The organism is Pseudonocardia sp. EC080619-01 (assembly GCF_001420995.1).
In the GTDB taxonomy this organism is placed as follows: Bacteria; Actinomycetota; Actinomycetes; order Mycobacteriales; family Pseudonocardiaceae; genus Pseudonocardia.
In genome coordinates this window covers 1-56964 of record NZ_CP012186.1, presented here as the reverse complement: position 1 = coordinate 56964, position 56964 = coordinate 1, and the positions used below count along the sequence as shown (strand labels likewise).

The 56964-nt window shown below is 68.0% G+C and carries 54 protein-coding genes, 11 pseudogenes and 4 other annotated features (1 of these 69 only partly in view); of the genes and pseudogenes, 36 read left to right on the top strand and 29 right to left on the bottom strand.

What is annotated here, in order from left to right:
- Positions 1 to 1197: the 3' portion of a hypothetical protein gene (locus AD017_RS37285; RefSeq protein ID WP_145986117.1), read on the top strand. 9 nt of this gene lie to the left of the window's left edge; only the last 1197 of its 1206 coding nucleotides appear in the window; its start codon lies beyond the left edge, outside the window; the stop codon is at positions 1195 to 1197.
- A 147-nt stretch (positions 1198 to 1344) separates the two neighbouring features.
- Positions 1345 to 2609, top strand: a protein-coding gene (locus tag AD017_RS32395; protein WP_145986114.1) for an IS3 family transposase whose coding sequence is annotated in 2 segments (ribosomal slippage) — positions 1345 to 1645 and positions 1645 to 2609 — 1266 coding nt in all. Because the reading frame shifts where the segments join, the coding sequence is not laid out codon by codon here.
- Positions 1635 to 1766, top strand: a sequence feature (AL1L pseudoknot). Its footprint overlaps the gene before it by 132 nt.
- A 34-nt stretch (positions 2610 to 2643) precedes the next feature.
- On the opposite strand, the pseudogene AD017_RS32390 reads toward AD017_RS32395, so the two are convergent.
- A pseudogene (locus AD017_RS32390) lies at positions 2644 to 3180 on the bottom strand (DDE-type integrase/transposase/recombinase); the annotation flags it as partial.
- A 38-nt stretch (positions 3181 to 3218) separates the two neighbouring features.
- A pseudogene (locus AD017_RS32385) lies at positions 3219 to 4476 on the bottom strand (IS3 family transposase).
- A gap of 46 nt (positions 4477 to 4522) precedes the next feature.
- On the opposite strand from AD017_RS32385, the pseudogene AD017_RS35010 reads away from it, so the two are divergent.
- Positions 4523 to 4703: pseudogene (locus tag AD017_RS35010) on the top strand (IS256 family transposase); the annotation flags it as partial.
- Here AD017_RS35010 and AD017_RS34125 read toward each other — a convergent pair.
- The 3 genes from AD017_RS34125 to AD017_RS32365 form a co-directional block, all read right to left on the bottom strand.
- Entirely contained in the window at positions 4697 to 5803 is a 1107-nt protein-coding gene (locus tag AD017_RS34125; protein WP_168172857.1) for a HAMP domain-containing sensor histidine kinase, read from the bottom strand. The pseudogene AD017_RS35010 and the gene AD017_RS34125 sit on opposite strands and share 7 nt — an antisense overlap.
- A gap of 116 nt (positions 5804 to 5919) precedes the next feature.
- Positions 5920 to 6582: a response regulator transcription factor gene (locus AD017_RS32370; RefSeq protein WP_060577533.1), complete on the bottom strand. Its 663-nt coding sequence runs from the start codon at positions 6580 to 6582 to the stop codon at positions 5920 to 5922.
- 212 nt (positions 6583 to 6794) lie between these two features.
- Entirely contained in the window at positions 6795 to 7928 is a 1134-nt protein-coding gene (locus AD017_RS32365) for a hypothetical protein (protein WP_060577532.1), read from the bottom strand.
- Positions 7929 to 8118: 190 nt separating this feature from the next.
- Here AD017_RS32365 and AD017_RS32360 point away from each other — a divergent pair, with 190 nt between their 5' ends.
- Positions 8119 to 8331 (top strand): hypothetical protein, encoded by a 213-nt coding sequence (locus AD017_RS32360; protein WP_145982862.1) that lies wholly within the window; start codon positions 8119 to 8121, stop codon positions 8329 to 8331.
- A gap of 86 nt (positions 8332 to 8417) precedes the next feature.
- Positions 8418 to 8594, top strand: a complete 177-nt coding sequence (locus AD017_RS35745) for a hypothetical protein (RefSeq protein WP_168170576.1) — start codon at positions 8418 to 8420, stop codon at positions 8592 to 8594.
- Between the two features lie 115 nt (positions 8595 to 8709).
- Here AD017_RS35745 and AD017_RS32355 read toward each other — a convergent pair whose 3' ends face one another.
- The gene (locus AD017_RS32355) at positions 8710 to 9399 is read right to left on the bottom strand and encodes a M24 family metallopeptidase (RefSeq protein WP_060577628.1); all 690 of its coding nucleotides are present in this window, start codon (positions 9397 to 9399) and stop codon (positions 8710 to 8712) included.
- Between the two features lie 168 nt (positions 9400 to 9567).
- Here AD017_RS32355 and AD017_RS32350 point away from each other — a divergent pair, with 168 nt between their 5' ends.
- Entirely contained in the window at positions 9568 to 10737 is a 1170-nt protein-coding gene (locus tag AD017_RS32350) for an NAD-dependent formate dehydrogenase (protein ID WP_060577128.1), read from the top strand.
- The gene (gene cynS, locus AD017_RS32345) at positions 10734 to 11177 is read left to right on the top strand and encodes a cyanase (RefSeq protein WP_060577127.1); all 444 of its coding nucleotides are present in this window, start codon (positions 10734 to 10736) and stop codon (positions 11175 to 11177) included. The genes AD017_RS32350 and cynS overlap by 4 nt, the downstream gene beginning before the upstream one ends.
- Here the strand turns inward: cynS and AD017_RS36895 are convergent.
- The 5 genes and pseudogenes from AD017_RS36895 to AD017_RS35740 all read right to left on the bottom strand — a co-directional run bounded on the left by AD017_RS36895 (position 11162) and on the right by AD017_RS35740 (position 14164).
- Positions 11162 to 11518, bottom strand: a complete 357-nt coding sequence (locus AD017_RS36895) for a CHY zinc finger protein (protein ID WP_082538498.1) — start codon at positions 11516 to 11518, stop codon at positions 11162 to 11164. The two genes, cynS and AD017_RS36895, sit on opposite strands and share 16 nt — an antisense overlap.
- The gene (locus AD017_RS36890) at positions 11515 to 12021 is read right to left on the bottom strand and encodes an ABC transporter ATP-binding protein (RefSeq protein ID WP_060577530.1); all 507 of its coding nucleotides are present in this window, start codon (positions 12019 to 12021) and stop codon (positions 11515 to 11517) included. Before AD017_RS36890 ends, AD017_RS36895 begins: the two co-directional genes overlap by 4 nt.
- 64 nt (positions 12022 to 12085) lie before the next feature.
- Positions 12086 to 12175, bottom strand: a pseudogene (locus AD017_RS37165) (ATP-binding cassette domain-containing protein); the annotation flags it as partial.
- 736 nt (positions 12176 to 12911) lie between these two features.
- Positions 12912 to 13937 (bottom strand): annotated as a pseudogene (locus AD017_RS36880) (glycosyltransferase); the annotation flags it as partial.
- 59 nt (positions 13938 to 13996) lie between these two features.
- On the bottom strand, positions 13997 to 14164 hold the full coding sequence (locus AD017_RS35740) for a hypothetical protein (RefSeq protein WP_168170577.1): 168 nt from the start codon (positions 14162 to 14164) through the stop codon (positions 13997 to 13999).
- 256 nt (positions 14165 to 14420) lie between these two features.
- Between AD017_RS35740 and AD017_RS32325 the strand changes: the two genes are divergently transcribed.
- The 5 genes from AD017_RS32325 to AD017_RS32305 all read left to right on the top strand — a co-directional run bounded on the left by AD017_RS32325 (position 14421) and on the right by AD017_RS32305 (position 17372).
- Positions 14421 to 15146: a class E sortase gene (locus AD017_RS32325; protein ID WP_168170578.1), complete on the top strand. Its 726-nt coding sequence runs from the start codon at positions 14421 to 14423 to the stop codon at positions 15144 to 15146.
- A gap of 165 nt (positions 15147 to 15311) precedes the next feature.
- On the top strand, positions 15312 to 15701 hold the full coding sequence (locus AD017_RS32320) for a hypothetical protein (protein WP_145982865.1): 390 nt from the start codon (positions 15312 to 15314) through the stop codon (positions 15699 to 15701).
- A gap of 2 nt (positions 15702 to 15703) precedes the next feature.
- Positions 15704 to 15916: a hypothetical protein gene (locus AD017_RS32315; RefSeq protein ID WP_145986115.1), complete on the top strand. Its 213-nt coding sequence runs from the start codon at positions 15704 to 15706 to the stop codon at positions 15914 to 15916.
- A gap of 204 nt (positions 15917 to 16120) precedes the next feature.
- The gene (locus AD017_RS32310) at positions 16121 to 16603 is read left to right on the top strand and encodes a hypothetical protein (RefSeq protein WP_060577526.1); all 483 of its coding nucleotides are present in this window, start codon (positions 16121 to 16123) and stop codon (positions 16601 to 16603) included.
- Positions 16604 to 16775: 172 nt separating this feature from the next.
- Positions 16776 to 17372, top strand: coding sequence for a hypothetical protein (locus tag AD017_RS32305; RefSeq protein WP_060577525.1), 597 nt, complete (start codon positions 16776 to 16778; stop codon positions 17370 to 17372).
- 25 nt (positions 17373 to 17397) lie between these two features.
- Here AD017_RS32305 and AD017_RS32300 read toward each other — a convergent pair whose 3' ends face one another.
- Both AD017_RS32300 and AD017_RS32295 read right to left on the bottom strand, forming a co-directional pair.
- Positions 17398 to 17835, bottom strand: coding sequence for a hypothetical protein (locus tag AD017_RS32300; protein ID WP_060577524.1), 438 nt, complete (start codon positions 17833 to 17835; stop codon positions 17398 to 17400).
- Positions 17832 to 18674 (bottom strand): hypothetical protein, encoded by an 843-nt coding sequence (locus AD017_RS32295; protein ID WP_145982867.1) that lies wholly within the window; start codon positions 18672 to 18674, stop codon positions 17832 to 17834. The genes AD017_RS32300 and AD017_RS32295 overlap by 4 nt, the downstream gene beginning before the upstream one ends.
- A 367-nt stretch (positions 18675 to 19041) precedes the next feature.
- On the opposite strand from AD017_RS32295, the gene AD017_RS35735 reads away from it, so the two are divergent.
- The 3 genes from AD017_RS35735 (at position 19042) to AD017_RS32285 (ending at position 20476) form a co-directional block, all read left to right on the top strand.
- Complete coding sequence (locus tag AD017_RS35735) at positions 19042 to 19197, top strand: hypothetical protein (protein ID WP_168172856.1); 156 nt, start codon at positions 19042 to 19044, stop codon at positions 19195 to 19197.
- Complete coding sequence (locus AD017_RS34995) at positions 19194 to 19418, top strand: hypothetical protein (protein ID WP_145982868.1); 225 nt, start codon at positions 19194 to 19196, stop codon at positions 19416 to 19418. The genes AD017_RS35735 and AD017_RS34995 overlap by 4 nt, the downstream gene beginning before the upstream one ends.
- 68 nt (positions 19419 to 19486) lie before the next feature.
- Positions 19487 to 20476 (top strand): DNA ligase, encoded by a 990-nt coding sequence (locus AD017_RS32285; RefSeq protein ID WP_369822015.1) that lies wholly within the window; start codon positions 19487 to 19489, stop codon positions 20474 to 20476.
- A gap of 85 nt (positions 20477 to 20561) precedes the next feature.
- Here the strand turns inward: AD017_RS32285 and AD017_RS32280 are convergent, their stop codons facing one another.
- Together AD017_RS32280 and AD017_RS32275 are read right to left on the bottom strand one after the other, a co-directional pair.
- The gene (locus AD017_RS32280; RefSeq protein ID WP_060577520.1) at positions 20562 to 21386 is read right to left on the bottom strand and encodes a hypothetical protein; all 825 of its coding nucleotides are present in this window, start codon (positions 21384 to 21386) and stop codon (positions 20562 to 20564) included.
- A 99-nt stretch (positions 21387 to 21485) separates the two neighbouring features.
- Positions 21486 to 22964, bottom strand: coding sequence for a type IV secretory system conjugative DNA transfer family protein (locus AD017_RS32275; protein ID WP_227013406.1), 1479 nt, complete (start codon positions 22962 to 22964; stop codon positions 21486 to 21488).
- A gap of 53 nt (positions 22965 to 23017) precedes the next feature.
- Here AD017_RS32275 and AD017_RS32265 point away from each other — a divergent pair.
- The 10 genes from AD017_RS32265 (at position 23018) to AD017_RS34115 (ending at position 33452) form a co-directional block, all read left to right on the top strand.
- A protein-coding gene (locus AD017_RS32265; RefSeq protein ID WP_145986114.1) for an IS3 family transposase occupies positions 23018 to 24282 on the top strand; the annotation gives its coding sequence in 2 pieces (ribosomal slippage) (positions 23018 to 23318 and positions 23318 to 24282; 1266 coding nt in all).
- Positions 23308 to 23439, top strand: a sequence feature (AL1L pseudoknot). Its footprint overlaps the gene before it by 132 nt.
- A gap of 344 nt (positions 24283 to 24626) precedes the next feature.
- Positions 24627 to 25796 (top strand): LLM class flavin-dependent oxidoreductase, encoded by a 1170-nt coding sequence (locus tag AD017_RS32260; protein WP_060577517.1) that lies wholly within the window; start codon positions 24627 to 24629, stop codon positions 25794 to 25796.
- 144 nt (positions 25797 to 25940) lie between these two features.
- The gene (locus AD017_RS32255) at positions 25941 to 26723 is read left to right on the top strand and encodes an enoyl-CoA hydratase/isomerase family protein (protein WP_060577516.1); all 783 of its coding nucleotides are present in this window, start codon (positions 25941 to 25943) and stop codon (positions 26721 to 26723) included.
- 4 nt (positions 26724 to 26727) lie between these two features.
- Complete coding sequence (locus AD017_RS32250) at positions 26728 to 28284, top strand: class I adenylate-forming enzyme family protein (RefSeq protein WP_060577515.1); 1557 nt, start codon at positions 26728 to 26730, stop codon at positions 28282 to 28284.
- A gap of 107 nt (positions 28285 to 28391) precedes the next feature.
- On the top strand, positions 28392 to 29678 hold the full coding sequence (locus AD017_RS32245; protein ID WP_168170582.1) for an amidase: 1287 nt from the start codon (positions 28392 to 28394) through the stop codon (positions 29676 to 29678).
- Positions 29679 to 29824: 146 nt separating this feature from the next.
- Positions 29825 to 31246, top strand: coding sequence for an aldehyde dehydrogenase family protein (locus AD017_RS32240; RefSeq protein ID WP_082399769.1), 1422 nt, complete (start codon positions 29825 to 29827; stop codon positions 31244 to 31246).
- A gap of 53 nt (positions 31247 to 31299) precedes the next feature.
- Positions 31300 to 31692, top strand: a complete 393-nt coding sequence (locus tag AD017_RS32235) for a RidA family protein (RefSeq protein WP_060577512.1) — start codon at positions 31300 to 31302, stop codon at positions 31690 to 31692.
- 37 nt (positions 31693 to 31729) lie between these two features.
- A complete protein-coding gene (locus tag AD017_RS32230) occupies positions 31730 to 32260 on the top strand; it encodes a flavin reductase family protein (RefSeq protein WP_060577511.1) in 531 nt (176 codons plus the stop codon).
- 284 nt (positions 32261 to 32544) lie between these two features.
- Positions 32545 to 33291, top strand: a complete 747-nt coding sequence (locus AD017_RS32225; protein WP_060577510.1) for a DUF6444 domain-containing protein — start codon at positions 32545 to 32547, stop codon at positions 33289 to 33291.
- Positions 33288 to 33452 carry a transposase gene (locus AD017_RS34115; protein ID WP_238592104.1) on the top strand — a complete coding sequence of 55 codons (165 nt, stop codon included), beginning with the start codon at positions 33288 to 33290 and terminating at the stop codon, positions 33450 to 33452. Before AD017_RS32225 ends, AD017_RS34115 begins: the two co-directional genes overlap by 4 nt.
- Here the strand turns inward: AD017_RS34115 and AD017_RS35730 are convergent.
- Both AD017_RS35730 and AD017_RS32220 read right to left on the bottom strand, forming a co-directional pair.
- Complete coding sequence (locus AD017_RS35730; RefSeq protein ID WP_168170583.1) at positions 33449 to 33586, bottom strand: hypothetical protein; 138 nt, start codon at positions 33584 to 33586, stop codon at positions 33449 to 33451. The two genes, AD017_RS34115 and AD017_RS35730, sit on opposite strands and share 4 nt — an antisense overlap.
- 73 nt (positions 33587 to 33659) lie before the next feature.
- Positions 33660 to 34924 (bottom strand): IS3 family transposase gene (locus AD017_RS32220; protein ID WP_145986114.1). Its coding sequence is split into 2 segments (ribosomal slippage): positions 33660 to 34624 and positions 34624 to 34924, totalling 1266 coding nucleotides; the frame shifts between segments, so codons are not numbered across the junction.
- Positions 34503 to 34634 (bottom strand) — a sequence feature (AL1L pseudoknot). Its footprint overlaps the gene before it by 132 nt.
- A 54-nt stretch (positions 34925 to 34978) precedes the next feature.
- On the opposite strand from AD017_RS32220, the pseudogene AD017_RS35725 reads away from it, so the two are divergent.
- Positions 34979 to 35668: pseudogene (locus AD017_RS35725) on the top strand (IS701 family transposase); the annotation flags it as partial.
- 339 nt (positions 35669 to 36007) lie between these two features.
- Here AD017_RS35725 and AD017_RS32210 read toward each other — a convergent pair.
- From AD017_RS32210 to AD017_RS32190, 6 genes and pseudogenes are all read right to left on the bottom strand, one after another.
- Positions 36008 to 36451 (bottom strand): annotated as a pseudogene (locus AD017_RS32210) (transposase); the annotation flags it as partial.
- Positions 36036 to 36167, bottom strand: a sequence feature (AL1L pseudoknot). (Overlaps the previous pseudogene by 132 nt.)
- 163 nt (positions 36452 to 36614) lie before the next feature.
- A complete protein-coding gene (locus tag AD017_RS32205) occupies positions 36615 to 37007 on the bottom strand; it encodes a hypothetical protein (RefSeq protein ID WP_060577507.1) in 393 nt (130 codons plus the stop codon).
- A complete protein-coding gene (locus AD017_RS34095; protein WP_082398748.1) occupies positions 37004 to 37213 on the bottom strand; it encodes a hypothetical protein in 210 nt (69 codons plus the stop codon). The genes AD017_RS32205 and AD017_RS34095 overlap by 4 nt, the downstream gene beginning before the upstream one ends.
- Positions 37214 to 37599: 386 nt before the next feature.
- Positions 37600 to 39903: an HAD-IC family P-type ATPase gene (locus AD017_RS32200; RefSeq protein ID WP_168170444.1), complete on the bottom strand. Its 2304-nt coding sequence runs from the start codon at positions 39901 to 39903 to the stop codon at positions 37600 to 37602.
- A 297-nt stretch (positions 39904 to 40200) separates the two neighbouring features.
- Complete coding sequence (locus AD017_RS32195) at positions 40201 to 40638, bottom strand: DoxX family protein (RefSeq protein WP_202968860.1); 438 nt, start codon at positions 40636 to 40638, stop codon at positions 40201 to 40203.
- A 226-nt stretch (positions 40639 to 40864) separates the two neighbouring features.
- Positions 40865 to 41560, bottom strand: coding sequence for a dienelactone hydrolase family protein (locus tag AD017_RS32190; protein ID WP_010229591.1), 696 nt, complete (start codon positions 41558 to 41560; stop codon positions 40865 to 40867).
- 150 nt (positions 41561 to 41710) lie between these two features.
- Between AD017_RS32190 and AD017_RS32185 the strand changes: the two are divergent.
- Positions 41711 to 42145: pseudogene (locus tag AD017_RS32185) on the top strand (IS5 family transposase); the annotation flags it as partial.
- 287 nt (positions 42146 to 42432) lie between these two features.
- Positions 42433 to 42555, top strand: a pseudogene (locus AD017_RS34990) (IS5/IS1182 family transposase); the annotation flags it as partial.
- Between the two features lie 78 nt (positions 42556 to 42633).
- Here AD017_RS34990 and AD017_RS32180 read toward each other — a convergent pair.
- A complete protein-coding gene (locus AD017_RS32180) occupies positions 42634 to 43416 on the bottom strand; it encodes a tetratricopeptide repeat protein (RefSeq protein WP_060577504.1) in 783 nt (260 codons plus the stop codon).
- A gap of 202 nt (positions 43417 to 43618) precedes the next feature.
- Between AD017_RS32180 and AD017_RS36870 the strand changes: the two genes are divergently transcribed.
- From AD017_RS36870 to AD017_RS37145, 3 genes and pseudogenes are all read left to right on the top strand, one after another.
- Complete coding sequence (locus AD017_RS36870) at positions 43619 to 43903, top strand: hypothetical protein (protein ID WP_227013405.1); 285 nt, start codon at positions 43619 to 43621, stop codon at positions 43901 to 43903.
- 9 nt (positions 43904 to 43912) lie between these two features.
- A pseudogene (locus AD017_RS37655) lies at positions 43913 to 45199 on the top strand (hypothetical protein).
- A gap of 35 nt (positions 45200 to 45234) precedes the next feature.
- Positions 45235 to 45414: a hypothetical protein gene (locus AD017_RS37145; RefSeq protein ID WP_255356998.1), complete on the top strand. Its 180-nt coding sequence runs from the start codon at positions 45235 to 45237 to the stop codon at positions 45412 to 45414.
- Positions 45415 to 45458: 44 nt separating this feature from the next.
- Here AD017_RS37145 and AD017_RS32170 read toward each other — a convergent pair whose 3' ends face one another.
- On the bottom strand, positions 45459 to 46112 hold the full coding sequence (locus AD017_RS32170) for a GPP34 family phosphoprotein (protein WP_060577503.1): 654 nt from the start codon (positions 46110 to 46112) through the stop codon (positions 45459 to 45461).
- A gap of 150 nt (positions 46113 to 46262) precedes the next feature.
- Here AD017_RS32170 and AD017_RS32165 point away from each other — a divergent pair, with 150 nt between their 5' ends.
- The gene (locus AD017_RS32165; RefSeq protein WP_060577502.1) at positions 46263 to 47921 is read left to right on the top strand and encodes an APC family permease; all 1659 of its coding nucleotides are present in this window, start codon (positions 46263 to 46265) and stop codon (positions 47919 to 47921) included.
- Positions 47922 to 48140: 219 nt separating this feature from the next.
- On the opposite strand, the gene AD017_RS32160 is transcribed toward AD017_RS32165, so the two are convergent.
- Entirely contained in the window at positions 48141 to 48497 is a 357-nt protein-coding gene (locus AD017_RS32160; RefSeq protein ID WP_060721800.1) for a hypothetical protein, read from the bottom strand.
- A 294-nt stretch (positions 48498 to 48791) separates the two neighbouring features.
- Between AD017_RS32160 and AD017_RS32155 the strand changes: the two genes are divergently transcribed.
- The 4 genes from AD017_RS32155 to AD017_RS32140 all read left to right on the top strand — a co-directional run bounded on the left by AD017_RS32155 (position 48792) and on the right by AD017_RS32140 (position 53786).
- A complete protein-coding gene (locus tag AD017_RS32155; RefSeq protein ID WP_060577500.1) occupies positions 48792 to 49001 on the top strand; it encodes a hypothetical protein in 210 nt (69 codons plus the stop codon).
- A gap of 299 nt (positions 49002 to 49300) precedes the next feature.
- Complete coding sequence (locus AD017_RS32150; protein ID WP_227013404.1) at positions 49301 to 50686, top strand: alpha/beta hydrolase; 1386 nt, start codon at positions 49301 to 49303, stop codon at positions 50684 to 50686.
- 148 nt (positions 50687 to 50834) lie between these two features.
- A complete protein-coding gene (locus AD017_RS32145) occupies positions 50835 to 51398 on the top strand; it encodes a TIGR03086 family metal-binding protein (protein WP_060577625.1) in 564 nt (187 codons plus the stop codon).
- A gap of 333 nt (positions 51399 to 51731) precedes the next feature.
- A complete protein-coding gene (locus AD017_RS32140; RefSeq protein ID WP_369822014.1) occupies positions 51732 to 53786 on the top strand; it encodes an IS1634 family transposase in 2055 nt (684 codons plus the stop codon).
- 86 nt (positions 53787 to 53872) lie between these two features.
- Here the strand turns inward: AD017_RS32140 and AD017_RS32130 are convergent, their stop codons facing one another.
- The 3 genes and pseudogenes from AD017_RS32130 to AD017_RS32120 all read right to left on the bottom strand — a co-directional run bounded on the left by AD017_RS32130 (position 53873) and on the right by AD017_RS32120 (position 56692).
- Positions 53873 to 54685: an ExeA family protein gene (locus AD017_RS32130; protein ID WP_060573909.1), complete on the bottom strand. Its 813-nt coding sequence runs from the start codon at positions 54683 to 54685 to the stop codon at positions 53873 to 53875.
- A pseudogene (locus AD017_RS32125) lies at positions 54678 to 56131 on the bottom strand (DDE-type integrase/transposase/recombinase). Before AD017_RS32125 ends, AD017_RS32130 begins: the two are co-directional and overlap by 8 nt.
- Positions 56132 to 56194: 63 nt before the next feature.
- On the bottom strand, positions 56195 to 56692 hold the full coding sequence (locus tag AD017_RS32120; protein ID WP_369822013.1) for a helix-turn-helix domain-containing protein: 498 nt from the start codon (positions 56690 to 56692) through the stop codon (positions 56195 to 56197).
- Between the last annotated feature and the right edge of the window lie 272 nt (positions 56693 to 56964).

Below are 56964 nucleotides of genomic sequence, written 5' to 3'. Positions count from 1 at the left end.
GCCGGGGCGGGACGGCGGCCGAAGTACTGCTACCAGGTCGTGGGCGGGGTGATGCACGACCGGGTCAACGCCAAGCGGATCGCCGACGGCGGTACACCGGCACGCCGGCGTGGGGAACCCGACGACGCGCTCGCCCGCCCGATCGCCCGGGCCGGGCAGACGGTGACCGACCAGGTCGCCGCACTGATCGCGCGACTGGAGGAGGGCGGCACCGAGCTGCGGGACGCGCTGGGCACCCTGGCCGACCCCGAGGCGGTCGCCGCGGAGATCGCCGCCGCACAACGGGCGGCGCGCGCGGAGATCGACGCCGCCCAGGCCGCGACAGACCAGGCCCGCGCCGAGGCACGCGCCGCCCGCGACGCCGCCGAGACCGAACGCGACCACGCCGTCGCCACCCGCGCGTCCCTCGACACCGAACTCGCTCACGCCCGCGCCGACCTCGCCCAGCGCGACACCGAGCTGGCCGCAGCCCGCGCCGAGGCCGAGCAGGTCTCTGCCGAGCTGGTGGCGATGCGCGCGGACCTCGACGCGGTCACCGCCGAGCGGGACACCGCGCTCGCCGCACGCGACACCGCCGTCACCGCGACCACGCAGGTCACCGGGGAGCTGGCCGCCCTGACCCGCGACCACTCCCGTACCGAGACTGAGCTCGCCTCGGCCCGCCAGCGGGCCGAGCAGCTGGCCACCGAGCGCGACACCATCGCTGCGAACCTGACCGCGGAACTGGCCGTGGCCCGTCGCGACCTCGACCGCACCGAGACCGACCGCGCCCGCCTGGCCGACGAGCTGCACGAGGCCCGGGAGCAGGCCGCGGAGTCCCGCGCCGCCCGGGCCGGCGCCGAGAGCAGCCTGAGCGCCCTGCGCGAGCAACTCCTCCACGACGTCGACCGTGAACGCGCCTACGGCGAGCAGCGCCTCACCGACGCCGAGACCCGCCACACCGCCCAGCTCGCCGACCTGCGCACCGAGCTGGCCCGCGCCCGCCGCCGGACCACCGGACGGTCGGCCGAGAAGGACCTCGACCCGACCGACACCGACCCCGACAACATCGGCAACGGCGTCGACGCAGAGCCGACCATCGAGCCGTCGCGTCCGCCCGGCGCCCGCCGGGCCCGGCCCCGCGCCGCGCAACGACGCCCCGGCCCCACCGCCACCGATTCCACCGCCCAGCCCGGCGATACCGCCCCCCAGGAGTGAGGCCCCCATGAACCCCGCATCCCACGCCGGCAACCCCTCCCCCACACCTGATCCGGCCGCACCCGGCCGGTCCCGACCGCCGGACGGGCCAGCATGAACCGTCCTGGGTGGTGGAGAGGCTCCTGATCCAGCAAGGAGACTGGAGCTGTGGGAGCACCTCGGAAGTTCGATGAGGAGACCCGTGCCCGCGCGGTCCGCCTCTATCTTGACCGTCTGCGTGATCACGGGGAGTCGAAGCTGGCCGCGCGCCGGCACGTCGGTGAGCTGTTGGATGTGAACCCGGCGACGATCCGCAATTGGGTCGAGGCCGAAGAGCGCGATTCCGGTTCCGGGGTTGGCTCGGCGGCGGGTGGCGATGACGCAGCGGCCGAGTTGCGACGGCTTCGTGCAGAAAATGCCGAGCTGCGGCGGGCGAATGAGATTCTGAAGACTGCTTCGGCGTTTTTCGCGCAGGCGGAGCTGGACCGTCGACTCAGGTAAGACTTCTGTTCGTTCACGAACATCGAAGCCGTTTCGGGGTCGAGCCGATCTGTGCCGTTTTGTCCGAACACGGTGTGCAGGTCGCCCCGCAGACGTATTATCGCTGGCGGTCCCGGCCGGTGACCGATCGCCAGTTGGATGAGGCGTATCTGGTGAATCGGATTGTGGATATCTATCGGAAGAACAGGTGTGTGTACGGGGTGCGGAAGATGTGGCGTGCGGCGCGGCGGGAAGGGCTCCGGGTCGGGCGGGACCAGATGGGCCGATTGATGCGTGTCGCCGGGATCCAGGGCGTGCGCCGCGGGGTCCACCACACGGCCACGACGACCCGTGATCAGCGCGCAGCCCGCCATCCTGACCTGGTCAAGCGGGCGTGGGCGGCGCCGACTCGACCGGATGCGCTGTGGGTCGTGGATTTCACGTATGTGTGGACCGCCTCCGGGTTCTGCTACGTGTCGTTCGTGACCGACGTCTACTCCCGCAGAATCCTCGGATGGAAGGCGTCGATGAGTAAGACCACCGATCTCGTCTCCGGGGCCTTGGCGCAGGCGTTGTCCACTCGCCAACGGGCGATCAGCGAGTTCACCTCCGAGGGTCTTATTCATCATTCGGATGCCGGGTCTCAATATACGTCTCTGGCGTTCACCGAGCAACTCGCCGAGGCTGGTATCGCCGGCTCGATCGGCACCGTCGGTGACGCGCTGGACAACGCGCTGATGGAGTCCACGATCGGCCTGTACAAGTCAGAGCTCATCGTTCCGTATGCTCATTCTCGGAACTGGATCGGTCTTCGTGAGGTGGAGCGAGAGACCGCGGAGTGGGTTCACTGGTACAACAGTGTGAGGCTCCACTCCTCCATTGACTATATGTCGCCGATCGAACGAGAAATGGTGTACGCTACATCCATCGCCCAACAGGGTGCGGTGGCCTGAACCTCAGCCTCTCGCAGACCCAGGACGGTTCAGGCTGTTCCACGGCGGCGAACACCGCGCCCGGCGCGGCCCCGTCGAGCGGGCGGCAGGCCCGGGTCCCGGCGACCTCGACACACCAGCGCAACGCTTCGGCCTGCATCTGGGCCAGGCTGGTGAACTCGCGGCCGCGCCAGAAGCTGTCGCGGGCATAGGGCATCGGGCGTTCGACCCGCGGTTTGTCCCGGGGCTTGCGTGACCGGGCCGGGTCGATCAGCACGCCGTAGTGCTCGGCGAGCTCGCCATAGCTGCGGTTGAGCTGCGGGTCATACAGGTCCGGGCGGTCAACGCCGGTCTTGAGGTTGTCCGGCACCAGCCGGGCCGGGGCGCCGTCGAAGAACGCGAACGCGTCCACGTGGGCCTGGGTCCAGGCCCGCTGATCCATGGTCAGCACCGGGCGCACGAACAGGTGCCGCGAGCAGGCCAGGGCCAGCACGAACGCCCACACCGCCCGCCGCCGGCCCGTCTGCGGGTCGGCCCACATTCCGAGCTTGCCGTAGTCGACCTGGCCCTCCGCGCCGGGCGCGACGTCGTCCGGGCGCAGTATGAACCGTCTCGGGTTTGTTGCCGGCTTCATGCTGGTGGCGGCTCCGGTTGGAGTGCCCGTTGTTGAGCGTAGTAGGCGGTCTCGAACTCGTCGGGTGGGACGTAGCCGAGGAGACTGTGCAGGCGCCTGTGGTTGTACCAGTCGACCCACTCCATGGTGGCGTACTCGACGTCGTCGATCGTCCTGGCGGGGCGTGCTCGAAACGGACTGTTTCGGCCGATCACTTCGGTCTTGAACAGGCCAATAGTTGATTCGGCGAGTGCATTATCGTAGGCGTCGCCGACGCTACCGATCGACGCCGCGATACCCTCGATACTGAGAGTCTCAGAAAACGCAATCGACGTATATTGAGATCCGGCGTCGCTATGATGAATGAGCCCGTCACCGATCTGCCTTCCTTCATGGTCGCGGCGCCACAGCGCCATCTTCACTGCAGTGGTCACCATCGCAGTGTTCTTTACTTGTGTGGCGTGCCAGCCGACGATCGCCCGGGAGAAGCAGTCGATCACGAACGCGACGTAGACGAACCCGGACCAGGTTCGGCAGTAGGTGAAGTCGGTGACCCACTTCCGGTTCGGCGCAGCCGTGCGGTGAAGTCCCGGTCGAGCAGGTCAGGAGCACGCCGGCCGCCCTGGTCAGCGGGGATCGTGGTGCGGTGTGTACCGCCCCGGACCAGCCCGGCCAGGCCCTCGTCGCGCATCAACCGATCGACCGTGCAGGCCGCCACACGGTGGCCCTGACGGCGAAGGTGCGCGGTCATCTTCCGCCGCCCGTACATGCCTTCCGGCGTGTTCTGGGTGGCTCGCAGTGAATCGGTCAGATACGCGTCAGTGATTGTCCGGTCTGATGGGCGCGCAGTTTTCCAGTTCCGATACGTGCGTGGGGCGACCTGGATGCCGTGCTCGGTGAGCACGCGGCAGATCGACTCGACCCGATACTTGCACGCACGCATCTGGTCAATGAACTGGCTGATCAGCGGTGGCGAGGGTCGAGTTCCCTCGCGAAGAAAATCGACGCGGCCTTGAGAATTTCGTTGGCCTCCTTCAGGTCCCGAACCTCACGTTCGAGGTCCTTGATCCGCTGCCGCTCAGTCGACGTTGGGCCGGGCACCTGCTGGGCATCGACCTGCGCCTGAACCGTCCACTGGCGCAGCGACTCGACCCCGACGCCGACCTTCGGGCCGATGGCTTGGCAGGCCGCGTAGACCGACCGGTACTCGTCGAGGTGGTCGAGCACCATCTTCACGGCCCGGACACGCTGCTCGGGCGGGTAGCGCTTGGACATGATCCACATCCTCCTCAAGGAAGGAAGCGGCACCGAACCTGAGACGGTTCAGGCACGAGGGCATTTCCCCAGCGAGGCGGCCGCGTTGAAATGCCTGTATCTTGTGACCCGCAGCCTCGACCCGACCGGGAAGGGGGCGTGCACGGTGGACGATCCGCTGGAAGCCGGTGATCAACGCCTTCGCGGTCACGTTCAGTGACCGCTGGCCGTCCGCCGAGCACTACTGACCACCAACGCCGGAACCACCGTTCCTGCTACAGACCCGACTAGGTTGGAAAAGACTTACCGTGACGGACAGTCCTCCGCTTTTTCCGGAGGTGATTTTCAGGCGGCCGTGGTGGGCTTCGGTGATCGCGGCGACAAGGGACAGTCCTAATCCGCTGCCCTGCGCCCCGGTTCGGGAATGACCGCGTTGGAACGGTTCGGTCAGCCTGCTGATGTCGGCCTCGTTTACCAGCTCACCGGTGTTGACCACTGTAAGTCGCACTTCATCATATGCCGTAGCCAGATGCACGTCGACTCTCCCTCCACTGATATTGTAGCGGACCGAATTTCGGATGAGGTTGTCCACGAGCAGGGTCAGCAGTTCGGCATCACCATGGACTGGTGCTCGGACCAGTGTCCGGTAGATCGTAACCGATCGCATCTGCGCTTCAGGTTCGGCAGCATCGAGGCAATCTGATATCGTCTTCGAAAATTCTACGTTGGTGCTGGTCTCGAGGCCGTCCTGAGCGCGGGTTAATGCGAGCAGTGCAGCGAGGGTGGCGGTGCTGCGTTCATTGCTTGCTAACAGTGTGAGAAGCAGTTCCCGAATCTCGGCGTCTAGTGGCTTTTCGAGCGCAACCTGGATCGTGGTACGCGTGGCGGCTAGGGGTGTTGAGAGCTCGTGTGAGGCGTTCGCCGCGAACCTGCGATGGGCGTCGCCGCTGGCATGGATGCGTGACACCATGGAATCCATCGTGCGAGCGAGGCGGGAGAATTCGTCGTCCCGGCCGTCGTCATTGAGTGCTCGTCGTAGCGTGGGATCACGCAACATTTGCTCGGTGGCCTTGGTCATCCGGCGTACGGGGGAGAGGATCCGGCCTACGATCAGCCACCCCACCAGCAGGGACAGGACAGCCAGCCCCGTCAGTGACAGAACTGAGAACATCGCGAGGTTGGCGAGGACGTCATCCTCGCTGGATATGAGGGCGATACTCGATACCTCGTCGACCCGTGGCACGATAGCTGCGGGCCCCACCGGGGCAGCTAAAGGGGCGGTAACCTCGGCGAGAGGGTTCGTGCTCCTGACTCCATGAGCGGCATCGATGATCATGTAGTTCGGCACGAACCTCATCAGCAGATAGACTCCGGCGAGCAATATCGCTCCGCAGATGAGTACCCCTGAGGCAGTGAGGAGAGTTAACCGGGTGCGTACCGACAACCGCCTTCGAGCTACAATCCTCATCTGCTGTCTATACGATAGCCTACACCAACGACCGTTTTAATGATCGGCGGGTCCCCCAGCTTGCGGCGTAGTGTGGACACCGTGATACGGACCGCGTTGGTGAACGGGTCGGCATAAGCATCCCACGCCTTCTCCAACAGAGTTTCAGCACTGACAGTCGCGCCGTCGGAGCGGATCAGCAGCTCCAGGACTGCGAACTCCTTCGGCGCCAGGTTCACAGGCTCTCCGGCACGGTCAACCCGCCGGCGTGATGGATCTAGAGTCAGATCCCCGCAGCGCAGTACCGGGGGAAGTGCTTGAACCCCTCGCCGCATGAGCGCGTGAATACGTGCGTAGAGTTCCGGAAGATCGAATGGTTTGATGAGATAATCATCAGATCCTATTCGCAAGCCAGTAACCCTGTCTGATAGTCGACCGGCCGCCGTAACCATCATGATCCGACACTGCGGACGATTCTCCACAATCACTGCGCAAACAGCATCGCCATGCATCCCAGGGATATCGCGATCGAGAAGAATCACATCGTAATCATTGGTCAATACCATATCGACGGCAGAGAGACCATCGGTCGCGGTGTCTACCGCGAGACCCTGCCGACGCAATCCCGTCTGCAACGCCTCCAACATCATCAGATCGTCCTCGACCAGCAGAAGCCGCATCTCATATCCATTTCATTACGATCATTCACCACAGGTGCCCTAACCCAAATAGCCCCACCTTGGCGGAACCTCAATCAGCGTCAAATCCATTGATTCCATTGATGCCGGTGATTTCGCGACTGGACGAGGCCTCCCGGGCGAGCAGACCCGGCTGGTTCGTCTTAATCAGCATTGCAAGCTCTGGGACTTGCTGCCTCGCCTCTCGTGGGTTATTACTTGATCCGAGGTTCGGTCCTGGCGCGGAGCTGAGTAGCGAGAGTGTCATTGAGTACGGTCATCCCGGGGTCACCGGTGAAGGAGTCAGGCTTGTGCGTACGTAACAGCGTTTCACCGTCGATATCCCAGCGAAAGTACGGCCGCCCGGTGATCGTGCGAAACACGGTGCTGGCCTTCACGGGGTCACGCTCGGCGAGGCGGCGTAGCGGGAACGCACCGATCGCGTCGTCGCCGAGGTAGCCCTTGAGCAGTTGCCGGTAGCGAGGTTGCCGGGCCAGCACCGGGTCGTCGAACACCGCGACGGCCAAACCGAGGTCACCCAGGACAGCAAGCCCCCCCAACTCGTCGCTGACCAACCCGACGGTAATGATGTCGCCACGCAACGGCGCGAGGTACTCGGTGGCCAGCGTGGCCGCCATGCCGGTGTCACCGGCCCATGGTGTCAGGTAGTCGGTGATGTGGTCGATGGCCGCTGCGACGTCAAGGACGACAAGATCTGCGCCGAAATACTCGACGAATCTGCGGTGAGCTTGTGCGGTGATCTCCACTGCTCGGTCCCGTAGCTCCGGGTTCCGGAGCACCAGATCAGGTCGGGCCAGCGCGAGCTCGACAGCCATGTCCAGCGCCGCCCCGCGCTCGGCCGGTGAGTAAACCTGCATGCTCCCACTGAGCACCCATTCCGTACCCCGATCTGTACTGAGCGGAACAACTCGAGCACTCAGAAACGAGCCGTCCGGGATCTCTGCGAACAAGACCGGACCCAGGTTGCTGAGCAGCCGATAGCCCAAAGCGTCGACGAGGTTGCAGGTGCAGACACCCCCTCTGTCGTGTCTGTCGATCTCGAAGACGCCCTCGACGACGTCACGCCAGCCCAGCAGGTGCTCGCGTTCGGCACCGACGATATCGGGACGCTCGGCAAGGAACCGGTCGATCACCGTCCGCCCGTCAGGCCACCGGTACTGCTGGACGAACCGGTCGATGATCGCGATCTCGTCCCCGACACCATCCGGAACCCAACTCCCTGCGAGGAACTCGCGGAACCGGCGAGAGAACCGCGGTTGCAGAGCGAACTCCACAACATCACCCTTCAACACCGCATACCGAGCGAGGAGATCATCGTCGTCGACCATCACCAAAGGATGCCCGGCCGACCAACACCCCAAACCACCCGGGGGGTGTTTCTCTGTGAACCGCCAACTTGTATGGTAGCCATTCAGGTCCTGAGCCGGGTGATCTTGCGGCGTGTCGGTGCGTGACCCGGTGGCTGCGGTGTCCTCATGTGCGGTGTCCGGGTCGGGGGTGTCACGCGAGGAGCTCCTCGTGTTGGTCGCTCAGCAGGCACAGGTGATCGAGGACCTGACCGCCGTCTATGAATCGTCCTGGGTGGTGGAGAGGCACCTCGGGATGTCGTGGACCTGGCGGCGGGCCGGCCCGGCCGCGCTCGCGCCGGCCAGATCATTGCCGCAAACCCCCGCACACGTCGGGCAGGTGATCAACGATCTCGTCCGGGGCGCTGGTCTGGAACAACGCTGACCCGCCCGCGCCGGGCTGCTTGCCAAGGCGGCGGCCGACCTCGGTCACCGTCGAGCTCGCTCACGGCCACGCGGTAGCCTCCCGGCATGAGCAACCCGGAAGTCACTCGCCTCGGGCACCGCGTCCAGGAGCAGGACGAGACCATCCGGGCCATCAGCGACGCCGTCCTCGACATCAAGGAATCGGTTGACCAGCACACGCAGGTGTTGAACCAGCACACCGAGCTGCTCAACGAGATTTTGCGTCGACTCGAGACCCGATAGGCCGACCGCCTTGTCCCCGGGCCAGGGGGTCGGCAAAGTCAGATGTCATGAGGAGCTGTAGAGGCCGCAGGGCGTCGCGGCTGTGATGTCGGAGGGCTGCAGCGATGTTCGTGGCTCAGATGTCGAGGAGCTGCTCATGGAAGCCACCGAAGCCGCGGGCGGGATTCACGATGTGGATCTCCAGGATCCAGTGGCAGGCCTGGCCCGACGGAGCGGTCCGGCGCAGCGGCGCCGAGTTGCCCTCGGTGATGTAGCTGGCACGTTGCTCACCGTCGATGCGCTCGTGCGGGAACTCACCGACCAGATGCCCCGTATGGGTCTCGGGATGTTCCCAACCGGCCTCGGCGATCCGGCCGAGCACATGCCGGTAGAGCTGCTCCCCGGTGATGTCGGGTTGCTCGCAGAACCGTTCACGGCCGCCGTCCCACAGCCGCGCGAGGTCCGCGGCCAGCCGGTGGCGGACCGGGTCGTCGCCCAGCACGTAGGTGCGCCCGAAGTCGGCTTCCCACTCCTGGAAGACCGGGCCGAAGTCGATGAACACGATGTCGTTGGCGGCGATGGTCAGGTTCGGCGGGTTCTCCCGGTAGGGCGCCATTGTGTTCCTGCCCGCTCGCACGATCCGCTTGTGCCAGAAGCGGCGGATCCCGTACATCTCATCCGCCAGGTCACGGATCCGATCCGACACGTCCTGCTCGGTCACCCCAGCGACGACGAATCCGCGCCGCAGCGCCTCCTCGAACAACGTCGCCGCCTTCGACTCGGCGCCCCGCAGGGACTCGACCCTCGCCCGCTCGGCCGTGCTCATCGCCATCTCGTCCCCGTCCTCCGGGTCGCCGCCACCGCTCCCGCGGCGGGAGCGGCTGTGATCGATACGTCCGATCGTCCCATCTGAGACCCGCATCGTCCCGCAATTGCGGTACGGATCGAGCAAGAGAACCGTGACTGCGGTACCTGCAGCACTCGAGGAGGAGTCATGGCCACGATTCTCTGCGTTCTCTACGACGACCCGGTCGAGGGCCGCCCGGCGATCTACGCCCGCGACGGGCTGCCGCACCTGGAGAACTACCCCGACGGGCAGACCCTGCCGACTCCGTCGGCGATCGACTTCACTCCTGGTGAGCTGCTCGGCAGCGTCTCCGGCGAGCTGGGTCTGCGCCGCTTCCTGGAGGACCGGGGCCACGCCCTGATCGTCACCTCCGACAAGGACGGGGCCGGCTCGGAGTTCGAGCGCAGGCTCCCCGAGGCCGACGTCGTCATCTCCCAGCCGTTCTGGCCCGCCTACCTGACCGCCGAGCGGATCGCGAAGGCACCGAACCTGAAGCTGGCCCTGACCGCGGGGATCGGTTCGGACCACGTCGATCTGGACGCCGCGATCGAGCACGGCGTCACCGTCGCCGAGGTCACCTACTGCAACTCCATCAGCGTCGCTGAACACGTTGTGATGATGATCCTCTCCCTGGTCCGCAACTACCTGCCCGCACACCAGTGGGTGCTGGACGGGGGCTGGAACATCGCCGACTGCGTCGCCCGCGCCTACGACGTCGAGGGCATGGACGTCGGCACGGTGGCCGCCGGCCGGATCGGGCTGGCCGTGCTGCGCCGACTGGCACCGTTCGACGTCCGGCTGCACTACACCGACCGCCACCGGCTCCCGGCGGAGGTCGAGCAGGAGCTGAACCTCACCTACCACCCGGACGCCCGGTCGATGGCTCCCCAGTGCGACGTCGTCACGATCAACGCTCCGCTGCACCATGAGACCCGCAACCTGTTCGACGACGACCTGCTCGCCTCCATGCGCCGCGGCGCCTACCTCATCAACACCGCCCGGGGGCTGATCGTCGACCGGGACGCGATCGTGCGGGCGCTGGAGAGCGGCCGGCTCGCCGGATACGCCGGGGACGTCTGGTATCCCCAGCCCGCACCTGCCGACCACCCCTGGCGGTCCATGCCACACCACGGCATGACACCGCACATCTCGGGATCGACCCTCTCCGCGCAGGCCCGCTACGCTGCCGGCACCCGCGAGATCCTCGAGGCCTTCCTCTCGGGCGGCCCGATCCGCGAGGAGTACCTGATCGTCGACGGCGGACGACTCGCCGGCACCGGCGCCCACTCCTACAGCGCGAAGGACGGAGACCGATGACCTCCAGGCTGGGCGCGCTGGGTTCCCTCCTCGCGGCGAAGAAGCGGCTCGGGCTGCGGTGGGCGACCATCGCGGAGACGCTGGGCCGATCCACCGAGTGGACGACTTCGGCGCTCCTCGGCCAGCAGACCCTGTCCGCGGAGCAGGCCGCGGCCGCCGGTGAGCTGCTGGAGCTCGACAGCACGGTGGTCGAGGCGCTCACGCTCCCGCCGGAGCGGGGCGCCGGCGCCGTGGACACCACCGACCCGCTCGTCTATCGGCTGGGCGAGGTCGTGCAGGTCTACGGCTCGACGATCTCCGAGCTGGTCCGTGAGGAGTTCGGGGACGGGATCGTCTCGGCGATCGACTTCGAGCTCGGTCTGGAGCGGGTCGCCGACCCGAAGGGCGACCGCGTGGTGATCACGCTCAACGGGAAGTTCCTTCCCTACCGCACCTGGTGACCGGGCGGCGGCTCGAAGTAGTACCCGTGGTGGAGCCGGCAACCCGGGTTGAACGGGGCCGAGCACCGGGGGCACCCGTCGGTATCGACATAGGTGTCGACGCTCATCTCGGTCCGGCACACCCCGCACAGCACCGCCGGTTCCGACCGCTCCGCCGCGGGCCATCGCCGCGCGGGGTGGTCGGCGTGCTCGGCGTGGCAGTGCAGGCACGGGTAGTACCGGTCGCAGCACCGGAACCGCATGGCGACGACGTCGAGCGGTCCGCGGTAGTGCGTGCAACGGGCCTCGTGGTCGACGACGGCCCCGTACACCCGCAGGTCGTTCCCGTCCGTCCCGTTCACGACCGACGCACCTGGGGACGCGCCCCGCTCCAGGCCGCCCAGAGGCGGGCGTAGTGTCCGTCGCCGGCAGCCAGCTCGTCGTGCGTCCCGGACTCGACGATCCAGCCGCCGTCCATGACCAGGATCCGGTCCGCGGTGACGGTCTGCCGCAGCCGGTGCGCCACCACGAGGCCGGTCCGTCCGGTGAGGACAGCTGCTGCCGCGTCCTCGAGCCGGATGGCGTCCCGGCTGCCTGCTTCGGCCGTCGCCTCGTCGAGCAGGACGACGGCCGGGTCGGCCAGCAGCGCACGAGCCAGCGCGACCTGGGCGACCTGCTCGGCGCCCAGGTGGTGGCCGAGCTCGCCCACGATCGTCCGCACGCCGTCGGGCAGCTCGGCGACCCAGTCCGCGCCGACCGCCTGCAGCGCGTGCACGACGTCGTCGTCGGTCGCGTCCGGCCGGGCGAGCCGCAGGTCCTCGGCCAGCGGGCCGGCGAACACGTGCGTCTCCTGGGTCACGAGCACGAGGCGTGTCCCGGTCCGATGGTGCCCCGGCCCAGGTCACCCGGCCCTGGCTCGGCGGGGCGAGACCGGCCAGCAGGACGGCGAGGGTGGACTTCCCGGCCCCGCTCGCCCCGACGAGCGCGACCGTCTCCCCCGCGCGCAGGTGGACGGACACGTCGGACAGGACCGGTGCCTTCGTCCCCGGATAGCGGTGGGTGACCGCGTCGGCGACGAGATCCCCGCAGCGCGACACCGGCGCACCGGCCGTGGGTGCCGGTGCCGCACCGATCACCCCGACGATCCGTTGCAGGCTCGCGAACGCCGACTGCACCTGGTCGAAGCTCGACACCAGCAGACCGAGCGGGTTGAACAACCCCGGTCGCGGGGAGCCGCGGCGGCGCCGGCCGGGGCGGCCGGGCGGCGTGGCGGCCCAGGCGCACCGTGGGCGCGTCGAGCACCGGGGCGAGTCGCTGGGTGGGCATCTCGACCTCGACCGCGGCCGGGGTGAGCACCTCGGGTGTGCGCGGGGTCGGCAGCGGCATCGACCGCGTCGGCACCGGGGTCGACACCGGGGTCGACACCGGGGTCGGCATCGGGGCCGGCGTGGACACCGGCTCGGGCCCGGCCACCGGCTCGGCCACAGTCTGGGGCGCGGCCGCGGTGCTGGGCTCGGCGGTGATCTCGACGGTCTCGCGGGTGCCCCACCCGGTGCGCAGGCAGGTGACGGTTCCGTACCAGCGCACGAACCGCAGCACGAAGAACGCCCACAGCGTCGCGATCGGCGACAGCGCCAGGGTGAACAGCTGCGAGCCCAGCGACTCGTCCGAGCGGCGGATGCTGAGGTAGCGCAGCGACTGGGCCAGCCCGATGACCAGCGGCACGAGCAGCAGGATCGGGCTGATCGTGCCGGCCACGATCGGGGCGAGCACGAACAGGCAGGCGAACAGCATCGTCGAGATCAGCATCTGGACCCAGGCCAGGGCGTGGTTCCAGAACGCGAACCCGCTCAGGGGCAGGTACTTGAACCGCCACCAGGACCGGATGAACGCCCCGCGCATCCAGCGCACGTACTGGCGCAGGTGGTGCGAGAGGTTCTCGGGCATCGCGGTCAGCGCGAACGCGGTCGGCTGCTGGACGGCCTTGCCCCGGGTCAGGGCGAAGATCGTGAGCATCGAGTCGTCGGAGAACTCCACGGAGCGGCCGAAGAAGGTCTCGTTGAGGTAGCTGGTCAGGTGCTCGCGCACCACCGGGCCGCGGTAGGCGGCCAGCGGGCCGGAGTTGACCAGGACCGAGCCCATGGTCGAGGCCGCGGAGCGGTCGACGAGCTGGCCGGTGACGAACCACAGGTCGGTCAGGCGAGTCAGCAGGTTCTTGCGCGCGTTCGCGGCCAGGACCACCCCGGCCACCGACTGCACACGCTGGTCGTGGAAGGGCTTGAGGACCTCGTCGATCGCGTTGGGCACCAGGATGGCGTCGGAGTCGACGGTGACGTAGACGTCGGCCTCGGGGGTGTCGGCGAAGACCACACCCTGGGCGTGGCGCTTGCCGCCGTTGGCGGTACGCACCCAGCGGGCGGCGACCCCGACCTGCGCGGCCGCGGCGATGTACTCCTCGCGCAGCGAGCCGTAGTCGACCTTGGACCCGTCGTCGACGACGTAGACCGTGGCCGGCAGCCGCTCCTGCTCGAGCATCGACCACAGGCACCCGCGCAGCAGGCCCGGGTCCTCGTTGTAGACCGGGACCGGGACCACGACGTTGAGCCGGTCGAGCTCGCGGTCCTGGGCGGCGGTGGTGGTGTAGGGCCGCTCGCAGTAGTAGAGCACCGTCTGCACGGCCAGCAGCACGAACGCCAGGGAGAACAGCAGCCCGAACTGGGTGCCGTAGCCCTGCAGCGCGGCGTAGGTGGACACCGCGTGGTGCGCGGCCCACGCGCCCATCGCGAGCAGCACCAGCGCCGCGAGCATGATCCCGCGGTTGCGGGCCCGTCGGACGGTGATCACGGCTGGTCCACGGCCTTGCCCCGGCGCCAACCGATCCGCAGAGCGGTCACCGCGACACCCATCACGACCAGCGCGATCAGCGCGATCCACCACTGCGAGATGAAGACTCCGCCGATGGCGAGCCCGCCGAGCCCGGTGTAGGCCAGCCGACCGTAGTCGTTCACGCACGTCTCCCATGTGAGAAGGAATCAGAGTGGAAGCGCGCGGCGCCTCATCAGCGAGGCGAGGGGCGGGAACGCGGGGTGCGTTCGGATCTTCCGGACTGCTCATCGCCAACTCGCACAACGGCGTCACAAGATCGGGTGAGGGTTCAACAAAATTGATGATCCGGCCCGGCACTGTCCTAACAGGTCACCGCCGAGGGCCGATGACGACCACGTCCGAAGCTGTCGACGTCGTTGCAGGAGAGCTGTGAAAGCCGTGGTGCCCACGACCGCACGACCCGGCCCCGCGCGATCGGGACGGGCGTGGCGACGAGCCGGGGCCGCGCTGCTGGTGCTGGCACTGGTGCTCGCCGGCGGGCTCGGCTACAGCGTCTGGCGCGATCACACCGTGATGGCCGAGGGTCAGCAGGAAGCCGGTGCCGAGCTGGTCCAGGCCTGGGCCGGCCAGCAGGCCGCACCGGCGAGATCGGTGACCGCCGGACTCGCCGAGGGCGACCCGTTCGCGAGGATCCAGATCCCGCGCTTCGGCGACGACTGGAGCTGCACGATCCTGCAGGGCACCAGCCAGGACGTCCTGGCCCGCGGCCCCGGGCACTACCCTCGCTCGGCCGACCCCGGCGAACTCGGCAACTTCGCCCTGGCCGGGCACCGCGTCGGCCCCGCCGGGGTGTTCGACCGGGCCGCCGAGCTCCAGCCCTGCGATCCGATCGTCGTCACCACCGCCACCACCCGCTACACCTACAAGGTCCTGCCCTACCCCGGCGCAGACGCCACCGGCTGCGACCTGCCGGCCGCAGCCACGGTGGGCCGCCAGATCGTCAGCCCCGACGCGAGCGAGGTCCTCAACCCGGTCCCCGGGCAGGCAGCCGACACGCCCCCGGCGGCCGCGCTGATCACCCTGACGACCTGCCACCCGCGCTACTCAGCCCAACAGCGGATGATCATCCACGGGGTGCTGGTCGCTGAGACCACGCTCGCGTGACGTCGAGTCCACCCAGCTCGGAGCACGGAGACCGTCCTGCGCTGGTGTTCCGGGGTGGACACGGTGCGAACGTCGACCCCGGGCCGCCGGCGGCCCGCGAGAGCCATCTTGCGACGGGGTAGTGCGTCCTGAGGTGAGCGCGGTCGTTAATGTTCGATCGTGGGCGTGAATCAGACGATTCGGACCGCGATGGTGGTCGGGTTGATCGCCACCGTGGCGGCAGGATGTGGAGCCGGTGGGCTCGATGCGGGGGACGTCTCCGAGGAACTGAGCGCGGTGTTCCCGCTGCCGGCCCCGAGGGACAACACCGACTTCTGCGCCGCGGACAGCGGGTGCGAGCAGCTGATCACGACGGACGCGCTATCGATCTACCAGTGGCCCGACGACGCCACCGCGGAGCGACAGACCGCCGTCGCCACCGACATGGGCCAACAAGTCCATCGAGCCGGTCCGTTCGTCCTGCGATTCTCCGACGAGTACCCCTCCAGCGAGGAAGCGATCGCGGGCTGGTCGCAGCGACTCGACGAGCTGGTCGCGCACGGCGACCATTCCTGATGATGAGCGGTAACGGGGCCGACGCACTCGGCGATGAGTCGATCGTGCTGCCTATGGCTCTCGCTGCCAGCGTCTCGTTCTGGCTTCTCGTTGCGTTCGTCGTTGCCGCTGTTGCAGGGGTGTCCAGCGCCGTCGTGCTCGGGCTGCTCGGTGGCTCAGCGCTCGCGGCCGGGCTGGCCGTGGTGATCGCCCGCCGGATCCGTGTTGCGCAGTAGCTGAGACCACCGGGACAGCCCGGACCCGTTCACACGCAGACCGAATTGTCGGTCCCCCGTGCCAAGCTGCGGCCGTGAGCTGGACCCAGGCGTCGTCCGCGTGTTGTGCGCGGGCCGATCCGTCCTGTTCCGCCTGCGCCGCCACGACCTGGCCGACGACCACACCTGGATCGTGGCCCTGAGTCGACATGCGAAGGACGGCCAATGACAGAGCAGCCAGTCACCCCGGCCGAGCTCCGAGACCTCGCCGCCCGGGCCGAGCAGCTCGCCGGGGAGCTCGCGGCTGTTGAGGACCGGATGCGCGACACCACGGACGAGCCAGCCCGGCATGTCCGCTTCCGGCTCCTCGACGCTTCCGGATCGGTCCTGGCTGCCAGCCAGGCCGTGCTCGACACTGCGAGCGATCTTGCCCGCGTCCGCGGACGCAGCGGCTGTGGCGCGGACTGGGGCGTGTGCCCCGAGCACGGAAACACCCTGACCAGCACCGGCGGTCGAAGCTGGTGCACCGCCCTCGGCTGCCTCCGATCCTGGGGCTACGACCGGGTCGGGCTTCCCTGCACCGAGGACGTCACGCACGAGCTGCTCGATTCCAGCGGCGGGCGCAGCCTGCTGTGTGCCGGGCACGCGCTCGACGCGCGGGCCCGTGTCGTTGGCTCCGTGGTTACCCCTATCGACCCGCCGGACTGAGGCGGCGAACGAACCGCCCGGTGTCGGGGTCGACCCGGTTTCTTGACCCGATCGCCGGGCTGCAGCGCATCCTGGGTGGTGTACGGCAGGGTGAGTAGTGCCTGGGTGCATGGACCGGGGGCGGTGGCCTCGCCATCGCTCGTCGGGAGCCGCCCGATGAGCGTGATGGGGCATGAGGGAGGGCCGCAGGATGATGGGTGGCGACGATCTGGAGTCCCCGACCGGTACAAGCCAGCTGCTGTGGCGCAGCTGGATCGTCGTGGTCACGGGGCTGGTGCTGTGGTCGGCGATCGACGTCGCCTTCGACCTGAGATCCGCCGGAAGCGACCTGGTCGTGCTCGCCTGGGTGCTGCTGATCGTCGCGCCGGTGGTCGGGGTCGTCGCGTGGCAGCTGGCCGCCTCACCCCGGCCGGACGATGCCCGCTACGCGAAGACATTGCGCGAGCTCGAGCCGCGCCAGCGGCGTGAGATCGACCGGTCGCTGCGGCGGGGCGTAGCCGCGGCCGCCGCTGGATGGCCGTTGTATGCCCGGGCCCGGGCGGCCCAGTGCCGGCGGGGGCTCATCACCCTCGGCCCGATCACCATGCTGGTGTGGAGCCAACTACTGCTCCAGCCCGTCGGCGGTGGCTTTTTCTGGGTAACCGTCCTGGCGGGCGTCGCCGTGACGACGACCGGGGTGCTCTCGGTGGCAGTCCAGCTCCGTCGAGAACACGCGCTGACCGTGGCCGGCCTGGCGCTGAGCGCGGGCGGCGGCCCGGCGCGAGCTTGAGCGCGCGGCGCCAGGGCCGAGGCTCTCAGTCCCGCGGGGCCACATCTTCTGCGTCGGCTGTCCCCCGCTGCTCGGGGACGGCAGGAGGCGTGCCGTCGGCCGGCGCCGGCGCCGTGCGCACGGGCCGGTTCTGCTGACGTGGGCGCTTGTCCTCCCGGCGTGCCGTGGCGCGACGGTCTCGGCGGGCCTGACGGTGCCGCCGCTCCTTCGCGCGATCACGGCGCCGATCGGTCATGTACTGCAGAATCCGGTCGATCGCCGCGAGCTTGTCCGTCGACTTAACCGGCATGAGGTTCGCGATGATGCTCAGCGCGGTCTGCAGGACCGCGGCGGCGGCGACGACGACGATCGTCGCCGGGAGCACCCAGCCCGGCACATCTTCCCGCACCAGGTACCAGAAGCAGCCGAGCGCGCCTGGGACCGTCAGCGCGACCACTCCGTACTGTCCCGAGCGGCGCTTCACGAGGCCCTCCGCGTCGTGACCAGGTCCGGGGCGATCCCGGGCATCGTGATCACGCCGCGTCGGGCGAGGTTGCGGGCGTGCCGGCGGAGACGGGCCATGGTGCCCTCGACCGCCCGGACCGACCCTCCGATCATGTCGGCGATCTCCCCCTGGGAGTAGCCCGCCTTGATCAACTGGCAGACGACGATGTCGCGGCCGCTGCGGCCCCGCAGGATCCGTTCGACCGTGTCCTCGGTCAGCGCTCGCAGCTCGGGGTCGGGTCGGTCGATCGCCCCACGCATCAGTGCTCGGGCGGCTTCGCGCGAGTCCAGGTTGTATCCGAACCGGTCGAGCCGATGTTCACGCTCGCCGACCCAGGCGCGGAACAGCGGCTGAAAGTGGAACAGGGCGTGGTTCACGAAGAAGGTCATCAACGTCGCGCCCCGCCCGGGCTTCCATCGGTCCTTGGCCAGGACGTCATCGCGGAACTTCGGGGTCGCGACCAGCAGGGTGTCGATGGCGAGAGAGATCCGGTCCTCCGCACTGCTGTGCAGGATCCGGCGGTCCTCCGTGCTGGGGTTGACCATCACGTTCTTCTCGAAGCACCAGGAGAAGATCCGGCCGTCGCGCAGTCCGGCGATCAGGATCGGGTACGCGTCGGCCCACAGCTCGTCCACGAACTGATCCCACACCGGGCCGGTGAGCCCGGCAGCCTTGAGCTCGACGAGCCGGGCCTGGTCCTTGTCGATCTGGGGGGGCTCGCCGGCGGACGTGAGGCGTGCCGCGGGGTCTTCGAGGACGACGCCCTGGTCCGTCCTCGGCCCCGGAGCGTCCGGACGGACGCGCACCCCGTTTGCCATGTTGGAGATAATACTCACCCGGTCTCTCTGGCCGGTACTCCGAGTTTCACCCGCCGTTCGGCATCGCATGCAGAGACCGCCTGTCACCCCACGCGATCAGAGACGTGATCTGCGTCACTCGTTGCCTTCACTGGAGTCAGCAGGCCTCTGACCAGGCCGGGAAGTCACTCGGCGCGAGTACGTGCCTGCACCACCGGCCCCGGACTCTCATCGGTGCTTGGGCGACAGGGCTCCGCTAAGCCGGCCTCACGGCGGACCGACACGGCCCGCCCTGGCGCCGCGTTCGGACAATGTGGAAGGCCACCAACGTGGCGAAGGTCCACGAGCACACAGTGAGACTGTCGGTCCCCCGTGCCACGCTGCGGCTGTGAGCTGGACCCAGCGGCGGTATCACGCGGTGACCTGCACTGATTACTGGTGCGATCCGAGCTGCGTCATCGGCGATCCCGCCTGCACCGGTGGGCAGCTGTGCCCGCGCGTCGCCGCCGGAATCGGCACCGCCCGGCCCACACTGGCGCCATGAGCACGGAAGCCGACCAGCAGGTCGTCGCCCGCTCGTTGTGCGCGGGCCGACCCGTTCTGTCCCGTCTGCGCCGCCACGACCTGGCCGACGACGTCACCTGGGTCCTGCCGCCCGACCTTCTCCCCGATCTCGATGAACTCGACGGTGTCCCGATCGTGCACGCCGAGGTACCCAGCCCGCTGCTCGCCCACTGGGTCCGTCGCCAGGGCGACGCACACTGATCGAGGCGCAGCTCACCCGTTGAGCGGCTGCAGGGCCGGTGCCGTGGCGAGCTGGCCAGTCCGGCGTGATGATGCGGGGATGGACGGTGGCTGGGTCGAGCCGAGGCTGGCCACCGCCGGCGCACTGCCTGACGGCGAGGGCTGGGCCTACGAGGTCAAGTGGGACGGCATCCGCGCGATCGCCGCCACCACCGCACAGGGGGGTTCAGCTCCGGTCCCGCAACCGGCGCGACCTGACCGCGGACTACCCCGAGCTCGCGCAGCTCAGACTGTCACCCGGGCTGCTGCTCGACACCGAGATCGTCGCGCTCGACGACCACGGCGTCAGCGACTTCGAACTCCTGCAGCAGCGGCTGCACCGCACATATCCCTCCCCCGCCCTGGTCGAGTCCGTCCCGGTGTCGCTGATGGTGTTCGACGTCCTGCGCGTCGACGAGCTCTCACAGCTCGACCAGCCCTACAGCCACCGACGGAGCCTGCTCGACAAGCTCCAGCTCACCACGCCCGGCCGGCTCGCGGTGCCCACCCACTTCACCGACGTCGCCGCCGACGATGTCCTCGCAGCGGTGCAGACCCAGGGACTCGAAGGAGTCGTGGCCAAACGCCTCAGCTCCCGCTACGAACCCGGCCGCCGCAGCCGAGCCTGGATCAAGCACGCCATCCGCCACACCTGCGAAGTCGCCGTCCTCGGCTGGGCCCCAGCCACCCGCCACCGAGGCACGCTCGGAGCCCTGGTCATCGGGCTCCCCGACGACACCGGAACGCTGCGCTACGCCGGAGAGGTCGGAACCGGCTTCACCACCGCCACACGACAGCAGCTCCTCGACCTGCTGAACGCCCGCCAACAGGACGGCCCGCCCATCGAGCTCCCGGCCCACCGCGGCTCACGCTGGGCCGGCGCCACACCCGCCGACCGCCTGCGATGGGCCCGCCCCGGCCTGATCGGCGAGATCGCCTACCGCCAGCGCACCCGCGAGGGCCGATTCCGCCACCCATCCTGGAGAGGCCTACGTCCCGATCGCACCCTCGACGCACTGCGAGCTGCCGACGTCCCCTAGCTTGGCCTAACGGCCACCCAGGAGAACAGGCCGAGCACTCTCGCATCGGCGCTCGCCTATTACTGGATCGAGACGGTCACCCTTGTCAGGTGTCGGGGGCGTCGTCACCGATGTCGGCCAAGCGGGCGTCGAGGAAGAACTCCCACCAGTGCTCCGGTCGGCTCGGCGGGGGCGGTGTCTCGGCGTCGAGCAGCTGCGGGCGATTTGACGCTGCGCCGTAGCTCGGGTCGTGGCCGCGCAACGGCGGGAACCGTGCCGGCAGGTAGCGCGGCCGATCGACGCCGCCCTCAGAGGTCAGCGCCGGAGGGGTCTGGCCGGCGCGCTCGGCCTGCTGCGCGGCGTCGTCGTACTGGCGCCGTTCCTCTTCGGTCAGTCGATGCTTGCCCGGGGCGCACTCGCGCCGGTCGATGGCCACGGCCAGGTTGGTGATCGCGGCGGGGAGCCAGCGGACGTGCCACTCGGCCACCAGCTCGGGGCGGGTCCCGACCGTGCTGGAGGAGATGTAGAGGGTGCGCAGCCACGCGAGCTCACGCACCGCACGCGGATGTACCGGCCAGCAGTCCGGTAGCTCGAGACGCGTGAGCTGGTAGTCGCTGTTGAGCACCTCGGACACGAACCCGGACAGGGTGTCCCACGCCGCGTGCTTGTCGTCTCGGTCCAGCTGCGACCAGCGCAGCGCCGGGGTCAGCGACAGCGCCTCGTCCTCAGCCTCGTCCGCGCCCGCCCCAGCCGCAGCCGCAGCCGCTTCGACCGCACCACCGAGCGCAGCGACACCCTGCTCGACGTCGTCGAGCCGGGGGCTCATCCGGCCGAGGATGTCAGCGATCTCGGCGACGTGACCGGCGGTCTCATCGCCCTTTCGTGACGTGGTGTCGAGCTGTCGCTGCGCCTGGCGCAGCTGCTCACCCACCTCCAGTGCCCACGGTCGGGCCCTGCCCGCCGCGGGCCGTGCCCCCTCCTGTGGCGGGGCGGGGCCATCGCTGGTCACGGTGACCGTTCTCCTCTCGTCTCAGCGACACGGCGGCGGTGGCTGGTCCGGTCCCTGTACGGCGGGAGTAACGGCCACACGAGCCGCACCGGGGCCCTGCGCGATGATCGCAGGTGGCGGACGCAGATCAGACCGTTCCCACACTGGGCTGATCCGCACCACCGTCGCCGGCGTGGCGCGATGGATCAGCAGCGCGTGCCACTGTGGGATCGTGCGTACCCGGTCGACCGGGCACACCCGCACCTTCTCGTAGCGCTCCTCACCGCCGCCGGTGGGCACCGGCTCGTGCCGGTCCCCGCACAGCACCGAGGCCTTCTCCAGGTCCTCGCGCAGCGACAGCCCCCCGAAGATGAGCTTGGCGTTGGTGGCGTTCCAGATCGTCTCCCCGCCCTTGGCTCCCCAGCGCTGGGCGAGCTGGGACGGCGACTGCACCGCCCACTCGATGTGGATCCCCCGGCCCCCGGCGTCGGCGACCCATCGATCCAATGGCACCGGGGTGATCAACGCGGCCTCGTCGAGGAACAGGCCCAGTGGCGGATCCAACCGCCCCTTCGGCCGCGACGACGCGACCCGCTTGGCCGTCTCGAACAGGTGCCCGGTCATCGCCGCCAGCAGCGGCGCGATCGAGGCGTGCTCGCGGTCCGAACCGACCACGAACAGCGATCCGCGGCCGGAGACGAGCTGTTCGGCGTCGAGTTCCTGGCCGCCGCCACTACCGGTGACCAGGGCTGCGACCTGCGGGTCGGTCATGAACTTCACTGCTTCCGACAAGGTCATGAAGATCGAATCGCGGGTCTTGCGGGCATCGGTGGCCAGGACCTGCCGCAGAGCGTCCACCGTTCCTTCCGGGACTCGCCCGTCGGGGTTGCGGCCCAACACTTCCAGGGCCTGCCCGGCTCCCCCGCTGCGCGCATCGCTGGTCGGGGAGAACACCCACCGCGCCACGGTGGTCATGTCGCGCCCGGACAGATCTGCGGCCATCAGCAGCGCGGTGAGCACGCTGACCGACCACTGGTCCCAGCGATCGCCACCGTTCTCGCTCGCCGACACACCGCCCACCAGCAGCCCGGCGCGGACCGCCGCGATCTGCGGGTCGGCGCAGCCTGACACCGGCGACCACCACACCGACGACCCCATGTCGCCGAGCTGCTCGGGGTTGAACAGCCACACCGGGCCCTGCTCGGCCCGGCGCCCGGCGCAGTAGTTGTACAGGTCGGGTTTGGTCGAGGTCGCCACCAGCGGGCCGTCGTGATCGAGGATGTGGTGGCCCATCAACGCCGTCTTGCCGGTCTGCGGCGGTGCCACCAGCCCGATCACGTCCCGATGCGGCGCATAGCAGTCGGTACCGATCACCGGGCCGACCACCGACCGGCCCAGCCAAGTCCCGCACCGCCGCACGGGCAGCCGTTCCACCCGCCCGGGCGCCAGCACTCCCCTGGCCCCGGGGTGGCTGACCTCGGTGGTGACGCTGGGCCGGGTCGCCGCAGCGGCGAGGCGCACTGAACCGTCCTGGGTGGTGGAGAGGCTCCTGATCCAGCAAGGAGACTGGAGCTGTGGGAGCACCTCGGAAGTTCGATGAGGAGACCCGTGCCCGCGCGGTCCGCCTCTATCTTGACCGTCTGCGTGATCACGGGGAGTCGAAGCTGGCCGCGCGCCGGCACGTCGGTGAGCTGTTGGATGTGAACCCGGCGACGATCCGCAATTGGGTCGAGGCCGAAGAGCGCGATTCCGGTTCCGGGGTTGGCTCGGCGGCGGGTGGCGATGACGCAGCGGCCGAGTTGCGACGGCTTCGTGCAGAAAATGCCGAGCTGCGGCGGGCGAATGAGATTCTGAAGACTGCTTCGGCGTTTTTCGCGCAGGCGGAGCTGGACCGTCGACTCAGGTAAGACTTCTGTTCGTTCACGAACATCGAAGCCGTTTCGGGGTCGAGCCGATCTGTGCCGTTTTGTCCGAACACGGTGTGCAGGTCGCCCCGCAGACGTATTATCGCTGGCGGTCCCGGCCGGTGACCGATCGCCAGTTGGATGAGGCGTATCTGGTGAATCGGATTGTGGATATCTATCGGAAGAACAGGTGTGTGTACGGGGTGCGGAAGATGTGGCGTGCGGCGCGGCGGGAAGGGCTCCGGGTCGGGCGGGACCAGATGGGCCGATTGATGCGTGTCGCCGGGATCCAGGGCGTGCGCCGCGGGGTCCACCACACGGCCACGACGACCCGTGATCAGCGCGCAGCCCGCCATCCTGACCTGGTCAAGCGGGCGTGGGCGGCGCCGACTCGACCGGATGCGCTGTGGGTCGTGGATTTCACGTATGTGTGGACCGCCTCCGGGTTCTGCTACGTGTCGTTCGTGACCGACGTCTACTCCCGCAGAATCCTCGGATGGAAGGCGTCGATGAGTAAGACCACCGATCTCGTCTCCGGGGCCTTGGCGCAGGCGTTGTCCACTCGCCAACGGGCGATCAGCGAGTTCACCTCCGAGGGTCTTATTCATCATTCGGATGCCGGGTCTCAATATACGTCTCTGGCGTTCACCGAGCAACTCGCCGAGGCTGGTATCGCCGGCTCGATCGGCACCGTCGGTGACGCGCTGGACAACGCGCTGATGGAGTCCACGATCGGCCTGTACAAGTCAGAGCTCATCGTTCCGTATGCTCATTCTCGGAACTGGATCGGTCTTCGTGAGGTGGAGCGAGAGACCGCGGAGTGGGTTCACTGGTACAACAGTGTGAGGCTCCACTCCTCCATTGACTATATGTCGCCGATCGAACGAGAAATGGTGTACGCTACATCCATCGCCCAACAGGGTGCGGTGGCCTGAACCTCAGCCTCTCGCAGACCCAGGACGGTTCACAAGATCGGACCCTATCGGAAGACCACCTAACGAAATGCGGCTGAAGTACTAGTCGGGAACCCCGATGACAAGGGCCCCGAGCGACCCCACAGCCCGTCCCCGGGACACCTGCTCTCGATGCGGTGGCGGTGTCCTGGTTCTACAAGTGGATCACTCGCGCCGCTTGGCTCGCCGCGGGGGCTGGGAGGCTGGTGTCCCTCGTTCCCAGCTCGTGGTCGCGCAGGCGCAGGTCTGCCGATCCATCCGTTGACAGCGGCGAGGCGACGCACCTATCCTAGATTTTGTTAATCAGTTAGTAGAATGGAGAGGTCATGAGGTTCGGGTTCATCAGTGAGGGGGAGTGCGCCCCGGGGGAGAGCCACCGGCAGCGCTACGTCGACCTGATCGACGAGATCTTGCTCGCCGAGAAGATGGGGTTCGACGTCTGCGGAACCTCGGAGCAGCACTTCGCGATCGGAGGGATTTCGACCTCGGCCCCCGAGACGATCTTTCCCTACGCGATGGCCCTGACCAGCAGGATCAAGTTTCTCCACGCTATCACTCTGATGCCCACACAGTTCAACCACCCGCTCCGGGTAGCCGAGCGCGTCGCCACCGAGGACATCCTCTCCGGCGGTCGCGTCGAGCTCGGGACCGGACGCGGCAACACTAACCTCGCACTGCACGCCTTCGAGGTCGGGGTCGAGGAGAACAAGGCACAGTGGTCTGAAGGGGTCGACCTCCTTCGGGCGGCCTTCCTCGATGACCCGTTCTCCTTCGTCGGAAAGTACTACAAGGTCCCCCCGCGCTCTCTCATCCCCAAGCCCTTCCAGCGCCCGCACCCGCCGATCTCGGTGGCGGCGACCAGCCCGAACACCCACCGCGAGGCGGCCGAGAAGGGCATCGGGGTGATCAGCTCGTCGAGCTTCATGGGCTTCGGCTACATCAAGAACGCTCTGGAGGTCTACGATGAGACGTTCGACAACACTGAGCACCAGCTGCCCACCCACCGCAGCAAGTCGGTGATGATTTTTGGGTCCGCGGTGTGTCTGGAGTCCATGGACGAGGCGATGGCAGAGGTTCCGCCGGCTCTCTCCTACGCGAAGAACGCTCTGGGGGCCTACGAGCGGCTCTCCAAGCTCTCCGCCGATTACCAGTACATGGGCGCGGTCAAGGATATCGACTTCCACGACCCGGACTTCATGCTCAACGAGTCCGCCGGTTTCGTTGTGGGGGATCCTGCGGAGTGCCGTCGCCAGATCCAACGCTACGTCGATCTCGGGATCGACACGCNGCTGCTGCTGCGGATCGACTCGATCCGTCACGAGACCCGGATGCGCACCATCGAGAACCTCGGGCGTCACGTCCTGCCGCACTTCACCGAGCCCCACAACCTCAGCAAGCCCGGGGATGACGCTCTCGCCACGATCCGCGAGGCGCGGCCGGCGCACTACGAGCTGGTCGCCAAGCGCGAGGCCGAACTCGCCCAGCAGACGAGCTGAGCCGGAGTACGGCATACGCCCGGGTGCTGGAACGATGAACTGGGTCAGGCGCAAGACTTTCGGCGGCGTTCTGTTGGAGATCGTCGAACTATCCGGCAACCTACACCCCAACCAGCACGTCGCTTCGACCAGCAAGGAGACCTGATGCTCAAGAGCGAGAGCGTCGAGCACATCACCTGGCTGACCCTCGACAACCCACCGGCCAACGCGCTGAACAATCCCATCCTGCGGGAACTGGTCAGTTCCCTGGATGAGATCAACCGTGACTCCTCGGTGCGAGGCGTCGTGCTGACAGGTTCTGGGAACCGATTCTTCTGCGCCGGCGGCGACGTCAAGGAGTTCATCTCGTTCGATGAGGCAGCCGGGCTCGAGCGGGTGGCGCTTGGGTCGAGGCTCAAGTCGGCCCTCGGGCGGATGGAGTGCCCACTGGCGATTGCAGTCAACGGCGTCGCGGTGGGCTCGGGCATGGAGATGGCCGCATTTGCTGACTTCTGTGTGGCTTCCTCCACGGCCCGCTTCGGGATGCCCGAGATTAACCATGGGCTGCTGCCGATGGCCAAGGGAATCCAGCAACTGATCTGGCTCATCGGATGGAAAAATACCAAGGAGGTCCTATTCACCGGTGAGATCTTTGACGCCGTGCGTGCTCAGGAGCTGGGACTGGCACACGAGGTCGTCGAGCCGGACAGGGTCGCGGAGCGGGCCGAGCAATGGATCACCACGATGGCAGCCAAGCCCCCGGAGCTCTTCCGCGCGCTCAAGCGTACCGTGCTGACGAGTGTGGGGATGGAGGACCAGGCGCTGGAGAAGATGACTCAGGCCGATTTCCTGACCTACTTCCGCTCCGCAGAGTCCGATGCCGACCTGCGTACGCTGGTCGGCGATCGCCAGAGCCCGGCGGCCACCGGCACTAGGCAGGAGCAGTAGCGCCATGGATCTGCGACGCATGGTGCTTTTCGGTGCCGAACGCCATCCCGACCGGGTGGCGATGGTCGATGAACGCGGGGCCCTGACTTACGAACAGTGGGCGAACAGGATACTGGCGGTGGCCGGTGGGCTCGCCGAGCTTGGGGTCGGCCACGGGGACCGGGTCGGAATGGGTATGCGCAACTCCGTGGACGCGGCCACAGTCTTCTTCGCCACGCAGGTCCTGGGCGCGGTGGCCGCTCCCTTCAATTTCCGGCTCAAACCCGCCGGAATCGCGCAGGTGCTCACTGACGCCGAGGCGATGGCGATCGTCTGCGACGAGGGCGTCGTGCCCGACAGCGTCTTCAGCGCTGATGGAATGAGCGACCAGATGCTGCGGATCACCACGGGGACGAACCTCGCTCCGGGGTGGACGAGCCTCGACGACCTCGCCGCGACCGGAGACCCGATCCTGCGTGGTGTGGTGACGGGGGACGACCTGTCGACGATTCTCTACACCTCGGGCACGACCGGACGACCTAAGGGGGTGGCCGTCACCCACCGCAACACTCATGCTCGGATCACATCCTACATCGGCAACGCCGGACCCAGGATCGACGACGAGCTCCGAGCGCTCGGAGCCGCACCGATATATCATACCGTCGGTTTGCACTGGGTGCTCTGTCAGACGGTTTACCTCAACGGCAGCTACTACCCGTTGGCCGAGGTCGACCAGAACGCGTTGCTCCAGCGGATTCGCAGTGCGGAGCTGACGTATCTGTTCGGCTCACCGACGCTGTTTCATATCATGCTCTCGGGGCGGGGACCGGGCTTCGAATATCTGTCATCGGTCGACCACGTCACGTTCGGCAGCGCGCCGATGCCGGCGCCAGTACTCGAGGAGATGCTCCGGTGCTTCCCCAACGCCTCGATTAACGAGGTGTACGGCACCACCGAGCTCTCGATCCCCTTCCTGACCCGCGACTGCACCCGCTACCCGGCGGGTGCGCTGCGCCCGACCGCGGACCAGAGGGTCCGGATCGTCGCACCGGGCGGGGAGCCGAGTGCGGTCGTGGCAGCGGAAACGCCCGGCGAGCTGATCGTCGATATGAACACCGAGGCGACCGTCGCTGGCTACTGGAACGCGCCCGAGAAGCTGGCCGAGAAGGTCCGCGACGGCTGGTTTTACACTGGTGACGCGTTCCGCCGCGACGAGGCGGGCAACTACTTCATCAGCGGTCGCCTCGACGACATCATCATCACTGGCGCCGAGAACGTCCAGCCGGCCGAGGTCGAGCAAGTGCTGCTCGAACACCCCGCTATCACCGACGTGGCAGTCGTCGGGACACCGCACGGGCGGTGGGGAGAGGTCGTTACCGCGTTCATCGCCACCTCGGATCCTGACCTCGATGAGCAGGCCGTCGACTCGCATTGCCGACTCAGCGTCCTGGCCGACTTCAAGCGACCTCGGCGGCTGGTGTTCGTCGACCAGATCCCCCGCAATCCCAGCGGCAAGATCGTCCGTACCGAGGTGCGGGCCCTCTACTCCACCATGGAGACGGCAGCCGCGGAGACGACGTGAGTGCCCAACGCGAAAGGCCCACGCTCCACACCGCGAAACCGCTCGGTCCGTGGTCGTGGAGTGCGACCGATCTACTGGCCGCCTTCGCCGAGAGGAAGATCTCTCCGGTGGAGGTGGTCGAGGAGCTGATCGGCCGTATTGAGGCCCTCAACCCCGCGCTGCACGCCTACCTCGCGGTGGACCTGCTCGGCGCCCGCGCGGCGGCGGAGACCGCTGAGCGAGCCTGGCGCAGGGGTAACCGTGACGCCCTGCCGCTGTGCGGGGTGCCGGTGTCGGTCAAAGACACCATCGAGATCGCAGGCATGCCCACCACCTACGGATCATTGGCGTTCCGGGACCATCAGGCCCCGGACTCGGGGATTGGCAAGCAACTGCGCGCCGCCGGTGCAGTGATCATCGGCAAGACAAACACCTCGGAGTTCGCCCTGTCGACCTACACCTCGAACCGGCTTGGCGAGCCCACTGCGAACCCGTGGAACCTGGAACACACCGCTGGGGGATCGAGCGGTGGCGCCGGAGCCGCGGTGGCCGCAGGCCTGGCTCCGATCGGCATCGGCACCGATTCCACCGGCTCGGTGCGCATTCCTGCCGCGTTTACCGGTGTGTTCGGGTTCAAACCGACCTTCGGTGCGATCCCGGCCCGCCAGCAATGGCGGGCGGCCCTGACCCGGTCTCACAACGGGATCCTGAGTCGGACCAGCGCCGACGCGCAGCTGACCTTCCAGGTCCTGACCAACCAGCACGTAGTCGGTACAGGTACATCGCCCTCGGTGGGCGACATGCGGGTGGCGGTCGTGGCCGACGGAGACGATACGGCGGCGCTGAAGCGCGCCGTCGAGGCGCTGCGGCGACTGGGCGCCGACCCAACTTGCGTCGCCGCCCCTCCCCCGGTACCCGAACCGGGCGAACTCGAGCCAGGTGTTTGGGCATACTCCGGCGACCACTACGCCGCCGCCGAGACCCTGCGGCACAACTTCTGGGAGCGGCACAACGACGAACTCACCGCCTACGCTTGGCCAATCTACCGGGGCGGCAGTCAGGCCCTGGCCTGGCAGTACCGCCAGGTGATCAACGAGGCCCAGGAGTACGCCCGCGTGGTGGCGGACTGGTTCACCGGCTACGACCTGGTGGTCACCCCGCTGGCCCCGGAGGCCCCGGTCCAACCCGCGAACGACCGCGAGGCGGGCACTGGCCCCTACTACCCCTTGGTCACCACCTGGAACATCGCCGGTAACCCCGCGGCCTCGATCCCGATGGGGAAGGGCCCGACCGGACTTCCGGTAGCGGCCCAGATCGTCGGAGCGCACGGCGACGACGCGGGCGTCCTGGCCGCGGCCGCCGAGCTCGAACGCGAAGTGCCCTGGACCCACCGATGGCCCGACCTCGCGCAGTAGCCAGTCCGCAACCGGACTGCGGTCACCACCACCGGAAATCGACGATATGAGAGAGGACGATTGTCTTGGCTCACCGCGCGGGCTGCGGCCCGACCACTGTGACACACTCCCGGGCGACCGCCCGCTTCCTCGACCGCGAACCGACCATGCTGATCAACGGCGAGTGGCTCCCGGCCCGAGACGGGCAACGACTGACCACCGTCGACCCCGCCAGCGGAACCCCCCTGGCCGAGGTCCCTTCGGCCGGACCAGCCGACGTCGACGCCGTGGTCACCGCGGCCCGTACGGCCCTCGAGCGTGGAGCCTGGTCAAGCACGAGCGGCTCGCAGCGCAGTCGGCTGCTCTGGCGGCTTGCCGAGCTCATCGACGAAAACCTCGAGGAACTTGCGGAGCTCGAGACCCTCGACAACGGCAAACCGATCGAGGTCAGCCGGACCGCCGACGTGCCCTCCAGTGCCGAGACCTTCCGGTACATGGCTGGGTGGGCGACTAAGATCGAGGGGCGCACGCTCCCAATCGGGGAGCCCAGCCGGCTGGTTGCCTACACCCGCCGCGAACCGATCGGGGTGGTCGGCCAGATCGTTCCGTGGAACTTCCCGTTGCTCATGGCGGCGTGGAAGCTCGCCCCGGCCTTGGCCGCGGGATGCACCGCCGTGCTCAAGCCCGCCGAACAGACGCCGCTCACCGCACTGCGCCTCGGCGAGCTCGCCTCCGAGGCAGGCATCCCTGACGGCGTAGTCAACATCGTCACCGGCTACGGCACCACCGCCGGAGCCGCGATCGCCGAACACCCGGGTATCGACAAGGTCGCCTTCACAGGCAGCACCGAAGTCGGAAAATCCATCATCCGGGCGGCGACCGGCAACCTGAAGAAGGTCACCCTGGAGCTCGGTGGCAAGAGCCCCTCGATTGTGCTAGCTGACGCCGACCTGGCTCGCGCCGGCGCCGGCGCCTTCCGCGGCGCGTTCGCGAACGCCGGACAGGTCTGTACCGCGGGATCTCGGATCTACGCGCACGCCTCGGTCTTCGACCAGGTCGTTGAGGACGTCACCACGCGCGCCTCACAACTCAAGGTCGGTCCCGGGATCCTGCCTGGTTCTGAGATGGGCCCCCTGGTCTCCCGCGCGCAACGCGACCACGTCCAGGGCCTCGTCGATAGAGGGCTCGCAGAGGGTGCCTCGGCCACCACTGGAGGAACACGCCGCGACGAGCCAGGATACTTCGTCGAGCCGACTGTGCTCACCAATGTCACGCGCTCCATGGAGATCCTCCGCGAAGAGATCTTCGGCCCGGTCGCGACCGTCTCCCGCTTCGACGACCTTGACGACCTCGTCGAACAGGCCAATGACACGATCTACGGCCTCGCGGCGGAGATCTGGACTCAGGACATCAGCAAGGCCCACTACGTTGCGGGCAAGCTCAAGGCGGGCACCGTTTGGATCAACGGACGCTCGATGGACATCGCGTTGCCCTTCGGCGGGTTCAAGCAGAGCGGATGGGGACGTGAGAAGGGCGAGGAGGGGGTCAAAGCCTACACTGAGACCAAAACCGTGGTGGTCACGCTGTGACTAGCCATGGCCAACCCCGTCCGCAGCCGTCGAGTCTCGGGGATCACCCCAGGATGACAGGTAAACGTGTCGCGGCGCGTGAGGTGATCCAGACCGACCGCGCCCCTGCCCCGGCCGGGGCCTACAGCCAGGCCGTGGCGACCGACCGCCTGGTGTTCGTTTCCGGTCAGACCCCACGATCGACTTCAGGTGAGCGGCTGCTCGACGCACCGTTCGATGAGCAGGTGCGCGCAGCGTTGAGTAATCTCGCCGCCGTCGCGGAGGCGAGCGGGACTTCGCTGGGTCAGGCACTGTACGTCACCGTCTTCCTCCGTGACCCGAGCAACGCCCCCCATTTCGACGCGATCTACCGTACGTTCGTCGGCACCGACCCGCCAGCTCGAACTCTCGTCCCCTCTGCCCTGACTATCGGCGAAGTCGAGATCAACGCGGTTCTGGCGCGATAGCGGAGGCTCTCGCACATCCGAAGGAGGAACACCCACGATGGCTGAGCTCGACAACTCCCGTATCGGCGACTCCCGAGAACTGCGTCGGGTCTATGGGTGCTTTCCCAGCGGGGTAATGGCTCTGTGCGCCGTCTACGACGATGGCGCCCCGGTCGGCATCGCCGTGAGCTCGTTCACGACGATCTCGATGGACCCCCCGCTAGTCTCGGTCTGCGCGGCGCGCAGCTCCCAGACCTGGCCCTTGCTCGCGGACCGTGCCCGTCTGGGTCTGTCCGTGCTCAGTTTAACCCAGGGCGTTGCCTGCCGCCAGCTCTCGTCGAAGACTGCGAAAGCACGGTTCGACGGCGTTGGGTGGCACAGCACCCGCCGTGGCGCGGTTCTGCTCGAGGACGCCGCCGCCTGGCTGGAATGCACCATCGACAAGATCGTCGACGCAGGCGACCACCTCCTGGTCCTGCTCGGCGTGCAGGCCTTCGAGATCCGTGACGGCGTCGCCCCACTGGTCTTCCATGCCAGCACGTTCCACCAGCTCAGCGTAATCCCGGCCACGACCGATTCAATGGCATGACATTGAGTTTAGCGTTGGTCGAGGTTGAGCGTCGAGCACACTTCCTGAACACAGTCCTGATCGACATATGCGGAATGCTCTTCGACTGCTCTCGAACCTGAAGGAGCGACTACCTCCACGGACCCGGTAGAAATCTGTCCAACGGACTGCTCCCAGGAGCCCGCCCACACTCGATTCATGATCACATTATACAGTATATATTTGTAACCATTCAGGTCCCGGCTCGATGATCTACCGGTGTGTCGGTGCGTGACCCGAGGTCGGTGGTGTGCTGATCATGTGCGGTGTCCGGGTCGCAGCAGCCGTCGCGCGAGGAGCTCCTCGCGCTGATCGAGGCGCAGGCCCGCACGATCGAGGAGTTGCGGGGCGAGGTCGCCGAGCTCAAGCGCCGGCTGGGTCGCAACTCGGGCAACTCCTCGCAGCCTCCCTCGGCGGACGCGCCCACGGCCTCGCCGTCGAGGATGGCCAGGCGGCGCAGCGGCCGCAAGCCCGGCAAGCAGCCCGGTGCGGGCGGATCGGCGTTGTTCCAGACCAGTGACCCGGACGAGGTCGTCGATCACGTCCCGGATGCCTGCAGCGGCTGCGGCACCGAACTGGCCGGTGCGAACGTGGCCGGGATGGTGCGTCGCCAGGTCCACGACATCCCGACCATCCGCCCGGTCGTGGTCGAGCACCGGCTGCACCAGAAGCGGTGCGGCTGTGGCGCGACGACGACCGCGGCCGCCCCGGCCGGGGTGGGCGCGGCGGCGGTCTACGGGCCGAACCTGCGTGCGCTGGCGGTGTACCTGCTGGTGTTCCAGCACGTCCCGGTCGCCCGCACCGCTCAGTTGATCGCCGACGTGACTGGGGCGCGCCCGTCGACCGGGCTGGATCAGCTCGGTGCTGACCACCGTGGCCGAGCTGCTGGTCGAGGTCGAGAAGCTGATCAAATCTCTGATCGTGCTCGCGCACGTGATCCACGTCGACGAGACCAGCAGCAACATCAACGGGGCCCGGGTGGTGGCTGCACGTCGCGGGCACCGAGAAGTTGACCGCCTATCACCTGCACCCCTCCCGCGGACGCGCCGCTGTGGCCGAGTTCGATGTGCTGCCCGCGTTCAGCGGAACCGTCGTGCACGACGCGCTGTCGGTCTATGACGCCTACCCGCAGGCCCGGCACGCCCTGTGCGGGGCGCACCTGGCCGGCGACTAGTGTCTCGTGTCTGAAGTTGATTTACGGTTGGCTTTGGCGAGGATTTGTTCTGGGGTCTTGGTCCAGGTGAAGGGGTGTTTGCGGTCGTTCCAGCCGGTGATGAATTGCCGGATCTTGGCGTTGAGGTCTTTCACGCTGGTGAAGATGCCGCGGCGGATGGTCTGCTTGTCGATGATGAACCGTCCTGGGTCTGCGAGAGGCTGAGGTTCAGGCCACCGCACCCTGTTGGGCGATGGATGTAGCGTACACCATTTCTCGTTCGATCGGCGACATATAGTCAATGGAGGAGTGGAGCCTCACACTGTTGTACCAGTGAACCCACTCCGCGGTCTCTCGCTCCACCTCACGAAGACCGATCCAGTTCCGAGAATGAGCATACGGAACGATGAGCTCTGACTTGTACAGGCCGATCGTGGACTCCATCAGCGCGTTGTCCAGCGCGTCACCGACGGTGCCGATCGAGCCGGCGATACCAGCCTCGGCGAGTTGCTCGGTGAACGCCAGAGACGTATATTGAGACCCGGCATCCGAATGATGAATAAGACCCTCGGAGGTGAACTCGCTGATCGCCCGTTGGCGAGTGGACAACGCCTGCGCCAAGGCCCCGGAGACGAGATCGGTGGTCTTACTCATCGACGCCTTCCATCCGAGGATTCTGCGGGAGTAGACGTCGGTCACGAACGACACGTAGCAGAACCCGGAGGCGGTCCACACATACGTGAAATCCACGACCCACAGCGCATCCGGTCGAGTCGGCGCCGCCCACGCCCGCTTGACCAGGTCAGGATGGCGGGCTGCGCGCTGATCACGGGTCGTCGTGGCCGTGTGGTGGACCCCGCGGCGCACGCCCTGGATCCCGGCGACACGCATCAATCGGCCCATCTGGTCCCGCCCGACCCGGAGCCCTTCCCGCCGCGCCGCACGCCACATCTTCCGCACCCCGTACACACACCTGTTCTTCCGATAGATATCCACAATCCGATTCACCAGATACGCCTCATCCAACTGGCGATCGGTCACCGGCCGGGACCGCCAGCGATAATACGTCTGCGGGGCGACCTGCACACCGTGTTCGGACAAAACGGCACAGATCGGCTCGACCCCGAAACGGCTTCGATGTTCGTGAACGAACAGAAGTCTTACCTGAGTCGACGGTCCAGCTCCGCCTGCGCGAAAAACGCCGAAGCAGTCTTCAGAATCTCATTCGCCCGCCGCAGCTCGGCATTTTCTGCACGAAGCCGTCGCAACTCGGCCGCTGCGTCATCGCCACCCGCCGCCGAGCCAACCCCGGAACCGGAATCGCGCTCTTCGGCCTCGACCCAATTGCGGATCGTCGCCGGGTTCACATCCAACAGCTCACCGACGTGCCGGCGCGCGGCCAGCTTCGACTCCCCGTGATCACGCAGACGGTCAAGATAGAGGCGGACCGCGCGGGCACGGGTCTCCTCATCGAACTTCCGAGGTGCTCCCACAGCTCCAGTCTCCTTGCTGGATCAGGAGCCTCTCCACCACCCAGGACGGTTCAGGACGAGGTCTACGGCGCTGACCCCGACCTACGCGCCGAGTGCGAACTCGCTGGGATCGGCTACGTGCTGGCCATCGGTTGTGACCGCCGGATCCCGACCGCGGCCGGCCCGATCCGCGCCGACCGGTTGGCCGCGGAGCAGCCCCGGCAAGCCTGGCAACGTCTCTCCGCCGGCGCGGGGGCCAAGGGTGAGCGCCACTACGAGTGGGCATGGATCGACCACACCGACCCCGCACTGCGCGACGACCCCCTCGACTCTCGGCGTTGGTCGCTGCTGATCCGCCGCCACCGGCGCACCGGGGAGCTGGCGTTCTACCGCTGCTACAGCCCGGAGATGGTGCCGCTGCGCGAACTGGTCCGCGTCGCCGGACGCCGCTGGGTCATCGAGGAAGCCTTCCAGACCGGCAAGGGACTTACCGGCCTCGACGAGCACCAGGTGCGCCGCTGGACCTCCTGGCAGCGCTGGACGCTGCTGGTCATGCTCGCTCATGCCCTGCTCGCCGTCATCGCCGCTGACACCGGCTACAACCCACGTCCTCCAGGTCTGATCACGTTGACCTGCAACGAGATCCGGCACCTGCTCGTCCGGCTCGTCATCGAACCAGCCCGCCAGCTGACCTGCCCGTGGGCCTGGTCGCGATGGCGGCGACGACACCAACAGCACTCCCGATCCAGCCACTACCAGCGTCAGAACGACTCCGAACATCCACAACGATCTACGGCTGGAGTACTAGACGGTATGGAGGCCTGGGCTGAGGCCTCCCGCATGTGAACGTGGGTTGCCGGCAGGAGTGGGTCCTGGCGGTAGAGCCACAGATGTGGGAGGCCCCAGTGAGCGGGAATGGTACGAGTGTCGGGTTGGACGTGCATGCGCGCTCGGTCGTGGTGATGGGCCGCAAGTCGTTGGGCCAGCCGTGCTGATCGATGGCCTTCCGTGCCCCGTACAGGCCGCGGCCCAGCTCGGGGTGGGCATGCACCCGCCGGATCTCGCCCAGCACCCGCTCGTCTCGCTCCGCCCGAGCCGAGCGCGGCCGAGTGCGGGCCGCGTAGTAGCTGCTCGGGGCGATCGACACGCCCTGCACGCGCAGGACGCGACAGATCGGCTCGACCCCGAACTGCTGCCGGTGGCCGTCGATGTAGTCCACGATCACCGCAGTCGGCGGTCGAGTTCCGCCGAGGCGAAAAACGCCGATGCCGTCTGCAGGATCCCATGAGCCCGGCGCAGCTCCCGCACCTCGCGCTCGAGCTCCTTGATCCGCGCGGCCTCCACCGACGTGGCCCCGGGCGCCCGGCCGGCATCGACGTCAGCCTGCTTGCACCAGTTACGCAGGGTGTCGGACTTGATCCCCAACTGCGGACCGATCCGCTTGGTCGCCGCGTTGATCGACAACCGCGGGTCCTGCTCGCGGGCCTCGGCGACCATGCGCTTGGCCCGCTCCCGGATCTCCTCAGGGTACTTCCTCGGTGCTGGCACTGATCCACTCTCCCGCGGGTTCAGAGCCTCCACCCAACCCGGGGCGGTTCAGGTAGCGGTGCCCTTGGATCGGAAGCCGAAAAGCGTCCGCCCCTCCCCCAGCTGGGCTCCCTGCGGGCGAACGCTGGCACACCTTGACCGTCCGGCTGCCACTCGTACAACTTCAGTCCCCCCTACCTGCAAGCTGCGATATGCGCTGAGTCGACAGGTGCAGCACCTTCGCGATGTCCGTGCCCGACAGGCCGGACGCCTTCAAGTCCCGCACGATCGCGCGCGATTCCGCGGCCGCGCGGGCCTGCGTCTCTTCGGCCTCCCGCGCCGTGGCCCGAGCTGCCGCTACTCGCTGGTCGGTAGCAGGGTCCAGCTCGGGACGAATCTCGAGCGAGGCGTCAGCATCGAGGCCATCAAGGGCCAGGTAGTCCCGGACCATCCGCTCGGCGCCAGACAGTGTGCGTGACTGCGTTACTCCGATCTCCTCGTCATCAGTGTCGACGATGTGGAGTTCCCAGCCACGCTCCCACCGGCGCGCGGCCACGATGTAGGTCTGAGCGCTCACTGCAACCACCCTTCCGGCAGGCACGCCAGGCGCTTGCCGATGCTTCGGACGACCCCAGGCGAGACGACGGTGTGCCGCGGGACGTTCGCGGTGTGCGCTCCGCACGAGCAGCCCCATTTGGTGTGAGGGCCACGGTCGGAGAGCACCGAACAGCCGTGCTGCCGCAAGGCGCGCTCCACGTCGCGCAACTTCATCGCCTTGACCATGAGAATACTCTAGCCCGGCTAGGAACGCTAGTATAGGGGGCTAGGAAGTGCGATGTCCTCGGCAAGCGGGCGATCAACGCTCGAACAACTTCCCATCCAGGTAGATGCCCCAGTCCTCGTCCTCCAGGCCGTGTCCGCCGGACCGGAGGTGGTAGCTGATGGCTCTACCTTCCTTTTGCACGGTGGATCCTGGCAGGGAGTGCTTTGGTAGCTGGTCTTTCGAGGACTGAGATGAGACGGCGCACCTGCCGGGCCCCGGCGAAGGTTTGACGCCCAGGAGGATGTGGTCCCGTGAGGACTGGTTCATCCGCACGACGCAGCGCCTTCCCGGTCCGCCAATCAGCGGCAGTCTACGACCGGGTGTCTACAAGATCGGGAACGGTCCATTACAGATCCCGCGCGGTGTGACGTGCATGCGTGATGTGTGCGGTGGTTTCGATGAGTAGTCCGCAGATCGTACCCAGAGCGAGACCGAGGCCGAGTCGGGGCCAGGTGGGGGCCATGAGGAAGATGTCGGTGGCGAGGGTGGGGGTGGCGAGGATGACAGTGCCGATCAGAGCGAGTGCTCCTACGAGGGCGAGTTTCCAGGTGTTGAACGGTCGGGTGAATAGTGTCAGTGCCCAGAGTGAGGCTAGGAGTGCGGTGGTCGTGGCGACGGTCTGTCCGGCGGTGAGGCCGCCGGTGGGCTCGAGCCAGCGGATCGTCCGGTCCCCGGCGTACGCGGCGGCGCCAATCAGGATACCGATAGGGATCGCTAGGCGCAGTACCCGGGGGAGGAACCCGGGGACATAGCGGCGGTGGTTTGGCGCCAGTGCCAGAACGAGGCCGGGGATCCCGATGGCCAGTGATGAGATCAGGGTGAGTTGGATCGGTGCGAGTGGGTAGGCCGCTGAGGTGGCGATCGCCACGATCGCGATGAGCAGGGCGTAGGCGTTTTTGATCACGAACAGGTTCGCAGCGCGTTCGATGTTGGCGATGACGCGGCGGCCCTCAGCCACAATGTCGGGGAGGTGGGCGAATCTGCCGTCGAGCAGGATAAGTTGGGCGACCGCGCGGGTAGCGGGGGCGCCGTTGCCCATCGCCACGCCGATGTCGGCGTCTTTGAGTGCCATGGTGTCGTTCACGCCGTCCCCGGTCATCGCGACGATGTGTCCGCGTTTCTGCAGGGCTCCAACAATCGCACGTTTCTGCTGTGGGGTGACCCGCCCGAAGACGACCTTTTCCTGCAGGATCGCGGCGAGCTCGTCCTGGTCCTCGGGCAGGGTTCGTGCGTCTACGGCGTCTGTGGCGTGGGTGATGCCCGGTAGTCCGACCGCGACGGCGACTGCGCCGACGGTATGTGGGTTGTCCCCGGAGATCACCCGTAACGACACCCCTTGCTCGGTGAAGTAGCACAGAGTGGCCTCGGCGTCTTCGCGGATCCGTTCGCCGAGCACGACAAGCGCGCGGGCCTTGAGTGCCTCCGGCAACTGCTGCCCCTCCTGTCCCGCGGGGGTGGCGTGTGTCGTGGTGTGTGTCATCGCCAGCACCAGTACCCGGTGGCCCTGTGCGGCGATCTGTCCCGCTCGTGCCAGCAGTGGGTCGGTGTACTCGCCGGGGAACACGATCTCCGGGGCGCCGAGTACCCAGGTCCCGTGCCCTCGTGTAGTGACCGCCGACCATTTGCGTGCCGAGGAGAACGGCACACCGCCCGTGCGTTGCCAGGAACCGTTGTCGAACACCGCGGCGAGCGCGGCTGTGGTGGGGTTCTTGTCCAGCCCGGCCGCGCACAACGCGAGCGCCTCACGAACCTCGGCCTCAGCGAGTGGGTCAGCCCCTGTGGGCATGACCAGCCGGTCGAACACAATGTCACCGTGGGTCAGTGTGCCGGTCTTATCCAGACACACCACATCCACCCGGGCCAGACCCTCGACCGCGGGCAACTCCTGTACGAGGGTTTGTCGCCGAGCCAGGGAGACCGCGCCGAGCATGAACGCGAGGCTGGTCAACAGGACAAGCCCCTCTGGTACCATACCGACCAGCGCGGCGACGGTTCCGGTGACGGCGTCTTGCCAAGTGTGGGTGTCCGGGCTGCGGAACTGGCTCCACACCAGCAACGGAGCCACGATCAGCATCATCACCGAGATCCAGCGGAGCAACATGTTCGTACCGCCGACCAGCTCGGAACTGACTTTTGTGAACTTCTTCGCCTCCACGGTGAGTCTCGTGGCATAGGCATCTGGACCGATCGCGGTAGCCCGGAACCGGCCCCGACCGGTGACGACGACCGACCCCGACCGCACCCCGTCCCCCGGTTCTTTATGGATGGGATCGGACTCACCAGTGAGTAGGGAATCGTCCACCTCCAGACCAGCGGCCCAGAGGACGACACCGTCGGCAGCGACCTGATCCCCGGAGCGCAGCTCGATCAACTCGTCCGCGACGACATCCCCTACCCCGATCTCCGAGACCACCCCGTCACGTACCACACGTGCATGCGGCGCGTTTACCACCGCAAGCCGGTCCAACGTGCGCTTGGCACGAACCTCCTGGACGACACCGATAGTCGTGTTCGCCACGATGAGCAGCCCGAACAACCCATTCTGCCACCGGCCCGTCGCAACAATCAACAGGAACAGTACGAACAACAGCCCGTTGAACGGGGTCAACACATTCGCCCGAACAATCGCGAACGTGCTCCGGCTGGTCACGGTATCCACCGCATTGACCCGCCCCGCAACGATCCGTACCGCGACCTCTGCCCCCGTCAGCCCCCCATCCGCCACGCCAAGCGCACCCAGCGATGGAACCCCACCCGTCACCCCTCCATCCCCTAACTACTCCTCCGGCAACACCGGTCCCAGTGTCTCTGCACGTCATGAAGACGCAGATTGCGGCGTAGTGAACTATCTTTGTCGCGAGTCCGACTCGTCGCCCGGAGAGCCCGACCGCTAGGTACTGACCGACTAGATCGACCACACGTTGAATTTCAGCGCGGCGTGAGCGGTTCACGATTTCTGGGTGAGTGGTGTGTGGTGGCGGGCAGCGAGTAGTGTCTCGATCGAGTAGCGTCCGGGACCGGTGGCCGTGAGGGCGAGTGCGCCGACGGCGATGGCCCCGACCAGTTCCCAGCCGTCATCGGTGACGAACATCGTGGTCGGGGAGTGGACGAACACGACCGCCCCGGCCATCGTCGTGGCGACCACCAACCCTGCAATCGTGGTTGCGAGACCAGCGAGTATCGCGGTCCCTCCGACGAGTTCGACGGTCATCGCGACCGCTGCCGCCACCTCCGGCATCGGGATCCCCATCGCGGTAAAGTCCTCGATGACCCTGGCGAAGCCAGTGGCCTTCTGCATCCCGTGGCCGATCAGGATCCCACCCAGGACAAACCGTGCGATCACCAACACGATCGACGCCAACGGTGCCGACACAGGACGCGTCACACCCACCTCCCTAGAACGAATTGTCAGAAGTCTAGCCGCTCACAGTGTGACATCGACCCCGCCGCGCCTCAGAGGCCCTCCTGCGGTGGGGTCTCTCCGAGCGCTCACCGTCTGCGCTGACGACATGGATCCAGCTTCCCCGACCGGGCGGCCCGCGCACCAGTGGTCGCCGGACACACCCCGGCCGCCGCGCTGGGCCGGGACCACACCGCAGGCGCCGGGCGGGTCAGCGGAGGTGGGCGTCGTACCAGTTGAGGACGCGCTCCCACGCCTCGGCGGCGGACTCGGGGTCGTCGTCGAACCGGTAGCCGGTGGAGGGGAACACGACGAGATCGGTCGCCACCCCCGACGACTCGGCGGCCTCGCGCAACCGGGCGACGGCGGCGCTGTCGGCGGCCTCCGAGTAGATCCCCAGCCACGGGCAGGTCAGCTCGGGCGCGGTCTCCACCAGCGCGGGGACGCTGTGCGACGGGGACCGTTCGACCCCCTCACCCGCCACGGTGACGGCGGCGCCGAGGGTCCGGTTCGCCGCGACGTGCAACGCCACCGTTCCGCCGATGTCGAACCCGAGGACGCCCATCCGGTCGGGCTCGATGCCGTTGTCCGCCAGCCAGCCGAACGCGGTCTCGCAGTCGTCCATCACCTGCTGCGGCTCCAGGCGGCCGAGCTGCTCGGCGACCTCGGTGTCGCTGCCCGCGCCGAGGTCGTCGGCGTCGTCACGGTGGTAGAGGTGCGGGGCGACGGCCAGCCAGCCGTCGCCGGCCAGCCCGGTCACCAGCAGCCGCACGGAGTCGGTGACGCCACGGGCCTCCTGCAGCACGACGACGCCGCCACGGGCCGGGCCGTCCGGCTCGCCGACCGTGAGCCGTAGCTCGCTCCCGTCGGTCAGCGGAACGCCCTCGGTCCGGATCCCCGTACTCATGGGGTCACTCAACCAGAGCAGCCGCCCGTGTTTCGACCCCCGAGAGCTACCGTTGCCCACATGACGCTGATCCGCCCCATGCGGTCTCGGGGGAACCACATCCGCTCTCCCGTGGGTTCAGAGCCTCCACCGACCCCGGGGCGATTCAATCGTGGCCATCCCGGTTCCCAGCACCACCTGATCGTCGAGGGTCACGGGCTGCCGCTGGCCGTCACGCTGACCGGCGCCAACCGGCACGACATCACCCAGCTGTTGCCGCTGCTGGATGCAGTCCCGCCGATCCGCGGCCGCCGAGGCCGCCCCCGCCGCCGACCCAGCACGCTCTACGGCGACCGTGGCTACGACTCCAACCCGCACCGACGTCGTCTGCGTGCTCGCGGGATCCGCCCGCGCATCGCCCGACCCGGTGTCGGGCACGGCTCCGGACTCGGGAAGGTCCGCTGGGTCATCGAACGAGGATTCGCCTGGTTGCACGCGTTCAAGCGACTGCGGACCCGCTACGAACGCCGCGCCGACATCCACCTCGGCTTCCTCCGACTCGCCTGCGCCCTGATCTGCCACCGCGAACTCACGAACTCACTCTGAAACCATCTCTTAGAAAGCATCTCTTAGCGTATCCGGGATATATAGTTTATGCTATATCGCTGTCGAGCGGGTTGCCAGTAGTTGAGACACTACTGGCTGAGGCTGAACATCCACTACGTGACCCTCGGGGGTCGGTGTGCGGTTCCCCCATGATCGGGGAGGCATCAGCTATAAGAGCTCGCGCGGAATGATCACGGGTTGGTAGCTGAGGTGTGTCCGGTGACATGGACGGGCACGGGGCCTCCGATCATGAAGGTGCTTACGCTTCGTGATCATCTGGAGGCTCCGTGCCCGCCCTGCCATCATGGCTGACCGAGCCCTTGTGGGACCAGTTCGCCGCACTGCTGCCTAGCCGGGAGGAATTCGTGCCCACTCATCCGTGGGGGTGTCACCGCCGCCGGATCGCCGATGGGCCGGGGTGCTGCGGGACCTGGCGCTCGACGACGTCACCGACACGCTGATGAAGCTGGTCACCCGGAACTGACCCGTCAGACGAACGGTTGCGGACCGGACGGGCGGTCGAAGAACGCCGGCCGGGCCGCTACCCACTGGCCCGGGAGCCGTGGGATCAGCGTGGTCTTCTTGGTGTCGAGCTCGGAGGCTTCGGCCGCCTCGAGCCGCTGGGTCTCGACGAACTCAGCCATTATCTCGCGGACGGCCACGGTCACCGGGTGGACAACGCCGAGAAACTGCTCGGCCGTGCCGAGGGTTGACGATAGTAGCCAGGCCGCGCCGCGCAGGTCGCCGCCGTCAGCGCGGGCGAGGGCGAGCGCGGCGCGCGAGGCAACGGTGCACGGGTGGGACTCGCCGAGCACGCGGCTGCGCCGGGTGATCACGTCCTCGTGCCGGGCGACGGCGTGCTCCGGGTAGCCGATGACCCGCAGCGCGGCGGCAACGGCGTCGGCCGCGACGAGTGTCGCCGGATGGTCGGGCCCGAAGGTGCGGGTGCGGGACCCGAGGTTGCGGCCGGCGAGCTCCAGGCCGCGGGGCTCGTCGTCGCCGAGCAGGTAGGCCACGGCCAGCGTGCCCTCGACGACCAGGGTGTCGGCGTCGCTCGGACCCAACTCGCGGCGGGCGGTGGCGAGCACCGACTCCAGACGCCGGGTCGCGGCGAGCAAAGTGATCCCGTCGCCAGCGCGGCCCGCCGTGCGTACCTCGGCGGCGGCCTCGTCGTGGCGAGCACGCAGACCGCCCCGGGTGTCCTCGACGCGGTGGTCGAGTGCGGCGCTCTCCCGGAGGAACGGAGATCCGGCGAAGGCGCTGTCGGTCATGGTCGCTCGCTCCTCTCCATCACCCGGACGGGATAATTACTTACAACGGAACGTACCGGTCGCCCGGTCGTGTAGGCGGTCTCGGAGGACAGCCGAGGGATTCGCCACAGGTCGCGATCACGGGTCGTCGCGAGAGGGAGACGCACCGTCGCAGCGATAGTCGTCACCGGGAAAACGCGAAGTCCGTGGCATGGTCGGGGGCATGAGCCACCCGCTGTCCCGGCTGATCGCCGCCGAAATCAACACCGCGCGCACCCTGCTCGCCGAGCATGACCTGCTCAGCCCCGGCTTGCACGTTCCCGTCCTCGCCGTGGAGGAGCCGACCCGCGCCAAGGTCGCCGTGCACCGCGACGGCGCCCCGGTCGACCGGCGGGTCCGGGCCGTCCCGCTCGACCCGGCGGACGGTACCTCCCGCACCGTGATCGCCTCGCTGACCCGGTCCAGCGGGGTCGCGGCCGACCTGGTCGTCAAGGCCGACGAGGGCTGACGCGCGGCGATGGCCGAGCGCGGCATCACTGACCTCTCGCTGGTCGTGACCTGCCCGTTCTCGGCCGGCTCGTTAGACCTCCCGGGAGAGAAGGGCCACCGGATGCTGCGGGTGCCGTCGTTCCTGCAGCACCGCCCGGACGACAGCCCTGGACGCACCCGATCGACGGCGTCGTGGTCTGTGTGGACATCCTCGCCGGCACTGTCGTTGAGCTGGTCGACACCGGGGTCGAGCCGGTACCGGAGGGGAGGTAACTTCGGCGAGGGGCCGTACCGGGAGACCCGCACCCCGCTGTACGTCACCCAGGCCGAGGGCCCCAGTTTCACCGTAACCGACGACGAGGTCGTCGAGTGGGAGAGCTGGCGGTTCCGCGTCGAGTTCGACCCCCGTGAGGGCCTCGTGCTGCACCAGGTGTCGATCTCCGGCCGTCCGGTGGCGCACCGGATGGCCGTCGCCGAGATGGTCGTGCCCTACGCGACCCCGGCCCGATCCGATTCGGGCAGAACTACTTCGACGCTGGTGAGTACCTGCTCGGCCAGCAGGCGAACTCGCTGAAGCTGGACTGCGACTGTGTTGGCGAGATCCGGTACTTCGACGCCGTCGTCGCCGACCCGGAGGCCCGCCCGCGGACCATCCGCAACGTGATCTGTCTGCACGAGGAGGACGACGGCGTGCTCTGGAAGCACACCGCCGTTTTCACCGGGAAGCAGGACGTGCGCCGCCGCCGTCGCCTGGTGATCTCGTTCTTTGCCACGACCGGCAACTACGACTACGGCTTCTACTGGCATCTGCACCCGGACGACGCGATCGAGCTGGACGTGAAGTCCACCGACGTCGTCTTCACCGGGGCCTTACGACGACCGCGCCGCCCGCTGGGCTTCCGTGATCGCGCCCGGACTGGGCGCGCCGTACCACCAGCACCTGCTCTGCGCGCGACTCGCCATGGCCGTGGACGGCACCGAGACGGCCGGCGACGAGCTCGACGTGGCCCGGGTGCCGCTGTCGCAGGAGGAACCCGTACGGCAACGCGTTCGGACGCTCGGTCACCCGGATTCCTCCGAGCGCGACGCCGGTCGGCTCGGGTCCATGAAGGACGGCCGGGTCTGGCGAATCTCGTCGTCGCGGCGTCGACTGGTTCGGCGAGCCGACCGCGTACGTGCTGGAGCCGGAGGACGGGCCGACGCTGCTGGCCGACGACTCGGCGTCGGCCACCGGGCGGGCCGCGTTCGCGACGAAGCACCTCTGGGTCACCGCCTACGACCCGGCACAGCACCACCCGGGCCGAGGAGTTCGTAAACCAGCACGCCGGGAGAGCGGGCATCCCATCCTGGGTGGCCGAGGACCGCGACGTCGACGGGGCCGAGCTGGCACTATGGCACACCCTCGTTATCACGCACTTCCCCTGGCCGGAGGACTGGCCCGTGATGCCGACGGCGGCCTGCGGGTTCTGCCTCGCGCCGTCCGGCTTCTTCGACCGGAACCCGACACTGGACGTGCCGCCGGGCCACTGATCGCACCTGCTTTCCCGCCGGTTCGCCAGCGGGAACCGCGCCCGCTACCGGCGGACCACGGTGCTCACCGCGGCCGCCGCCTCGGCCAGTCCGGCCCGCAGCCGCGAGATCGGTTCCGGCAGGTGCCCGGCCGCGCCCTGGGCGAGGTCGCGGGCGACCGCGCGGTCGACATGCGGCTCCAACACCCGTTCCACACCGAGCGCGGAGATCAGCACCAGGGTGACGGCGCCCGACAGGGTGAACAATCCCGGGTTCGCCAGCATGCCGCGCAGCGCGAGTGCCGGACCGTGCGCGGCGGAGCCGACGGAGACGGTCAGTCGGACCTTGCGCCTCCCAAACAGGCCCCGGTCCTCGGTCCGGGCCAGCACACCGCGGCGCAGGACGTCGTTCTCGACGGCCTCCAGCAGCGGGTCGCCAAGCACGTCGACCCAAGCCCGAACCGGGTGGCACCGCGGCTCCTGGGCGACGCTGTCCATGACCAGGTTCGCGGCCTCGCCGCTGGCGCGCTCCGCCGGACCCGTCCCGGTCGCGACTACCCGCTGCTGGGGGTCGACGGTCAGCGACCCCGCGATCACCAGGTCGGCCAGCTGCGCGCCGACCAGCCCACAGGCGAGCAGGTCAAGTGCCAGACCGGACCGTCCGGACGGCTCGTCGAACGCGATCAGGTACAGACCGGTCGCGAGCGCACCGTGCTCCACGTGGTGATCCCCCCGAACGAAACTGCTGACGCTCCGTAGTACTCGCGCACATTACGTGCTCGGCGGCTCGCCGATTCCGGTCCGACTATCGTCGGACGTTAGCATCTTGTCCCGGCAATCATTCTCCTCGAAGCGAAGCCTGGAGTGCGCATGTCTCCGTTCACGAGTGCCGATCGGCAGGTGGCCGGGCTAGGTCGGCGCCGTCTCGGCGTGGTGCACCTGGTGTTCTTTGCCGTCGCCGCATCGGCTCCACTCACCGTACTGGCGGGCGGCGTGACCACCGCGTACGCAGTCAGCGGTAACCAGGGCGTCCCGCTGGCGTTCCTCGGCGTCGCCGCCGTGCTCGTGCTGTTCACGGTCGGGTACGCGGCGATGAGCCGGCACGTGGCGAATGCGGGTGCTTTCTACGCCTACCTCGCCCGCGGACTCGGCCGCCCCGCCGGAGTGGCCGGATCGTTCGTCGCACTCGTCGGCTACAATGCAATCCAGATCGCGCTCTACGGCCTGTTCGGCTCCGCGATGTCGAACTTCGTCGCCGAGGTCGCCGGGCTCCGGCTGCCCTGGTGGTCCTGGGCGCTGTTCGCGATGGTCGCCGTCGGCTGGCTCGGCCTGCTGCGCGTCGATCTGAACGCCCGGGTGCTGGCCGTCCTGCTGATCATCGAGGTGCTGGTCGTCGTCGCGTTCGACGTTGTCGGGTTCACCCGGCCCGCCGACGGGGCGGTCACCACCGACCCGCTGCAGCCCCCCACGCTGCTCGCCGGCGGGATCGGCGCAGTCATCGCGTTCACGGTCGCGTCGTTCACCGGCTTCGAGTCCGGCGCGATCTACTCGGAGGAGGCTCGCGACCCGCGTCGCACCGTGGCCCGCGCGACCTTCGTCGCCGTCACCTTCACCGGCGTGTTCTACGCGCTGTCCGCCTGGGCGATGGTCGCTGCGACCGGCTCGTCAGACCTGCAGGCCCGAGCGGCCGCGGAGGGCCCCGGCCTGCTGCTCGGCCCGCTCGCCGAGGCCTTTGGCCCGCTGACCGACGACATCGCCGCCCTGCTCCTGCTGACCAGCGTGTTCGCCGCGCTGCTGAGCTTCCACAACAGCGTCGCCCGCTACCTGTTCGTGCTCGGCCGCGAGCGGGTGCTCCTGGGCCTGCTGTCCACCGTCGGCGCCCACTCCGGCGGCCCGATCGCCGGGTCGATCACCCAGTCGCTGCTCGCGATGGTCGTCGTGGTCGGGTTCACGATCGCCGCGGCTGACCCGATGCTGTCACTGTTCGGCTGGTTCTCCGGACTGTCCGCGGTGGCCGTTGTGCTGCTGATGACCGGGACGTCAATCGCGGTGATCAGCTTCTTCCGCAAGAACCGAACCGCACCCGAGTCGGTCTGGGCGCGGCTGATCGCACCGGCCGTGGCCGCCCTGCTGCTGGCCACGGTCCTCACCGTGCTCGTCGGGAACTTCGACGCGGTGCTCGGGACCGATCCGTCGTCGGCGGCCCGCTGGGTCCTGCCCGGCGTGGTGCTGCTGGCCGCTCTTAGCGGTACCGCCTGGGCGCTGTGGCTGCGCGGCAACCGGTTCGACGTCTACGTCGGTATCGGCGGCAGCGAGCCCGCCCCGGACCACGGCGACCCGGAGAACCGTGCGCCGACCGTCTACCGGCGCCGGGCCGGCGAGACCGGCCCCGCGGACTGGTTCGGGAACAGTACCGCCGGGCCGGAGTCGTCGTCACCGCGGCCGGACGCGGACGCCGACCTGTTCGACGCGTCTGAGCGCTCGCAGGACGAGACGACCGAATTCACCCGCCCGGACCTGCGGGACTGACCAGAGCTGTCCACACCCCGACGAGCACGTCGACCAGCCCGGTCGCCGCGTCCGGCCTGACTTCTCGACGCCCTCCGGTGTCAACCGAACAGTGGATGCATAGGCAGCATGCGTGGGAGCTGGCGGCGCGAGCGGCGTGGCTGTGGAGCGTCGCGGAAGTGGCACTGGTGAACGACGGATAAGTGGCACGGGACGACGGTTAGATGGCACGCGTGTGGATCAAGCGATCGGGCGGAGGCGGATGGCGCCGGTGAACGTCGTCGCGAACGTCTCGGCCGTATAGCACAGGCTCGTGGGGTGGGCGGCCTCAGAACGGGGGAGCCCGGCGAGGTCGGCCGCGGTGCCGATGCGGTGTGCGAGGCGCCGCCCGGTCATGGCGGCGTTGTCGCGTCCGACGAACAGGTTCGGTGGCGGATCGCGACGGCTGGCGTGGTCGAGGAGCAGTGCCCGCTGCATCGGGCGGGCTTGTGGCGGGACGCGCAGGGTCCCGGTGTAGGCGCGGACGTGGCGACCGTGCGGGTCGGTCCAGTTGTGGGTGAGCCACGCCAGCCATGGCGCGTTGTTGTCGGTGGCCACCGCGAGGGTGAGCGCGCCAGGGGCGAGCGGGCAGGCCAGGCGACGGAGCCGAGCGACGGTGTCGGTGGTGAACCGCGGGCCGAGCCGGTCCAGTAAGGGCTGGGTCGGCCTGGGACGCGGTCAGGCTGGTGATCGCGTAGACGGTCACGGTGGTCCACTTCCGGCTGCCCAGCGGTCGGCGCCGACGGACGAGCTTGATGGCGTGAGCGGCGGGCGGGAAGGTCACGGAGGCCCGTCGGTGCGCCACGAACCGGCTGACTACTGGCACCGACCTCGGACGACCTCCGGCGACGGTTGACCGCCGAGGCCGTCCTGCTGCTGCTGACGTTGCGCTGGCTCCCGCGCCGGGTCGACCGGGTCGTCGGCGCGCTGGAGGCCGACACCCTCACTGTCCGGGTGGACCCTCGGGCCGGCCACCTCGTCCGTCCGGCGACCGCCGTCGTCGGCCAGCTCGTGACCAGCGCGCTCGCCGTCGCGACCGGACTGATGGCGCGCTGTTGCTGACCGTCCCAACCGGCCCCGAGGTCGGGGGCTGGGCCGGTGCAGTCACCCGTCGTGGGGATTCTGTTTGCTCGTGATCCATCTTGCGTACGATGCTTCGCGCCATGGTTCTTTGCTTCCCTCGTCTGAAGAGGGTTCGTCCGGGGGCTCTTGGGGCGCTCGGTGTGGTGGCCGTTCTCGTCGCGGCGTGCTCGGGTCCGGGCACCGGGGCTAGCTCGGCTCCTTTGCTGCAGGCTGTTCCGGATCTGACACGGTTTTATGATCAGCAACTGACCTGGGGTCCGTGTGTCTCCTACACGCAGGTGGCGAAGGACCGTCGCTCTTTTGCTGATCCGCAGTTCGACTGCACCCGGGTCACAGTCCCACTCAACTATTTCAGACCCGACAGCGGCACGATGGAAATCGCGTTGTTGCGGAAGAAGGCCGCTGGGGACAAGATCGGCACGTTGTTCACTGACCCAGGTGGCCCCGGCGCACCCGGTACATCCTTCATGGCGGAAGTTGCGTCAACTTGGACAGATATCGGGTTGGGTGATCGTTTCGATCTGGTCGGGTTCGACCCGCGCGGTACCGGGGCGAGCAAGCCGAAGATCGACTGTCTGACTGACAGGGAAAATGAGGAAACCCGCATGCAGACCTCCTCCTCGGACCGAGGTCTAGCGGAGGCTGAGGAGGCCAGTAAGCAGTACGCGGCTCGCTGTACCGAACGTACTGGCGTTGAGGTACTGGCCAACATCGGCACCCGTGACGTCACTAGGGATATGGACATCCTGCGTGCCGTTGTCGGCGATCAGAAGTTGACCTACGTCGGGTTCTCCTACGGCACCGAGCTCGGTGTTGCCTACGCCGAGACGTTTCCGCAGAATGTTCGTGCGCTGCTGCTCGACGGAGCGATCGATCCGACCCAGACCACCTTAGATTTCACGGTAAAGCAGAACGCTGGGTTCCAGCTTGCCTTCGATAACTTCGCCAAAGACTGCACTACCCGACCGGACTGCCCACTGGGCACCGATCCCACGCAGACGACTCGCAGGTTCCAGGCGATCATGCAGCCGCTGCTCGACAGAGCAGTTCCGACCAAGAATGGTCGGACGTTGGGTTTTTCCGATGGGCAGGCTGCTGTCACCTCGGCGCTATACCACTCCCGGATGTGGTCAGAGCTGCAGCAGGGTATCTCCGAAGTCGTGACCGGCCACGGAGATACGCTGATGCGTCTTGCCGACTCCGAATATCAGCGCGACCAACAGGGCCGCTACGCTGACACTATGGAGGCCCTTCAAGCGATCGAGTGCATGAACCGGCCTCGGGTTACCGATCCTGCTCAAGCACTGGAGTTAGCGCGTCGCGTCGATCAAGTGGCACCGTTCCAGTCAACAGGGAGAGCACCGACCGGTGCCCGGGACGTGTGCGCGTTCTGGCCAGTACCGCCGACCAGTGTGCCGCACCTGCCGCAGATCGAGGGACTCCCTCCGGTCGTCGTGGTATCCACCACCGGCGATCCGGCCACCCCGTACCAGGCAGGGGTGAACCTGGCTCGCCAGCTCGGTGGCAGCCTGATCACCGTTAACGGTAACCAACATGGCGCTTCCTTGCAGGGAGACCCGTGCGTCGACCGACTCGCCGCCGACTACCTGATCACCCTGACACCACCTCCGCAGAACACGGTATGCACACTTACCCCACGCTGAGACTGCGATTCAGAAACCGGGTTGGTCACGGGGAGGGAGCGGCTCATACGGATCCAGGATCCCCACGGCGGGCCCACTGTGCGCGTAATTCGACCGTTCTGAAGGACGACGATGCAGCGATCACTCAAACATGGCGGATACTGTTGTGATGGATATTCCTGAGATCTATTCCCGGTGTAGTGCTGCGTTCGCCGACCGGGTCCACCTCGTCGGTGACCGGTGGAACGCGCCCTCCGGTCTGCCGGGGTGGGACGTGCGTACCTTGGTGAATCACCTGGTCAACGAAGAGCGGTGGACACCTGAGCTGTTCAGTGGCGCCACCATCGACAGCGTCGGCGACCGGTTCGATGGCGACCTACTCGGTGACGACCCCGTCTCGGTGTTCGACCAAGCCGCCGCAATCGCCCTGCAGAGTATCTGTGGGCAGGGCGCGATGGAGCGGACAGTGCACTTGTCGTTCGGTGACCGCCCCGGCTCGGAGTACGCCCTGCAACTCTCGGCCGATCACCTGGTGCACGCCTGGGACCTAGCCAGAGCGCTAGGCACCGACGATGCCCTTGATCCAGACATCGTCGAGATACTACTGCCCTGGTACACATACGAAACAGAGGAACTCTACCACCGCATCAAGGTCATCGGACCACGCGCCGAGACTCCACCCGGCGCCGGAGCAGAGACCGAACTTCTTGCCCGGTTCGGCCGCGAGCAATAGTTCTGGCGCGCCCTGCACAGGCCCCGTTACCCGGGTGGGGTCTGTAACGGGACCGGTGGTTCCGGCGATGTTGTAAGTAGTGCTCCCGGGCCAGCGGTCACCGCAGGGGACACCGAGACCCCCAACAACATGCAGGACACGACGTGCGGCACCCGATGAGAGGTCCTCTGGTCGGCGATGAAGCGGGCCACGCTCACTTCGTCGCCTTCTTGACCCACAGGACCACCGATCGTTTGACCTGAGTTGCACAGGCAGTCGGGGGTTGTGAGCTGTCGTTGCTGGTCAGCGGGCTGCAAGGTCGGGATCTGGGGCACTAATCGGTAGTCTCAGGTGGTGGCGTTCGTCCGGAAGGTGAAGACAGCGTCCGGAGCGACGGCGGTGCAGATCGTGGAGAAGCGCCACGGCGTCCGCCGGATCGTCGCCCACGTCGGCTCCGCTCACGACGACGCCGAGCTCGCAGTCCTGATCGCCTCAGCGCGGGACCGCATCCATGCAGGCCAGCAGGCACTGGACCTGGACACCCCTGCCGCCGGGGGTGCGGCGGGCGCGGTCGTGATCGGGTCGGCGAGCGAGGTCCTGTGGAACGTCCTGGGCGACGCCTACCGCCGGCTCGGCTTCGACCAGCTCGCCGACGAGGCGTTCCGGGCGCTCGTGCTCGCGCGAATCGTCGAGCCCACCAGCAAATCCGCCGCAGTAGGGGTCCTGGACGAGCTCGGGGTGGTGGCGCCGCACCGCAACACCTTCACCGCGGCGCTGCGCCGCTGCATCGACAAGGACTACCGAGCCGCCCTCGCCGCCGCCTGTGCCGCGGCCTCGCGCCGGGCGGGTGCGGCATCGTTGGTGCTCTATGACGTGACCACGCTGCATTTCGAGGTCGAACACGAGGACACGCTGCGCAAGGTCGGGATGAGCAAGGAACGCCGGGTCGATCCGCAGATCCAGGTCGGGCTGCTCGTGGACCCGTCCGGGTTCCCGCTCGAGGTCCGCTGCTTCGAGGGCAACAAGGCTGAGACGACCACTCTGCTGCCCGTTCTGGAGGAGTTCCGCAAGCGGCACGACGTAAAGGACATGGTGGTCGTCGCCGCCGCCGGGATGCTGTCCGCGTCGAACCTGAACGCGTTGGAGGACAACGGGTTCTCCTTCATCGTAGGGTCGAGGATCAGCAAGGCGCCCTATGACCTGGCCGCGCACTTGGAGCGTCGCGGCAACGCCTTCGACGACGGGCAGGTTCTGGAGTCACGCCGCGACATGGGCACGGGGAAGGCGAAACGGAGCCGGCGGGTCGTCTACCAGTACCGCTTCGCCCGGCACAAACACGACGACCGGGCGATCAACGCCATGGTCGACCGGGCGGAGAAGGTCGCCGCCGGCACACGGCCGTTGAAGAAGGACCGCTTCGTGCGCATCGCCTCCACCGGCAGCGAGGTCGACTGGGGCCTGGTCGAACGCGCCCGCCAACTCGCCGGGTTGAAGGGCTACGTCACCAACCTGGGCGAGTCCACCATGGACGGACTCGCGGTCGTGACCGCCTACCACGACCTGTGGCAGGTCGAGGCCAGCTTCCGGATGGCCAAGTCCGACCTGCGGGCCCGGCCGGTCTTCCACCGCGAACGCGACGCCATCGACGCTCATCTCACCGTCGTGTTCGCTGCCCTCGCGGTCTCCCGCCACCTCCAGGACGCGGCAGGGGTGACCATCAAGAAGGTGGTCAAGACCCTGCGCCCGCTACGTACCGTCCCATGTCGATGTCGGCGGTCACCCGATCACCGCGGCCCCGCAGATCACCGAACAGGCCCGCACCATCCTCGACCGGCTCCCCGCCATCACCGCGCCGGGGCACTAAACCTGTGCAACTCAGGTCTGATCCTGATGACGACTGCGCAGCCGTCGTTCTCCGCGGCCTATGCCGAGATCTCAGCGATCGCACCGACTGTCTCCTATCGAACGGAGCTGTTGCAGGACCCCGGCGAGGAGCTTGTACGAATCATCGGGCACGCCCTCGGGCGCGACGACGAGGCACAGCAGCTCATCGACCGCTCGTCGGCCACGCTCGCGGAGTTCCGCACACGACAGCCGGAGCTCGACGGCGCCCGGTATGCGTTCGGTCAGTACGTCCAGGGCGGGACCTACCTCGTCGTCTCTCCGGGCAGCCCGGTGACAGCACTGTTCGGTGACATCGGGTTGGAGCTGCCTGCGCCGATCGCCGGACTGCCGGTGCAGCAGGCCGCCACCACGCAGGTGGCCGCCGAGAATCTCGGGGTACTCGACAGCGCCGACATAGTGTTCCTCGGCGTCGGCGCGGATTCCGATCGCACTGCGTTCCTCAGCCAGCCGCTCGTCGCGGCATCAGCGCCTGTTGCGCGACGTTCGTCGTGTCCATGTCGGTGACGTCCGCGATGTTCACCGTGCGACATGAGTAGCCCCGCCGGGCTGGGTGCCGGGCGGGGCTGGTGGTCAGGTTGTCGCGGTGGTGGTCATTCTGTCGTCACCTCCGTCACGGCGGTGCGTGCGCTGGACTCGTCGACGATGGTCTTGTCGGCGGCGTAGGCGGCCAGCAGCGACTGCAGCGCGAGGTTGTTGACCGCCCTTGGCGCGCCGCGGCTGGTGGTGTGGATCAGTGAGACGGCGTCGTCGGAGAACAGTGTGTCCGAGCGGCCGACCAGTGTGAGGTGGTGGCGAAGGTAGCTGACCGTTTCGTCGCCGGTCATGCCGCCGAGGTGGTAGCGCACTGCGATGCGCTGGTCGAGCGCGGCGAGCATCCCGAGCTTGATCTTGCGGCGGAGGGTGGGTTGGCCGACGAGCAGGCAGGCCAGCGGGCTGCTGGAGTCCATGTCGTGGTTCGTGAGCATCCGCACCCCCTCGAGTTGCTCGTGGGAGAGCTGGTGGGCTTCGTCGAGGACCACGACGGGGACACGGCCCCGCTCGGCGTACTCGGTGGCCAGCGCGTCGAGGGCTTGCGGGATCAGGGTGGCCCGGTGCGGGCGGGGAACCCCGCCGAGGGCGGTGACGATGGCGTGCTGGATCCCGCGGGTGCCGACGTCGGGGTTGCCGAGGTAGATGACGATGTGGCGGGCGGGGTCGATGCCGGCCAGCGCGGCGCGGACCGCGACGGTCTTGCCGACCCCGACCTCGCCGGTGATCACTCCGAGGGCGTGTTCGCCGATGCACCACTGGATGCGGGCGACCGCTTCGCCGTGGGCGTGGTGACGATGCAGCATTCCCGGCGCGAGGTCACGGCCGAATGGGGTGCGGGAAAATCCGAAGTAGCCGCTGAGCTGGTCAATCATCCTGAGTCTCCTGCGCCTGAAGTTCCGGGATGGTGAGTTCGACTGATTCTGGTTCGACCGGCGTATTGGAGTGGTGGCGCTCGAGCAGAGCGCTGTAGTTGATACGACCTTCGAGCCGTTCGGTGTGGGTGGTGTCGATCAGCCGTAGGTAGTCGATCCCGGTCGGTTCCAGGGTGGTGTCGGGGATTTCGGGGCGGGCCTTGGGGTGGGCGTGGCGCCCGATGTGGTGGGCGACCGCGGTCCCGAACTCGCGCCCGGAATAGCGCACCACCAGTTCGGTGAGATCGAACGGGTCGAACACCAGCTCGACCTTGCGCCCGACCAACAGTTCGTCGACCTGGTAGGTGTTGCCGTGCAGCGAGACCGTGGCCGTCTTGGCCACGGTGCGGTGCTCGGACCACAGGAACGCCTCGCGCAGCTGCGCGGGGGTGGGCCGCGGCAACGGGGAAGCCAGCCCGTCGAGCCAGCGCGCCATCGGCGCGACCCCGCGGTCTCGGAGTGGGTGCGGGGGTGGTACTCAGTCTCGACCCAGGCGGTGAACAAGCGGTTGAGCTCGGCCAGATCGGCGATCTCGGCGGCCCGATCGGGAGTGATCTCGACGAGGAACTGCTCCCGGACGGTGCGGAAGAAGCGCTCGATTTTTCCCCTGCCTTGGGGTCGGCCCGGGGTGGAATGGACCAGCTTGATGCCGAGGCTGGCACAGCCGCGCAGCAGCCACGAGTCGACAAACGCTGAACCATTATCGACATAAATGCTTTCGGGGACTCCGCGCGAGGCCAGCGCCGGGCGTAGCGCCGCCGCGAGCCGCACGGTGTCCTCGGAGAACCCGAACCGGGCGGCCATCACCGCCCGGCTCCGGTCGTCCAGGAACGCGAACAGGTAGACCTTGTGCCCGGCGATCTGCGGGCCGTGCAGTGCGTCGCCGACCCAGAGCTCGTCGGGACGGTCAGCCTCGAAGCGCCCGAAGGCCGCCGGGGCCGCGGTGAGCCGCTGCTCGTGGCCGGCCTCGTCGACGATCAGTCCCAGCTCGAGGCGTTCGAAGTGGCGCTGCAGGGTGCGTTCGTTGGGGGCCCAACCGGACTGGGCGCGCAGGATCCGGGTGATCTGTGCGGCGGTGCGGCCCGGGTTCTCCCGCTTGAGCGCCGCCGCCGTCGCGAGCACCTCGGGCGGGGTCCGGGCAGTGACCTTGGCCGGCTGGGGCACCAGCGCTTCGAACCCGCCGACCCGCCAGGCCCGGACCCACCGGTCGATGGTGTGCCGGGTGACCTGCACCGGCTCGGCGAACGGGCCCGGATGCGCCCGTTCGGCCAGCTCGCGCACCAGCTTCCCGCGCTGGCGCGCGGTCAGCGTCGGGTCGATCACCTCCTGGATCAACTCGTAGCGAAACAGCGCCACCCGCCGGGCCCGCTCGGCTCGGCGGCGTGCGTCGTTGTCGGTTTGGCTCACCGATCACTCCTCTGTCGCGGTCGAAGATCGTCCGCGCGGAGCGTCGTGGCCGGAGTGATCACCTCACCAGGGGCATCTGGTGTTGATCGACTCCGTCGAGCTCGGCGGGGCCAGCAGCCGCCCGGACGTCACCGCGCCGGCCAGCTCCCACGGCGACAACCCGTCCACCGTCGCGGCCCAGCGCCGGGTCACCGCTGCCGCCGCGGCCAGCAGCGCCGCGACCGCATCCCCCGTCCCGGACGAGGCCGGATCGGGCATCGCGGCCAACGGATCCAGCGCCGCCGCCAGCGCGGTGAACTCCACGCGCAGCCCCTCGGCCCGGGCCCGCCACCGGCGCAGCCAGCCGCGCACCGTTCCCGCCGCCCGACCTACCCGCTCGGCGACCCGTCGGTGCCCCCACCCGGTCGCGGCCAGCGCCAACGCCGCGCCGATCACCGCCACCAGATCCGCGCGCCGGGCCAGCACCCCCACCGGCAACAGCACGTGCGTGGTGCCGCAGCCCGAACACCGCGCCCGCCGCGGCCGCAGCCGCCACCCGAGCGCACCCGTCCCGCGCAGCACCCGCGCCCGGGCATGCCCCCACGGCCGCAGCCGACCCCCACACCGGCACTCCAGCCGACCGGCCACCAGCCGGGCTTCAACCTCTACGACGTTCTTGCCTACCGTGACCACGGGCGCCTCCCGCGCGCCTGAGGTGGCCCTCCCGGGACTGGCTGGTACCCCGACCGGGAGGGCCCACCGCCTCCACCGACGGCCCGACATGATCACGCTGTCGTCGCACACCAACGCCATCGGGCCCCGCACCCGCCCCCACCGCGTCGTCACCGCGAACG

Bases quoted from the DNA above. Each gene is read 5' to 3' on its own strand.
- AD017_RS32370 (WP_060577533.1), bottom strand. From the start codon at position 6,582: ATGCGGCTTCTGCTGGTCGAGGACGATCTGATGATGTTGGAGGCGTTG.
- AD017_RS32365 (WP_060577532.1), bottom strand. From the start codon at position 7,928: ATGGTCGACGACGATGATCTCCTCGCTCGGTATGCGGTGTTGAAGGGT.
- AD017_RS35745 (WP_168170576.1), top strand. From the start codon at position 8,418: ATGAGCAACCCGGAAGTCACTCGCCTCGGGCACCGCGTCCAGGAGCAG.
- AD017_RS32355 (WP_060577628.1), bottom strand. From the start codon at position 9,399: ATGAGCACGGCCGAGCGGGCGAGGGTCGAGTCCCTGCGGGGCGCCGAG.
- AD017_RS32350 (WP_060577128.1), top strand. From the start codon at position 9,568: ATGGCCACGATTCTCTGCGTTCTCTACGACGACCCGGTCGAGGGCCGC.
- cynS (WP_060577127.1), top strand. From the start codon at position 10,734: ATGACCTCCAGGCTGGGCGCGCTGGGTTCCCTCCTCGCGGCGAAGAAG.
- AD017_RS32315 (WP_145986115.1), top strand. From the start codon at position 15,704: ATGAGCGGTAACGGGGCCGACGCACTCGGCGATGAGTCGATCGTGCTG.
- AD017_RS32310 (WP_060577526.1), top strand. From the start codon at position 16,121: ATGACAGAGCAGCCAGTCACCCCGGCCGAGCTCCGAGACCTCGCCGCC.
- AD017_RS32305 (WP_060577525.1), top strand. From the start codon at position 16,776: ATGAGGGAGGGCCGCAGGATGATGGGTGGCGACGATCTGGAGTCCCCG.
- AD017_RS32295 (WP_145982867.1), bottom strand. From the start codon at position 18,674: ATGGCAAACGGGGTGCGCGTCCGTCCGGACGCTCCGGGGCCGAGGACG.
- AD017_RS34995 (WP_145982868.1), top strand. From the start codon at position 19,194: ATGAGCACGGAAGCCGACCAGCAGGTCGTCGCCCGCTCGTTGTGCGCG.
- AD017_RS32285 (WP_369822015.1), top strand. From the start codon at position 19,487: ATGATGCGGGGATGGACGGTGGCTGGGTCGAGCCGAGGCTGGCCACCG.
- AD017_RS32255 (WP_060577516.1), top strand. From the start codon at position 25,941: ATGCTCAAGAGCGAGAGCGTCGAGCACATCACCTGGCTGACCCTCGAC.
- AD017_RS32250 (WP_060577515.1), top strand. From the start codon at position 26,728: ATGGATCTGCGACGCATGGTGCTTTTCGGTGCCGAACGCCATCCCGAC.
- AD017_RS32240 (WP_082399769.1), top strand. From the start codon at position 29,825: ATGCTGATCAACGGCGAGTGGCTCCCGGCCCGAGACGGGCAACGACTG.
- AD017_RS32235 (WP_060577512.1), top strand. From the start codon at position 31,300: ATGACAGGTAAACGTGTCGCGGCGCGTGAGGTGATCCAGACCGACCGC.
- AD017_RS32230 (WP_060577511.1), top strand. From the start codon at position 31,730: ATGGCTGAGCTCGACAACTCCCGTATCGGCGACTCCCGAGAACTGCGT.
- AD017_RS34095 (WP_082398748.1), bottom strand. From the start codon at position 37,213: ATGGTCAAGGCGATGAAGTTGCGCGACGTGGAGCGCGCCTTGCGGCAG.
- AD017_RS32190 (WP_010229591.1), bottom strand. From the start codon at position 41,560: ATGAGTACGGGGATCCGGACCGAGGGCGTTCCGCTGACCGACGGGAGC.
- AD017_RS32180 (WP_060577504.1), bottom strand. From the start codon at position 43,416: ATGACCGACAGCGCCTTCGCCGGATCTCCGTTCCTCCGGGAGAGCGCC.
- AD017_RS36870 (WP_227013405.1), top strand. From the start codon at position 43,619: ATGAGCCACCCGCTGTCCCGGCTGATCGCCGCCGAAATCAACACCGCG.
- AD017_RS32165 (WP_060577502.1), top strand. From the start codon at position 46,263: ATGTCTCCGTTCACGAGTGCCGATCGGCAGGTGGCCGGGCTAGGTCGG.
- AD017_RS32145 (WP_060577625.1), top strand. From the start codon at position 50,835: ATGGATATTCCTGAGATCTATTCCCGGTGTAGTGCTGCGTTCGCCGAC.
- AD017_RS32130 (WP_060573909.1), bottom strand. From the start codon at position 54,685: ATGATTGACCAGCTCAGCGGCTACTTCGGATTTTCCCGCACCCCATTC.